A 57,671-nucleotide genomic window follows, 5' to 3' on the forward strand; every position below is an offset into this window, starting at 1 on the left:
GCCCGGTAGCTCGTCAGGCTCATAACCTGAAGGTCGCAGGTTCAAATCCTGCTCCCGCAACCAACAAATAACCCGGCCTCGCGCCGGGTTTTTTGTTGGTAACGGATACAGATTTTAAACTGACCAGGGGAACGCAAGGAGGGCTATGCCCGACGCACCGGCACAAAAACGCTCAAAGCAACCTACCGAAACAAACAAATAACCCCGGCAGAAAAACTGACCGGGGTTTTTTTGTTGCCTAACGCAACTCGACCGGCACCGTTCCAGGGACACCCGAACGGCAAAGCCCAAATGAAACGCTGGAAACAAACCTAATCCGCTCCAAAAATCCAAAAGCCCCGCCAACATTACTGGCAGGGGCTCCGGGTATCTCTGATCCAAAAACCAAACCTAAGCCGTCGAAAACAAAACACCGCCCAACGTCGACGCCACCTCCTCAATCATACCGTCCTCAACAATCAAAGGCGGGGAAAGCGCGATGATGTCCCCTGTAACGCGGATCAGCAAGCCTGATGAAAAGGCAAAGAAGCCTTCAGGTGTAATGGCGTGCCGCATCCAATTGAAAGAACGCGACACGCCTTTGAGTTACAGCATCCAGGTCGCGATGCCAGGGAAGAACAGCAAGATTGCGAGAACAAAGAGCTGCAGCACGATAAACGGAAGCAGAGCTCCGTAGATGTTGCCGAGCGTAATGTTCGGTGGTGCCACGCTTTTCAAGTAGAAGGCTGCCGGACCAAAGGGTGGCGTCAGGTAGGAGACCTGCATGTTGACGGCAAACAGGATCCCGAACCAGATCGGGTCATATCCAAGCTGAATGACGATCGGAACGAAGATGGGCAAGGTGAGAAGGGCGATCCCGATCCAGTCCAGGAACATGCCCAGCACTAACAGGATCAGCATCATGATCAGAATGACGGCCACGGGCGAGGCGTCGAGACCAAGCATGACCGCGGAGACGAAGCGGTTGCCCCCCATCAGGTTGTAGACACCGACAAGCACGGCTGCGGCGATCCCGATCCAGATGATCATGCCGCAGGTTTCCAGCGTGTGGACCAGACTGTCCTGAAGCATACGGGCGTTAAGTTCCCTGCGAAGCAGTGCAATGATGAGCACTGACGAAACCCCGAGTGCAGCTGCTTCGGTGATAGAGGCGATGCCTCCATATATGGAACCCAGAACCGCTACCACGATGAACACAGGGGCGATCAGGGACCGGATCGCACTTCCTATTGTTTCTTCGGCGCGTTCTTCCGCGGAAATTGGTGGCCCGAGGTCCGGGTTTCGGAAACAGCGTACTAGAACATAAGCGATATAGCAGCCGAGCAGCATCAGGGCAGGTGTGACTGCCGCAACGAAGAGGTCGGCAATGGAAACACTTGCCACCAGCCCATAAATGATCAGAACGATCGAGGGCGGCATCATGGTCCCAAGCGAACCACCTGCGCAAACGACGCCTATCGAAAGGTCACGGTCATATCCAAGCCGCAGCATCTGGGGCAATGCCAGAATTCCCAGTAGAACGATCTCACCACCGATGACGCCGGACATGGCGGCCATCAGGGTGGCGACGATCAGCGTTTGAACAGCGACACCACCTGGCAACCGTCCGGCAAGAACCCTCATTCCGTTGAAGAGGTCCTTTGCGATGCCTGATCTGTCGAGGAGAGCCGCCATCAGGATGAACATCGGAATGGCGACGAGGGAATATTCCGTAATGAAGCCGAAGATGCGAGCCGTAACCAGCGGCAGCGCATTTCCTCCGAACCAGCCGAACGTGAAAACCAGGGCTACGAGCCCCGTCACCCAGGCGAGAGGCTGACCTGTAAGCAGCAACACGAAGATGCTGCCAACGAGCAGAATTGTACCGTATTCAATACCCAGATCGTTGAGGCCCATGTCATCGGCCTCCGCGTTCACTGTAGGCAGCGTCATCGCCGCGGATCGCCTTGATCAGGTGCAACAGGGTCTGAACGAACATCAGGCAAACGCAGATCAGAATAATGATTTTCAGCAGTGCCGGTGTCGGTGGGTTCCACGCCGTACCCGTGCCCTCCAGATGGATATCGCCGTTGGGTCGGTGGGTAGCCTTCCAGGCCATTGTCGCGCCTGCGTATCCCAGTCCTGCAAAGAAGATCATCGCGATCAAAGAATTGACGATATCCAGCCATCGACGCACCCGGGGCGAAACCGAGTCATAAATCATGCGCACGCGAATATGCTTGTCGCGAGCGAGCGCTACGGGGCCGCCGATCAGGAAGATGGCTGCTATGAGGAAGGTCGTGCTCTCGTGAGCCCAATACGTCGGGCTATCAAAAACGTAGCGGGCGATAACCTCATATACGCTGATGGCAAACGCCAGAAAGATAGCCCAGGCAAAGAGCTTCGCGGACCCGGCAATGAACCGGTCAAGGCCGGTTCGCAGGTTCGCCTGGCCATTGTCCTCCAGGTCACTCACATCCGGATTGTCCGGCATGGATTCTTCTCCCGTCGCGCAGTTGGCAAGCTGTTGTGGAAATAGGGGATGGCCAATCAGTCTTGGCTGACGGCCACGCACCGGCATCTCGTTTCACCCGTTATGGACAGATAGAAACAAGGTCAGGCCGCACCCGGACCTTTCGGTCCGGGTGCGGCTGCGTCAACGGAACGTTGGTCAGATCAGAGCTGGTTCCGGCCCTTCAGATAAGCGACCACCGCATCGTAGTAGCGTTGGGTGAGGTCGTTCTTGCCGGCCCAGTTTTCCCATTCCTGCTGCGCGATCCTGCGGAACTTCGCTCGCTCGTCGCCGGACCAGTTGACAATTTCGATCTCCGGGTTTGCCTTGGCTTCCTCTACTGCGGCCGCATCGAGCTTGCGTACGGAATAAACGTGATCGAAAATGAACTGGTCAACGGAGGCGTTCAGGACGGCCTTCAGGTCGTCCGGAAGTTCATCCCAGATCGATTTGGTCATCGAAATGTCGATCAGCGGCAGGGAATGAAAGCCCGGATACAGCGGATAGTGGGCAACGTCGTTCATGCCCTGCGACTGGTTGGTTGCAAAAACCGTGTAATCGGCCGCCTGGACAACGCCCTTGTCGAGAGCCGTGAAGACCTCTGAACCGGGAAGTGCAACCGGAGAGGCACCTGCCTTGGAGAAGATCTCGTAGACCATGCCTTCCGGTGCGCGCATTTTAACGCCCTTCAGGTCTTCCACAGAGCGGATCGGAACACTGGAGACGAAAGCTTCCGGCTCAGTTGCTGCCGCTCCGATGAAATGGACGCCATAGGGCTCGACCAATTCGGCGTAAAGCTCGTGACCGCCACCGGATTGCATGAACCCGATCAATTCGAACGGATCGCTCCAGGCACCGACCAGGTTGCCCATCATCGCAAAGGCGGGATCCTTGCCGGCGAAATAGCTCGGATCGGTCAGATGCCCCTGAAGAATGCCGGAGCCAACGGCGTCAAGTGTATCGGTATGCGGGACAACGGCACCAATCGGCAAAATCTCGATCTCGATCCGCCCGCCGGACATTTTCTCGACGTTTTCAGCCCACTTCTGCTTGTTGATGAATCCGGGCTCACCGGCCGTTTCCGAGGTCTGGAAGGTCCAGTTGTAGTCGGCGGCAGTTGCGGCGGTCGGTGCTGTAAAGACCGACAGGGCAAACAAGCTTGTTAGAATTCCGGTCTTCAGTGACGATAGACGCGTAAAACGTCTCTCTACAGTCACAGTTTGTTTGATGCGTGCTGCAGGGTGCTGTAATTGCACACCGCTGCGCAGCGCTTTCGTGTCTTCGTGATAATTATTCGATTGCATGTTTTCCTCCCACATACATCGCCACAAGTTGGCTAGCCAACGCCAGGCACGTCACGTTACGCGGCCAGAAACCAAATATGACAGGTCAATTCACGCAATCCATTTGCGGGAACCCGCAATTTGGGTGTCGTTGCCGGCATTGCATCTCAGGGATGTGAGGGGTGTTCTGAGTGCGGCGATCTTGCGTGACGGGGGGTATCGGGGGAGGCGTTCAGATCTTACCTTGATTGCATGGAGCATGCGTGCGGCCGACTCCGACGCCAGCTGATTGCATTCCTCACGCCGGTGAAGGGCTGCCCAAGTACAAAACGCCCTGGAAACGAATGCTTCCAGGGCGTTTTTCTTGTCATTTGGTCCAGGTTCAAGCGGCCGTGTTCTGAGCTTGCGGCTGCTCTGCTGGTTCCTCGTGTTGTGTAAGCGGGCGATTGCCCGAGAGCTTGCGGACCAGCACGTAGAACACCGGCGTCATGAAGATCCCGAAGAAGGTCACGCCGATCATGCCGGAGAAAACCGCGATGCCCATCGCCGCTCGCATTTCCGCACCGGCGCCGGTGGAAAGCACCAGCGGAACCACACCCATGATGAAGGCCATCGAGGTCATCAGGATCGGGCGCAGACGTAACCGGCTGGCTTCGACTGCCGCTTCAACCGGTGTGCGGCCTTCAAACTCCAGTTCCCTTGCGAATTCCACGATCAGGATCGCGTTTTTCGCCGAAAGCCCGACCAGCACCACCAACCCGATCTGGGTGAAGATGTTGTTGTCGCCATGGGTCAGCCAGACGCCCGTCAGGGCGGCAAGGACACCCATCGGTACGATCATGACGATCGCCACCGGAAGCATCAGGCTTTCATACTGGGCGGCAAGCACCAGGTAGACCAGAAGCAGGGCCAGAGGGAAGACCAGGAACCCGGAGCTGCCGGCAAGGATCTGCTGGTAGGTCAGGTCCGTCCACTCAAAGGCGATGCCTTTGGGCAGGGTTTCTTCCGCAATCCGCTCGACCGCTGCCTGGGCCTGGCCGGAGGAAAACCCAGGAGCCGGGCCACCATTGATGTCAGCCGCAAGGAAACCGTTGTAGCGGGTTGCCCGTTCCGGCCCGGTGGTGGCCTCCACCTTCAACAGGGCGGAGAGCGGGATCATCTGGCCGGTGGCCGAGCGGACCTTCAACTTGCTGATATCGTCGGCATGCGCCCGGTACTGGGCGTCCGCCTGCACCCGGACACTGTAAGTGCGACCGAAGGCATTGAAGTCGTTGACATAAAGTGAACCCAGGTAGATCTGCAGCGTCTCGAATACGTCCGTTACCGATACGCCGAGCTGTTCCGCCTTGGTGCGATCAAGATCCGCATAAAGCTGGGGCACATTGATCTGGAAACTGGAGAACAATCCAGCCAGTTCCGGCGTCTGATAGGCTTTGGCCAGGAAGGCCTTGTTGGCCGCGTCGAGTGCCTGGTAGCCGAGACCTGCCCGGTCCTCGATCTGCAGTTTGAATCCGCCAGTGGTGCCAAGGCCCTGAACAGGCGGCGGCGAGAACATGGCAATAAACGCGTCCTGGATCGTGCCGAACTTCTGGTTCAGCTGCATCGCGATGGCATCGCCGGACAATTCCGGAGATTTGCGTTCCTCGAAATCCGTCAGGGTGGCAAAGACGATGCCCGCGTTGGAAGAGTTGGTGAAGCCGTTGATCGACAGGCCCGGGAAGGCGATGGCGTGTTCGACACCTTCCTGCTCCATGGCGATCTCGCTCATCCGGCGGATGACGTCTTCGGTCCGGTCCAGCGTGGCAGCGTCGGGGAGCTGGGCAAAGCCGATCAGATACTGTTTGTCCTGTGCCGGCACGAAGCCGCCGGGGACTGTTGTGAAGAGGCTATAGGTTGCCCCTGCAAGTGCCATGTAGACCACCATGACGATGGTCTTGCGGGACAACAGGCCGCCGACGCTCTTGCCATAGGCGTTGGAACCGGCGCCGAAGGCCCGGTTGAAGCCCTTGAAGAACCAGCCGAACAGGAAGTCCATCGAACGTGTCAGCCAGTCCTTGGGCGCATGGTGATCCTTCAGGAGAAGGGCGGCCAGGGCCGGGGACAGAGTGAGCGAGTTGATGGCCGAGATGACAGTCGAGATTGCGATCGTCAGTGCGAACTGGCGATAGAACTGACCCGAAAGGCCGGTGATGAAGGCCAGCGGGACAAACACCGCCACAAGCACCAGTGCAATGGCAATGATCGGTCCGGAGACTTCCTTCATGGCCTTGTAGGTTGCCTGGCGCGGGTTCAGTCCGTTTTCGATGTTTCGTTCGACGTTTTCAACGACCACGATCGCGTCATCGACCACAATGCCGATGGCGAGAACCAGCCCGAAGAGGCTGAGAGCGTTGATGGAAAAGCCGAAAACATACATGACGCCGAAGGTGCCGATGATCGACACGGGAACGGCGATCAGCGGAATGATCGATGCGCGCCATGTCTGCAGGAACAGGATCACGACGAGGACCACAAGCACAACGGCTTCCAGCAGCGTGTCGACAACCTTCTCGATGGAGGACCGAACAAACTTTGTGGTGTCGTAGACGATCTCGTATTTGACGCCGTCAGGCATGGCGACCTGAAGGTCGTTCATGGTCTCGACAACTGCATCGGAAATGGCAATTGCGTTGGAGCCGGGTGCCTGGAACACAGGAATGGCGACGGCCGGTTTGCCGTCGAGCAGGGAGCGCAGCGAATAATCGGCTGCACCGAGCTCGATCCGGGCAACGTCGCGCAACCGGGTGACCTCACCGTTTTCACCGGTACGGACAATGATGTTGCCGAACTCTTCCGGTGTCTGAAGACGACCTTGCGCATTGACGCTGAGCTGAACGTCGACACCCTTCAGGTTTGGCGAAGCGCCGATGATGCCAGCTGCGGCCTGCACGTTCTGTTGACGAATGGCGTTGGTGATGTCGCTGGCTGCCAGGTTATGGCCGGCCGCCTTTTGAGGGTCGACCCACACACGCATGGAGTAATCGCCGGAACCGAACACCTGCACCTGGCCGACACCCTGCAGGCGGGCCAGCCGGTCCTTGATGTTGAGGACGGCATAGTTGCGCAGGTAGGTGATGTCGTAGCGATTGTCCGGCGAGGTCAGGTTCACGACCATCATCAGATCGGGTGAACTTTTCACCGTGGTTATGCCAAGGCTTCGTACTTCCGCCGGAAGACGGGGTTCGGCTTGCGAAACGCGGTTCTGGACAAGCTGCTGGGCCTGATCGGGATCAGTGCCGAGCTCGAACGTGACCGTGAGGGTCATGACGCCGTCAGAGGTCGCCTGGCTGGACATGTAGAGCATGCCCTCGACACCGTTGATCTGTTCTTCCAGCGGCGTTGCCACCGTCTCGGCAATGACCTTCGGGTTCGCCCCCGGATAGGCGGCGCGCACGACGATCGATGGCGGCACCACCTCGGGGTATTCTGAGATCGGCAGCGCCCGCAGACCGATCAGGCCGGCGATGAGGATGAGGACAGACAGCACACCGGCAAAGACTGGGCGGTCGACGAAGAATCTCGAGATATTCATATCCAGGCCCTTTCCGGTCGGAAATCGGGACAACACGTCCCCGGCCGGTGGCGGCGCCACCGGCAATCATGACTTGAATTGTTGAAGAGGGGAGGTGGAGCGCCTTGCACTCCACCTGTTCACTCAGTTTGCAGCGGCAACGTCGTTTTCGAGCTGAGGATCGACAAGTGCACCAGAGCGGATCCGCTGCAGGCCGTTGACGACGATCCGTTCACCCGGTTCGAGGCCGCTGTCGACGATACGTGCACCTTCCGCGGTCCTGCCAAGGTCGATCGGCCTGTAGGCCACCTTGTTGTCGTCACCGACGACATAGACATATTTCTTGTCCTGGTCGGTGCCGATGGCGCGTTCGCTGATCAGGACCTTCTGTTCCGGCCTTGGCTCACCCATGCGGATACGCACGAACTGACCCGGGATCAGCCTGCCGCCCGGATTGTCGAAGACTGCCCTGACACCAATGGTGCCGCTGACGGCGTCAACCTGGTTATCGACCAGCTGCAGCTTGCCCTTCACCGGGTGTCCGGCGGTTGACGAGGTTTCGATTTCGACGGGGATCATGTCCAGTGGCGGCACCGCAGCATCTGTCTGCGGCAACTCGGCCAGAACCCGCGAGACCAGGTCTTCACTTGCGTTGAAGCTTGCATAGATCGGATCGACAGAGACAAGGGTTGTCAATGCCGGCGATGCGGAGCCCGCGGCAACGAGATTGCCGACGGTGATCTCGATCTTGCCGACACGACCCGACACGGGTGCCAGCACCTTGGTGTAGCCAAGTTCCAGCTTGGCCGACCTGAGAGCTGCCTTGACGGTTCTGAGGTTGGCCTGTGCTTCGGCGTAGGTGTTGCGGCGCTGGTCGAGGACGCTTTGGGAGATGGTCCGGTTTTCGATCAGCTTGTTGCCACGGTCCAGTTCCAGCTTGGCGAGGTTGAGCTGCGTTTGCGCAAGTTCAACCTGACCTTCCCTTTGAGCGACGGCAGCCTCGTAGGGAGCCGGGTCAATGGTGAAGAGCAGGTCACCTGCTTCCACCAATGCGCCTTCACGGAAATCGACGGATTGAATGGAGCCGGCCACACGGGAGCGGATCTGCACCCGGTCAACGGCTTCGAGCCTGCCGGAGAAATCTTCCCACACGGTTATTTCGCGGGATTTGACCTCGGCAACGGTCACCGGCACCGCCGGGATGGCGACTGTACCGCCCGCGGCCGTTGCAGGGCTGCTTGCCGGTAGGTTCATGATGAGGACAGCGGCTGAAACAGAGACAGCAACTGCCAGACTGGCGCCCGTCAGGGCCCAGCGCTTGCTTCTTGATGTCATTGGTCTCTCCTTGGAAACCCTGCTGAAAACACAACCTTCAGAAGGGTTTGGATATCAAATCAGTGGACGCTGACGGACTGCACGAAACCGGAAAATTGCGTGCTTACGGTTTCTTGCCAGGATGGGGTCTCGTCCGTCTTTCCGCCGTAGAGTGATGGCCAGCCTGTCCCGGCGGGGAGAACATGCTGGTGAACTTCAACGCCTGCATTTTTCAGGCAGGTCGCAAAGCCGAGTGTTTCGTCCTTGAGGGGGTCGTCCTGAGAAGACAGAACAAGCGCGGGGGCAACGCCGGTCAGGCGTGAGCACATGCATGGGGCCGCATAGGGGTGGCACATGCCGGTGCTGAGATAGTGGCTCCAGCCGTCGGCCCAGATGTCCTTCATGCCGAACTCGCCGGCCTTCTGAAACGATGCAGAGCCCATGAAAGGATCAAGCAGGGGTGACAGAAGGATCTGCCCGTCAAGTTCATCGGCGAAATGATCCCGCGCCTTCAGCGCGACCGCTGCGGCGATGTTGCCGCCAGCCTCGACGCCGCCGACAAGAAGCAGGGATTTCCGGTTCCCAAGGCCGGCGCGCTTTTTCGCCAGATAGGAGAAGATCGAAAAACCCGTTTCCAGCGGCTTCGGAAAAACGCTGCCAAGAGGTACATTGTAATCCGGCATCACGACAATAGCGCCGGTTTCGGCAATGAGATGCGCAAACTCGCTTTCCTGCGGGACGGTGCCTTGAAAAGCGCCGCCGTGAAAATAGATGAGGACTGGCGGCGACTTGCTGTATTCGGCACCCTGGTAGACACGTGCCGCCACGGGGCCGATGGCCACCTTGTCGAGTGTCATATCCTTGATCTGCACCGTCATTTTCAGTGCCGTTTCGTGTCTGTTGGTTGAGGGAGAACCGGGTACACCAGCTCTCTTGCATGTCCGATAGGTATTGTTGTTCCAACTCTGGAATAAGGGGTGTATTATTGGTTTCACTATTCGAATTTTCGAATAATAAGCCTATTTTTTGATCAGGACGCCCAGAAATGGATCAACTCTCCGCCATGCGCGCCTTTGTGAGGGTGGTTGAAACAGGAAATTTCACCCGAGCCTCCGATTCCCTTCAGATGCCGAAGGCGACGGTTACCAACCTGATCCAGAATCTCGAGAAACATCTGCAGACCAAATTGCTCAACCGGACAACGCGGCGCGTCATCGTAACGACGGACGGCGCGCTTTATTATGAGCGGGCCGTTCAGATCGTTTCGGAGGTCGACGAACTTGATGCCAGCCTGTCCCAGGCCCAGAGCAATCCGGGTGGGCGGCTGCGCGTGGAAATGTCAGGGGCCTTTGCTGACTGGTTCGTGATACCGGAGCTTGGCGGTTTTTACGAAAAATACCCGGATATCCGTATCGACCTCGGGATCGGCGACAGGACAGTCGACTACCTGGCAGAGAATGTTGATTGTGCCTTGCGCGGTGGTGCACCGGCTGATCAGTCGCTGATTGCACGGCGGGTGGCGGAGGTCGGTCTGACCACTTGCGCGGCAGCGTCCTACCTGGAACGGGCAGGTACACCGGAAACCCCGGCAGACGTGAAGGCGAACCACTATTGCGTCAACTATTTCGTTGCCGCCACCGGACGCACACACCCGTTCACCTTCCGCAAGGACGGTGAGGAAATTCTGGTCGACGGACGCTATCATTGCTCGGTCAACGATGCCCGCAGCTATGTGGCGGCGGCTGTTGCCGGTCACGGCATCGCGCAGCTGCCTGACTTCATGGTGCGAGAAGAGCTGAAGCGCGGGGACCTCGTGCCGCTGTTGACGGAATGGTCTGCCGACACCATTCCGCTTTATATCGTCTACCCACCCAACCGGCACCTTTCGAACAAGGTTCGCGTTTTTGTCGACTGGCTGGTGCGCCTGCTTGCCGATGTGCCGGCGCCCGCCCAGTCTTCGGTATGAAATGCTGGCAAGGGGTGCAGCGCAAGAAGGCTATCCTCCGAAGGGCTGACCCCAATCAGATGCCGAACCTGTCCCGCAGCCGGTAGACGAGCACCGATGGTGCCAGGAACCACGGATTGCCCTGGTACAGCGGCCGGGTCGGGAAGGGGATCTTCTCGAACGCGGAGAGTGATTTTTCTCGGCCGGCAGCTTTCTGGCCCATACGCATGCCGAGATAACTCGCCATACCCACCCCGGACCCGCAATAGCCGCCCGCGTGAAACAGTCCGTTGTCTTCGCCGGCATGGGCGAGTGTGTCGAAGGTGTAGCCGACAAACCCCATCCAGGCATGGCTGATCCGCACGGACCCAAGTTCCGGAAAGAGGGCTGTCATATCGCGGTGGAGCTTGAGCGCGCTGTTGCGCGGATCCGTTTCGCTCAAGGAGACCCGGCCGCCAAACAGCACGCGCTTCCGGTCAGGGGACAGCCGGTAGTAATAGACCAGTTTTCTGGTGTCGGAGAGGACCCGGTCCGTCGGAAACAGCCGGTCGATCGTTTCACTCGGGATTTCTTCCGTCGCGATCACGTAGGAGCCGATCGGGATCAGCCGTCGCTGAAGCCAGGGCGACAGGGGGCCGGAGTAACCATTGGTCGCCAGAATTACCTTGCCTGCCTTGAGGGAGCCGTCGCTTGTCAGCACCTTGAAGCCTGACGTCTCGCGTTCAAGCGACACCACCCGGCACTTGCCGCGCACCTTCGCCCCTTCCGCCAGCACCTTGTTCAAAAGTGAAGGATGGTACTTGCTGACATCGATGCTGCAATGATGCGGATTGACGATACCGCCATGATAGGCATCGGTCCCAAGCTCCCGTGCCATGTCGCTTTTCGGCACCATGAAGGCATCGGCCTTCCACACGGGGTGTCCGGCGGCACAGTCTCTGGCAAGGCTCTCGTAAAGATGGGGCTTGTGGGCGCCGTGGAAGCGGCCGGTTTCCCGTAAGCCCATCTCCAGTCCATCTTCCCTTGAAAGTGCGCGCATGTAGTCGAGGGACGCCTGGCCTTCCAGGCAAAGCTGGGTGGCGAGCTCCCCGCCATAGCGGCCTGCCAGGTTGGAAAAGGACGGCTTGAGGCTGGTCGAAAGCTGGCCGCCATTGCGCATGCTGCAGCCCCAACCCGGATCTTCCGCATCGAGAACCAGTGTGCCGAGGCCTTCACGGGCGGTCTGCAGTGCGGCGTTCAGGCCGGTGTACCCACCGCCAACCACCAGCACATCGACCTCTGCCGGCAAACCGGTATCCGGCAGTGCGAGTTTGGGGGCGATATCCTGCCAGTATGGTGTCGTCTTGTAGTTGTCCGCAAAAAGAGCCTGAGTCATTACGTGCCTTACGCCGCTCGTGTGTCTTCCAGGATAAGGTCCGCGCCTTTTTCGCCGACCATGATCGCAGGTGCGTTGGTATTGCCGGACGTGACCGTCGGGAAAATCGAGGCATCGACAACCCGAAGCCCTTCGACCCCGTAAACCCGTAGGCGCGTGTCGACGACGTTTTCGCTCGCGTCCGGTCCCATGCGACAGGTGCTGACAGGGTGGAAGACTGTGGAACAGCGGCTGCGGACATCCGCCAGCATGTCCTCGTCGGTCTGGACACCCGGGCCGGGTGTGATCTCCTCGTCGATAACCGATTGCATGGCAGGGCTTTCGGCGATCTTGCGCATCAGCTTGCTGCCTTCGATCATCTCCGTGAGATCGCGGTTGGTGCTGAGCGAGTTCGGGTGGATCTCCGGCATGTCGAACGGATCGGTGGAGCGCAGGCAGATATGGCCGCGGCTGGTTGGCCGTGTCGGCTGGAAGCCGAGGAGGAAGCCGGGGAAAGGGTCCGGGTTCATCAGCGGACGTTTGCCCTTCGGCGCCTTGGTGTAGCTGACGGGCGAGAAATAAAGCTGGATGTTCGGCCGTTCACAATCCGGATTGCTTCTGACGAAGCCACCAGCCTGATTGACACTGAGCGACAGCGGACCACTGCGGGTCAGGACATAGCGGATGCCCTGGGCGAGCTTGCCCCACCAGGGATAAAGCTGCTGGTTCAGCGTCGGCACTTTGGACCGGTAGAGATAGTCGAGACCGAGATGGTCCTGAAGGTTCTTGCCGACAGCAGGACTGTGCAAGGTGGAGGTGATGCCCTTGGCCTGCAGTTCCGCGCCATCACCAATGCCGGACAACATGAGGATTTGCGGCGAGTTGACGGCACCTGCACTGAGGATCACTTCCCGTCGGGCATTCACGGTCTGCTCGGTGCCGCCTCGGCTATAGACGACACCGGTCGCCCGTCCGTTTTCAAGGATCAGCCGGGTCGTGTGTGCGTTGGTCAGGATGGAGACATTCTGACGTTTTTTCGCGCGTGAAAGATAGGCACGGGCCGTCGACATGCGGAACCCGTTTTTCGCGGTTATCTGGTAGAGGCCGACACCTTCCTGGCTTCTGCCATTGAAATCCGGGTTACGGCTGAAGCCGGCTTCCTCGCTGGCTGCCAGGAAGTTTTGACACAGCGGGTGGACGTCCTTGTCCATGGAGGAGACATAAAGGGGGCCATCCCCGCCGCGATAGTCGTCGGCACCGTTGCAATTGGTTTCCGAGCGCTTGAAATAGGGCAGAACGTCCTGCCAGCCCCAGCCGGTGTTGCCGAGGGCTTTCCAGTCCTCGAAATCCGCATGCTGACCGCGGATATAGACCATGGCATTGATAGAACTGGACCCGCCCAGCACCTTGCCGCGCGGCCAGTAGCCGGAGCGGTCGTTGAGCCCCGGGTCCGCCTCGGTGTGGTACATCCAGTTGATGTTCCGGTTATAGAAAGCCTTGCCGTAGCCGATCGGCATCCAGATCCAGAAATTGAGATCCGAGCCGCCCGCCTCCAGAAGGCAGACGGTGTATTTGCCGTCTTCCGACAACCGGTCGGCAAGCACCGAGCCTGCCGAGCCCGCGCCGACGATGACAAAGTCGAACTCCGCCATGAATGCTCCTATTGAGAGGTCTTGTCGCGCTGGATGGCAATCGATAGCAGCGCAAGCAGTCCGGACCCGACCATGAGCACGAAGGAGACGGCATTGAGGACCGGCGTCGAGCCGACCTTTGCCATCCGATCATACATGGTGATCGTCAGTGGTGCTTCCGAGCCGACAAGAAATAGCGTGGTGTTGAAGTTCTCGAACGAGACCAGAAAGGCAACGATGCCGGCCGCGATCATCGCCGGTCGCAGGAAGGGCAGTGTGACGGTGCGCAACACGCGGATCCGGCTTGCCCCCAGGTTGAAGGCGGCTTCTTCCATCGTGGCGTCGAATTTCTTCAACCGGGCCGTGATCACCAGCGAGGTGATGGTGGTGATGAAGGAAAACTGCCCGAACACGACAAGCAGAAGACCTGGCCTCAGGAACTCAAGCTCCAGATCGAACCTGTTTTCCATGTAGTTCGCGGTGTCGCTGGCCAGGACCAGGATGGAGATGCCGAGGATGACACCCGGGATCACCAGCGGCACCACCATCAGAATGTAGAAGAAGTTCTTGCCTGGAAACTCGCCGCGCACGAACAGAAACGCATTGGTCGTGCCGACGAAGACGGAGAGTGCCGCCACGAAGATTGCGATGACGAAGGAATAATAAAGCCCCTGCAGCAAACGCCGGTCATGGAACATGCCGAGTTTTGGTTCGGTGTCGCTGAAGAACCAGTCCAGCGTGAAACCTTGCCAGGGCAGTGCCGGGAACAGGCTGTCGTTGAAGGCGAAGGCTCCGGCTGAAATCAGCGGCGCTGCCAGGAAGATGAAGAAGGCAACGACATAGAGCCGGTAGCCCACCAGGAACGGAGAGGAGTTCTTTTGCGCAAGCATCGTCTGTCCTCCTCAGCTCTTGGCCACGGTGTTGGCGAGGGTCTGACCGGAGAGTTTCAGGCCGAGCCAGATCACGACGGAGGTAAAAATCAGGAGCAGCATGCCGAAGGCCGCGCCTCCCTCCCAGTTGAAGCGGGTGATGAACTGATTGTAGATCTGTTCGGTAAACCAGCTCGAATTCTTGCCGCCGAGCAGGATCGGCGTCAGGTAGGAACCTGCCGTCAGCATGAAGGTGACGATACAGCCGGCCACGATGCCCGGCATCGCGTAGGGAATGATGATCCGGCGCAGCACGGTGAAGCCGCTGCCGCCCAGATTGTACCCGGCCTCGATCATTGAATTGTCCATGCCGTCCAGCGTCGAAACCAGTGGCACGATCATGAACAGGATCACGGTGTAGACGAGGCCGATGATGACCGCGATGTCGTTGTAGAGAAACTCGACAGGCTGGCCGACCAGTCCGGTCCAGAGCAGGAAATTCGAAATCACACCGGTTTCGCGCAACAGCAGGATCCAGCCGAAGGAACGGATCAGGTCGCTGACCCAGAGCGGGATCAGGCAGAGCAGGAACAGACCACCGCGCGCCCTGGGGCCGGCGATCTTGGCGATGTAGTAGGCAATGGGAAAGCCGATCAGCAGCGCCAGGGCAGTGACCAGCAGGGACATGGATCCGGTTCGAAGAAGCGTGTTCCAGTAGATCGGTTCGTTTATGAAATCCAGATAGTTGGCGAAGCTGTACTCATAGACGCGCGGTGCCACTTTCTCGCGGAAGGAGAGGAGCACCATGCCGATGTGCGGCAAAATGATCAGAAGCAGGATCCAGAGCGCGAAAGGCGAAAACAGCAGGATCAGCGACAGCCGTTTGATATCCTTGTTCTGCATCATGTGCTCTCCGCGCGGGCAAAACACATGGCCTGACGAGACGACCAGATCAGGCGCACGTCTTCTCCGGGTTTCAGGTCGTTGTTGCCGGTTACCGTCACATCGGACTCGATAAGCTCTCCACTGCCGGTTCGTACGAGAACACGGCTGTTGGCGCCGTTGAAGAGCAGGCTGTCGATGACACCGCTCATCTGGTTGTCGCCTTCTGTCACGGCCTGGTCCGCTTCGGATGCGCGCACCGTGCGGATGAATTCCGGCCGCACGAAAATCTCCACCTTGTCGCCATCACGAATGGTCTGATCCGCGCCGGCACTGAAACTCATCGAAAGGCCCTGGTCCGTTTCCACCTTGCCACCCGTACCATCTGCGGATTTCACCGTGCCGGACCAGCGGTTGCTGTCGCCGACAAAGCCGGCGACGAAGGCGGTCTTGGGATGATGATAGAGATCCTGCGGCGTGCCGATCTGTTCGAAAATGCCCTGGTTCATGATGGCGACGTTATCGGACATCACCAGTGCTTCCGACTGATCGTGGGTGATGTAGATAAAGGTCGTGTTGAACTGGTGCTGCAAAAGTTTCAACTCGATCTTCATCGCTTCGCGCAGCTTCAGATCGAGCGCGCCGAGCGGTTCATCGAGCAAGAGTACATCCGGATCGAGCACCATGCAGCGAGCAATGGCGATGCGCTGTTTCTGGCCGCCGGACAACTGGTGGATTTCCCGCTCGCCAACGTCGGGCAGGGCAATCCGCTCCAGCACGTCCCGAACCTTGCGTTTTATTTCCGCATTGCCCACGCCTGCGCACCTGAGGCCATAGGCAATGTTCTCGTAGACGTTCATCATCGGGAACAGCGCCAGATGCTGGAACACCATCTTGACGTTGCGCCGGTTGGGCGGCACGCCGAGTACCGACTTGCCCTTGATCTTGATGTCGCCGGAGGTCGGGTCCTCGAAACCCGCGATCATGCGCATCAGGGTTGTCTTGCCACAGCCCGACGGACCGAGAATGGAGAAGAACGAACCGCTCGGGATCTCGAAGGAGACGCCTTTGACGGCGCGAAATCCTCCAAAACTCTTGGCAAGGTCGAGGCATTCAAGATCGTAGGCGGGTGAGGTGTGTTTCATCAATGCGGGCCAACTGGAAGGGATCGGGGTTTGGAGCGCCGGGTGTTCCCGGTTGCTTCTCTCCGGTGTTTTGATTTTTTCAAAAAAGGAAAGGGCTGCCGGAATGGTTCCGGCAGCCCTGAACCTGATCAGCCGCCTGTGGCTGCCTTGATCTTCTCGAGGGTCTTGCCTTCCATGTCTTCCACGCCGGGAGGAATGTTGGCAAAGAACTTGAGATTGTCGATGTCGGCTGCGGTGAAGGCCGCATTGACGGCTGCCTTCTTGTCTTCCGGCAGCAGGTCGGTACCACCCTTGACCGCGGCAATCGCGCCGGTGCTGCCGGACATGATGGTCACGTTTTCCGGCCGCAGCACGAAGTTGATCCACTTGTAGGCGGCATCATCCGCCTTGCCCTTGCGCGGCAGGGCAAAGGTGTCGATCCAGGCTAGCGCGCCTTCCTTCGGCGGAACGAAGACGATGTTCTGGTTCTGGTCGTAGAGCTTGTAGGCGGTGGAATCCCAGGTTTCGGATGCCACGATTTCGCCTGACAGCATCATGGCGGACAGGTCGTCGCCGCCTTTCCAGTAGGCCTTGATGTTGTCCTTGCACTCGATCAGCTTGTCGGCGACCTTGTCCAGGATGCCCTGGTATTTCTCAAGGTCCGCGTAGGCCGCGAACGGGTCTTCGCCCATCGAGAAGGCCGTGCCGAGCAGGATCGTGCGCTTCAGGCGCATCGAGGTCTTGCCCTTGTAGGCCGGGTCGCACAGGTCGGCCCAGCTCGAAAGGTCCGGAGCCTTTGTCTTGTCGGCCATCAGGCCGGATGTGCCCCACTGGTGGGGAACCGCGTAGACTTCACCCTCGATCGTCGTGTTTGCCTTCACGCCGTCAAGCAGCTTGGCTTCCATCGCACCGGTGTCGATCTTTGAAAGATCCAGCGGCTTGTAGATGTCATATTCCAGCTGGGCCGCGTAGATGCGGTCGTGGCTTGGCTGGGCAAGGTCGAAGCCGGCACCACCGGTGGCGCGCAGCTTGGCAATCATTTCCTCGTTGTTGGAGAAGGTGACTTCAACATCAATGTCCGGATATTCTTCTTCAAATTTTTGGACCAGTTCGTCGGGAGCGTAAGACCCCCAGGTCAACAGGCGCAGGGTCTCTGCCTGGGCAGAGCCGGCACCGGCAAGCATGGTTGCGGCCAACAGGCCGGTTAGTGTTGTTTTCAAATGCATGACGTCCTCCTGAATGCACTCAGCGTACTAACCGGAAAAAAGCCTAGGTTGGAATTGGCCTGCCAAATATATCCATTGCAGATAATTTAGCAGTCCAATTGACCGAGGGTGCACCTTAGCTGGTGCAGCAAACAGGCAGGATTTTCTTGAGAACCTTCATGCCTTTGCGGATGTCATCCTGCGCAGAGCTGCCGAAGCCGAGGACAATGCCGCGCTGCGGTATCCGGCCAAGAGCGTAACGAGACAGGGGGGCGGTGGTGATGCCGTGTTTGGCCGCTTCAGCGACGATCCTGTCTTCGTCGTATCGGTTCGACAAAAGGCCGACAGCGTGAAAGCCGCTGCTGGTCGGCTGCAGGTCGATGTCTCCTGCAAGACTGGCGCTTTCTGCCATCAAGGTATCGTGACGGTGCTTGTAGAGTTGGCGCATGGTGCGGATGTGCGTTGCGAACATGCCTTCATCCATGAATTCGGCAACGATCGCCTGGGTGACGGTCGGAACACCGGCAAGCCAGGTCAGGCAGACCCGCTCGAAGCTTTCCACCAGGCCTTCCGGCACCAGAACGAAGCCGAGCCTGAGGGCTGGAAACAGGGACTTGGAGAAGGTGCCGACATAGATTACCCGGCCGTGGGTATCGATGCTCTTGAGTGTTGGTGGTGGCTGGTCGCCGAAATAGAATTCGCCGTCGTAGTCGTCCTCCACGATCATGGCGTCGGCTTCATTGGCGGCTTTCAGAAGCGCCAGACGGCGGGAAAGGCTCATGACGTGGCCAAGCGGCTGCTGGTGGGATGGCGTTACGAAGGCGAGCCGAAAGTAGGGCGCCTTGGCAAGGCCGTCCTCGATGCAAAGACCTTCCTCGTCAACGGCGACAGGAATTGGCCTTGCGCCAATGGCAACAAAAGCGTTGCGCGCACCAATTGCGCCAGGATTTTCAAACCAGATCGGCTCGCCTGGATTGACCAGCATGCCGCCAACCAGCGAAAACGCGCGCTGGGCACCGTTGGTGATGAATATCTGTTCGGGGTCGCACTTGATTCCGCGGGAGGCATTGAGCTGACGGGCAATCGCCCGGCGCAGCGGCATGTAGCCGAAGGGTTCGCCATAGCCGGCAATGTGGTCGCGGTCCTTGCGCCAGTGCCGTGCGGAGAGTTTTGCCCATTGCGCCATCGGAAAGGCGTCGAGCGCCGGCAGGGCTGTGACAAAGGCCTGCGATTTGTGCGGCAGGCGCGAGCGCAAGGTGAAGTCCGGGATGGCATGCCGGGTCGCGTGGGAAAGGCGCGGCACGACAGGGGTGATGTCGCTGGCCTCCTGTGACGGCTTCGGTGCAAGGCGGGCGTTCAGCGCTTCACTGACGAAAGTTCCGGCCCCTACCCTTGCCTCCAGAAGACCTTCGGAAATCAGGCGGTCGGTCGCATCGATTACCGTCGTGCGGGAGACGCCGATCTCCTGCGCCAGGGTACGTGTAGCCGGCATCCGGTCACCCGGGGTCAATGCCCCCGTCAGCAGCAGGTCGCGCAGGGCCATGTAGAGCTGGATCGAAATTTTCTTTTCGGCCGTCTTGTCGATCTTGATCGACGAGAGCACAGCGCCGGCATGCCGTTTCATCGCATTCTCCCAAATTGGTATGAGAGTTTGCGCAAAACGGACCTTCTATCAAGTCCAATTCTGGATAAGGGTCGGTTCACGAGCCAACCCCTATCCATCGGGACCGTCCGTCCGAGGACCGGATAAGACAATGAAAATACAATCAATAGAAACATTTACCAATGAGTTTGTCTGCTTCGTTCGTGCAACCGCCGAAAACGGTGCGACCGGATGGGGGCAGGTAGCGCCTTACTACGCGGATATCACCGCGGAGGTCGTCCACCGTCAGGTTGCACCTTATGCGCTGGGCGAAGACGCTTTCGACATTGAACACCTGATGGAGATCATCCCGGAACGGGAGCACAAGTTTCCCGGATCTTATCTGCGCCGGGCGATGGGGGGACTGGACACTGCCCTGTTCGACCTTCGCGGCAAGCTGGAAGGCAAGCCGGTGTGCGAACTGCTCGGCGGAACGCCGGGCAAGGTGCGGGCCTACGGGTCGTCGATGAAGCGTGACATCACGGCGAAAGACGAAGCGGATCGCCTCAAGAAGCAGCAGGACCTTTACGGCTTCGACGCCTTCAAGTTCCGGATCGGTGCCGAATGCGGCCGCGACCAGGACGAATGGCCGGGCAGGACGGAAGAAATCGTGCCGACCATGCGCAAGGCCTTTGGTGACGACACCGCACTGCTGGTCGATGCCAACTCCTGCTATTCGCCAGCCAAGGCTATCGAGATCGGCCGATTCCTGGAAGCCAACGGCATTTCCCATTACGAGGAGCCTTGCCCCTACTGGCACTATGACCAGACCAGGCAAGTGACAGATGCTCTCGACATCGATGTGACAGGGGGGGAGCAGGATTGCTCTCTGGTGGACTGGCAGCGGATGATCGATGAACGGGTTGTCGATATCATTCAGCCGGACGTCTGTTATCTCGGTGGTATGGTCCGCACCATGAAGGTGGCACAAATGGCGCATGAGGCAGGCATTCCCTGCACACCGCATGCGGCCAACCTGTCGCTGGTGACGCTGTTCACCATGCATCTGCTGCGGGCGATCCCGAATGCGGGCAAATATCTCGAATTCTCCATCGAGGAAGCCGACTATTATCCCTGGCAATACGGCCTCTTCACCGCGTCGCCATACGAGATTGTCGACGGGCATGCCACGGTGACCGATGCGCCGGGGTGGGGTGTCGAGATCAGTCCGGAGTGGCTGGCGAAATCCACATACAAGATCAGTTCCCTGGAAGGCTAACGATGTCCGGAGCAAGCGAACTCATCGCGGAATATCAGGCTACAGGCACGCTGAAGGCGTTGCCCCTCGGCCATTTCATCGACGGCAGCTTCACGCAGCCGTCCCATAACCGCACCATGGAAAGTTTCGATCCGGGCCGGGGGGAAGCCTTCGCCCGCTTCACGGCGGGCACCGCCGAGGATGTCGATCAGGCGGTAAAGTCGTCAAAGGTTGCTTTTGAGACGGTCTGGCGAGACATGGTGCCGGTGGAGCGGTCCCGGATCCTTCTGCAAGCGTCCCGGCTTATCCTGGAAAATATCGATCTTCTGGCCGTTGCCGAAACGCTGGACAGCGGCAAGGCACTGCAGGAAGCTCAAGGCGATGTGCGCGGTGCGGCTCGTACGTTCGAGTATTACGCGGGCGCTTGCGACAAGCTGCAGGGAGACAGCTTTCCCCTTGGGCCGAATTATGTCGGTTACGCCATTCACGAGCCGGTCGGGGTCACGGCCCACATCATTCCGTGGAACTTTCCGATCTCCACCGCTGCGCGCGGATTCGCGCCGGCGCTTGCAGCCGGCTGCACGGTTGTGGCCAAGCCTGCCGAACAGACGCCGTTCACAGCACTGCTGCTCGCGAAGATCCTGCATGATGCCGGATTGCCGGCAGGCGTGTGCAATGTCGTGACCGGAACCGGCGCCGAAACCGGGGCTCCACTGACATCCCATCCGGATGTCGACCACATCACGTTCACCGGTTCGGTCCAGACGGGCAAGGCGGTGATGAAGGCGGCAGCCGACGAGATCACCCGCGTGGTGCTGGAGCTTGGTGGCAAATCGCCCGTGGTGGTGCTTGGCGATTGTGACCGGGAACAGGCGCTATCCGGTGTTCTCGGTGCGATCTACGAGAATGCCGGCCAGATCTGTTCCGCCGGATCTCGTCTCGTGATCGAGAAGAACATTCACGCGGACTTCATTGCGGAACTGGTGAAACGCACAAAATCGCTGACACTCGGGCACGGTCTTGGCAACCCGGATGTCGGGCCGGTCAATTCTGCGGGACATCTTGCGAAGGTTGCTGGTTTTGTCGACCGCGCAAGGTCGCGGGGAGCTGATATCGTGACGGGTGGCGCCATAGCCGCTGACCCGAAAACCGGCAAGGGCTGGTTCTATGAGCCGACAATCGTCGACAGCGTTTCTGCGAGTGACGAGTTGGCGCAGGAGGAAATCTTCGGGCCGGTGCTGACGGTGCAGGTGGCTGATGATGCCGATCATGCCCTGGCACTTGCCAACGATTGCCAGTACGGCCTGGTCGCAGGCGTCTACACGTCGAATTTCGCAAAAGCCCATCAGCTCGCGCGCAAGATCGATGCCGGCCAGATCTACATCAACGAGTATTTCGCCGGCGGGATCGAGGTGCCGTTCGGTGGCAACAAGAAATCCGGTTTCGGCCGCGAAAAAGGTCTCGAAGGTCTCAAGAGCTACTGCAAGACCAAAAGCATTGCCGCCAGGATCGGCTAGAACTTGTCGCGTTATGTCGGAAACGCTTTTCACCGCCTGAAATCGAGGATTTCGGCGCAAAAAGCGATGCAAGATCTTTCCAGTTAGACGCGGCACGCTCCAGGGCAGAGTTCAGTCAGCCGGACCAGAGCGATCCGAACCTGCTCAAACATCCTGTTACCTCCCCTGAAAGGCCGGTTCGGTTTACCGATCCGGCCTCTTTTTTGTCGAGGCTGCGTGCAGCGCAGGAGGATCTCACACCGGAAACCTGCGCTGCTTGAAGAACTCCCAGAGCGACTTGTTCAGCGTCTGTGTCTTCTGGATCGTTTCCCTGACGAGCGTGATTTCCCGGGCATTGATCGGGCTGGACTTGCCGTATTCGATCTTGTGTTTCTGGTCGCTGATGCGCATCAGGATGGTTGAGGCATTGCGCCCTTCGTTGTCGAACGAATAGATGCAGTGATTATATTTGTTTTTCAATTTCAATGTCTTGTGCATGTCCCGAGTTAGGCTCAGCACCTCTTCCCTCAAGTCCGGTTTTTGCGCGTCGAGCTTGGCCAGCCGTTCGACCAGATCAATTCGGGCACGCGATGTGTTGAGGGTCAGGAAGATCACCGTCGCGACTTCCTTGGTGACGCCGGCGAGGCCCGCGATCATGTGGATCAGCAGGCTCTCCGTGTTGGTCCACGTATAATTCAGCCGGCCCATGAGGGCGAGAAACGTCTGGAATTCGTCCGCCATTGTGGGCGCATCTGCCGCGCTCATCTTCAGGCCTCTAGGTTGGGTGGTCGTTGTTCCGTCTGAATGTAGATCGCGGCTGCTTCCGTTCTGTTTGAAACGCCGAGCTTTGAAATGATGTGATGGATATGGAGCTTGATGGTGTGCTCCGACAGGGACAATTTTTCGGCGATGTTCTTGTTCTGATATCCCTCTGAGATGAGGCATAGAACTTCGGTTTCCCGTTTCGTCAGCTTGCCGAAGCGGTTCCTGGTACGGCTGCGGTGCCTGCGCTGATGCATGGCCGGGGCTGCGCCGTAAGGCCTTTCCATTCCCATGTACTTGATGGCATCAGCCGGCAGATAATGGCCGCCGTTGAGCATGAGACGGATAGCGCCTAGCCAGAGATCGATCCGAAGGTTCATCGGCAGCACGCTCTTGATCAGGCCTTCCTGGAAATAATCGCTGATGATCGAGGGGAACGACAGATCGTCATTGATCAGCATGCAGAGGTTTGCTTCGGGGAAGTTTTTCCGCAGGCAGGCAATAGCTTCCTTGCGCTCCGCGCTGAAGCCTTCGTCAATCAGGAAAAGGCGTTTTGAAAATTCCCCACGGCGCTCCGAGCGATAAAGATCGATTTTCTGAGTGATACGGATAAAACGTCCATCTTCTATTTCCCGGTCGATTACTCCTTCCAGTTCCTTCGGAAACTTTTCGGACGCTCCAATATAATAGATTGACCCTTTATTCTCATAATTTACGCTAGTCATTACTGTCACCCCTACAAACTAAGATAAAATTTAATTTGGACTCTCTTTCACTTGCAATTGCCAGAAACAGGGCCTGGGAGAAGCGTTTTTGTAAATATTCATCCGGCTTATTCTGCCGTCGGCATTAGCCATGCGGTTTTTAAAATAATAAAATTTCTTATCTTGTTTGTTCAGACCAAGGATAGGTGCGGGAAATGGGTGGCTGTCGGAAAATGAACATGCCGTCCAAATCGCAGTATTAACAGGGATTTGTGCAGTGACCCCCTAGTCTGAATTTCTCCTCACCCATAACTTGTATATAACAAACTTACCTTAGGTTATATTAATAATTCGATTTAGTCGCGGATCAGATTTTGCTTCAAGATATTGCAATTAAATACTTTTTTTGACCTCGCGTGATTTACCTATGTCGCTAGATATTCGCGAAACTTGAATGGTAAATGTTTAGTTAAGATTTCCAGCTTATTGAAATCTCCCTGTTCTGTCATTGTTTTCATCGGCTGGGAGATTCTCGTATTTGTGTAAATCCTCGGTTTGTGGATCCCAATCCTCAAATTTGACTTCCAGCCGAAGAGTAAATGGAGCAGCTAAATCTATTTTGATTAGCTGAGGTGGTTGTTTTTGCCATTTTCCATTTGATCTGGGGCGGTAACGCTCCTCTTAACCACGACAGCCCTATGCAAATCGATAGAAGACGATCTGCCGAGCTGTCCGATCTGAGGACAGAACCATGAGCGAATACGTTTGGCATAAAAACGAGCTGAACATCGATAAGTCGTTCAATCCGACTTATTCTAGCGAGTACAACACCAACTATAATCACGAAATAAACATCGACAATTCGAAGAGCTACGAGTGGGAATACTCGGACGACGACAACACCCAGGATGTGAACAACCAGGTGTTCAAGTATGTCGACAGTGATTTCGATCCTGTCATCAATGTGGATTTCGAGAACGGTCCTTCGGACGTCGACAACATTGACCTGGACATCGGCGACCATGCGAGTGTCGAGGACATTCTGATTGCGAAAGGCAATATCGACTTCGACCCGGGCGACGATATCAAGGTCGAAGACGTCCTCAATGATGCGCTGAACGGCCTTGGGAACGATACCGGCATTGCAATCAACAACAGCAACCAGCTGGAAGACAATGACTGGGCAAAAGACACCTTTGTCGCCAATGAAGGGTCCTTCACGCAGAAGCTGACTGCCAACGGCGGTTCGGCGGAAGCTGATGACGGTCTGGCTTTCGGTGGGTCGTCCATGACCGTGGATGCCCTTGATGATGCGACGGTGATTGGTGAAGTGATGGCTGCTGCCAATGCCGCCAACGCAACCGAAGCGTTCGTCAACGAGCTGGTGCAGGGTGCGAACATTCTCAACAACTCGGTCGACACGACGATTGTCGGCGGTGATCTCTACACCGACAGCGTTGGTGAGGACGAGCTCTAAGATGTTCGATCGGCGCCGCGGTTTTCTGTTTCGAACCTGTTTCCGAAACGCCAGCTGCGCCCGTTTCCAAGTCAGAATGCGGTGTGAACGCCGGTCTTGCGAGACCTGGCTCGCCGCGATGAACAAGGACTATTATCATGTCTGGTAAGCGTGGAACTCAATTCAATTACTCTGATTTCGATGCAGTCGATGACTCGAAGATCATCAACAAGGCCGAAGTCGTGATGAACTTCGAAGAAGGTTTTGTTTATGACGACGACGATGTCGTGGACATCGACCTGGAAGAATGCGCTGAAGTCGACGAGATGCTCGTGAGCGTCAACGGCGGCATCGACTACAGCCCGGGCGACGACATCACCGTTGAAGACATTTTGAACGAAGCCCTCAATGGTGGCGGCAATGATGCCGGTGTCGTGCTCAACAACAGCAACCAGCTGGAAGACAACGACTGGGCCAACGGTACGACGGCAACCAACAACGCCGGCTTCAACCAGACCCTGAGTGCCAAGGGTGGCGATGCCGAAACCGATGACGGTATTTCGGCAGGCGGCTCCAGCGGGTCGGCATATGTCGATGCTGACATGCAGGCATTCGGTGGCCATGTCGGCACCTGGTTCGGTCATGCCGGTTTCCATGGCATGTCGGTCGACCTGGAAGGCAATCTGGAAATCGATGACCTCGGTTCCGGCAGCGTCAGCGTCATCGCTGATGACGATGCGCTCGTCCAGGGCATGAATGCGGCTGAAGCATCCGCTTCCAACGATGCATCGGCATTCACCAACACGCTTGTGCAGGGCGAAAACATCCTGAACAACTCTGTCGACATGACCATTGTCGGCGGCAACATGGACAGCCTGATGACCGGTGAAGATCTCGGCTCCCTGAGCTGATCCGGTTTGTTCCTGAATTGATTTTCAATTCCGGAAAACAGCAGCAGGCGCGGAGCTCACTCGCTCCGCGCCTGCTGAACGCGGCCTCTCGTTATTAGATTCGCGCGAGCTTGACCGCGAAAACGACCCTTCATTCAGATTAGGGGGCTGACATGTTTTTTTATGATGACCTTACGCGTGAAGCGATTTCGCATTTTGTAGGAAGCTTTTCCATGTCACTCGAGGAGGCCCGCGCCCGCCTTGAGTATCTTGAATTCCGCGCGGCACAGCTTGCTGCCGAACAGGCGGAGCAAGGTGAGACGATGGAGGCGCTGCCGACAGTCTGGCCGGACTATGAGCTGCTCGACCTCAATCCGAATATCCATTACGAATTCGATGGTTACAGCTACTACGACGACGTTCCCGCCGCCCTGAACTTTTATGAGTGGGATGGCATTGGCATGCGGGCACATCTGATGCCGCCGCCGGTTGAGGGGACTTTCAATCCCTACACCATCGCGCTGACAGGCGGTGTCCGCTTCATAACGTTCCAGCACGAAGTGCTGCCCAACAGCTTCGCCGTTGTGTCCCGGTCCGAAAACGTGCTGGAGGACAACGACTATCTGTCCAACACGGGTCTCCACTATCATTTCGATTACGAAGCACCATCACTCATCTCCTTCCTCGATGCGCTGGAGGCTGCCGGGATCACCGGCAGGTTCAGCTTTACGGAAGCAGACAATCCGGCTGGCAATCTGAGCGCGACCGTCGCAGCCTGGACGGAAACAGCCCAAACCATGCAAACCGGCGCTCCCGGTGTCGGGCAACAGGTTCTGGCAACCGGAGATGACACCGGGCAGCTTTATCAGAACGGTATCGTTGTCGAGGAAGCCGCCCGTCTTGATGAAGTCATCAAGCATTTGAGGGGCCGTGCTCCGGACGATGACGCCGACGCGAACCCCGATGACATGGTGCTCGAGGGACCGCAAAGCGCCTCAGGCGAGTTGGCTTCGCTGGTGGACACCGCTGGAGCCTCCGCTTCGCTGCAAATCAGTGCCGGCAACAACACACTGATCAATCAGGCCATTCTGGTGGACGTCTGGGGCAAGGCTGCGACCATAGCTGTGGCCGGCGATTATTACGATCTCGACATTATCAGCCAGACAAATGTTCTGGCAGCGCCGCATCTGGCGGGTCTTGGCGAGTGGGCGACGGATCCGAGTACCGGCAGCTACAACATCGCATCGATCATGAACACCGGTTCGGATCTGCCCATGGATGTTGCTCCGGTCGGCAATCATTCACTCTGGGATATCACTTTCCACGAAGGTGACATGACCTTCGTGAATTGGCTGACCCAGAAAAACTACCTGGTCGACAACGACACCATCGTCTACCAGGAAGACGGCTCGGGCACGACGATCATGTCCGGTGGCAATATTCTGACAAATGCTCTCAACCTTACGGAACTGAGCACCTTTTTCGATCTGATCCTGATCGGAGGCGACTATTACTCGGCCAATGTGATCAGCCAGACCAACGTCATGGTCAATTTCGATCAGGTCATTGCCGAAGGTACGCAAGACGCTTCCATGCCGACGCCTGACGGGCAGATCGACAATCTGCTCTGGAACGAGGCCTATATCGTTTCCAACTACAACAGTTCCGTCGTCGACCTGGATCCGGCAAGCGCGAACCGGCTCGCAACGGCAGGTGAAGAGGATCTCGGCGATGACTTCCTGTCCGGGCTCTTCAGCGGGGAAACCTCGCCTTTCAACCAGCTGAACGTTCTTTATATCTCCGGTGATGTCTACGACATCAATTACCTCGAACAGGTCAATATCCTGGGCGACAGCGACAGCATCGCCACGCTTGGAGTCGATGTCTCAAGCGAAGACACCAGCATCAACGGCGATTCTAACCTTCTCTACAATGCCGCGGTGATCCAGGAAGCCAGCGTGGACAACGTTGTTCGCGTCGGTGGCGATACTTATTCGGAAGCTTTGCTTTACCAGGCGGAGATCCTGACCGCAGATGTCGAGCAACCTGATCACGGCGGGGCGGGTCTTGCGTCGGAGGCCGTTGTCTTCCTGGCCGACGGCATGCTGACCAATGGTGACAACGAACTTGAAACCGTCAACCTGAACCAGGTGCCGGACGAGATCTGTGTCGATCCGATGGCGACAATGGTCGCTTAGGGGAGGCAGGTCATGACCATTTCATACGATGTTGCCGATGGGCAGCGGACGAACCGGGCGGGTGAGCCGCAGGTGCTGGGCCCCGATGCGAAAAAGGGTGATGCACGGCTTGTCGGCGCAAAGACAGCCGCTGCAGGCGGACCAGCTCTGAACGCGGGAGACGCAAGGGCGAAACCGGCGGACGGCGGCAAGTCCGCCCGGACAGGTGCTGGCACAGGCACTGGCACTGGCACAGGCAAAGCCAAGGCTGAAAAGCCCGAGTTCCACCAACGGACGACACCGCCCGATCTTTCCAAGGCACTCGAAAACGGCGTCGCCGCCGTTCGGCGCAATCTACTCATCGTGCTGATGTTTTCCTGCGTCATCAATGTGCTTGTGCTGTCAATTCCGGTCTATCTGTTCCAGATCTCGGACCGGGTCCTGACCAGCCGCTCGCTGGACACGCTGGTCATGCTGACAGGCGTGATCGTCGGGGCGGTCCTGCTGCAGGCAGCCTTCGATGCCATCCGCCGCTTCATCCTCATGCGCACGGCGGTGGAACTCGCATCGCAACTGGGTTCACCCATCCTCGCAGCCGCCGCACGAGCTTCGCTCAACAGCAATGGCAAGGAGTACCAGATCCTGAACGACCTGCAGCAATTGCGGGGTTTTCTGGTGTCCGGCACCATGATGGCATTTCTGGACGGTCCCTTCGCGCCGCTTTTCCTGGTCGCGATCTACCTCATCCATCCGCACCTCGGGATGATCGTCGGCGGCACCTGTGTGATCCTGCTCGTGATTGCGGTGATCAACCAGAAGATCACGTCCCGGCATTTCAGCGATGCCAACCAGAACCAGAGCAAGGCGAACCTGCATCTGGATGCCATGTCCAGGAATTCGCAGATCATCAACGCCCTGGCCATGATTCCGGAAGCGGTTCACCTGTGGGGGCGCGATACGGCTGCTTCGCTGCGCGCGCAGGTCAGTGCGCAGGACAGAAACATTGTTTCGGCCTCCATCACCAAGGCGGTCCGGCTTCTGACGCAGGTAGCGATGCTCGGGTGGGGGTCATTCCTTGCCATCCAGGGTGAACTGACCGGGGGCATGGTGATTGCCGCCTCCATTATCGGCGGCCGGGCGCTGTCGCCCATCGAGGGGGCGATCGAAGGCTGGAACCAGTATCTGCTGTCGCGCAATTCCTATGGCCGGATCTCGACACTGCTGAAATCCTCGCCGCTCAATTCCGAACGTCTCGTTCTGCCCAAGCCGCAAGGCCGGCTTGATGTCGAACGCCTGCTCTACGTGCCCCAGGGGACCAAGCGGGTCGTGCTCAACAGCATCACCTTCTCGCTGAAAGCCGGGGACTCTCTTGCGATCATCGGTAACTCGGGAGCCGGAAAAACCACACTCGGCAAGATGCTGGTGGGATCCATCCTGCCGACATCGGGCGCGGTGCGTCTGGACCTGATGGACCTGCGCAACTGGAACCAGCGGCAGCTGGGTGAGAACATCGGTTATCTGCCACAGGACGTTCAGCTCTTCCCGGGCACGATCAAGCAGAACATCGGCCGTATGCGCGAAGATGCTTCGGACGAACAGATCTACGAAGCCGCCTGTCTGGCCGACGTGCACGCCATGATTTCCGAATTGGCCCACGGCTATGAAACGGTCGTTGCGGCCGACGGTGCACCGCTGTCAGGCGGTCAGAAGCAGCGTATCGCGCTTGCCAGGGCATTCTTCGGTAATCCACGTTTCGTCGTTCTGGACGAACCCAACTCAAATCTGGACACCAATGGCGACGAAGCACTTGCACGGGCAATGGCACATGCCAAGGCCGAAGGCATCACCGTCGTCGCGATCACGCAAAAGCCGTCCCTGCTGAAATGTGTCGACCGGATCCTCGTTCTGGCCGACGGCTCCATCAGCATGTTCGGTTTCCGCAACGAGGTGCTGGAACTCCTTGCCGACCGGAAGAAACAAAGAGCGGTTCAGCAACAAGGATAAGCGTTGGCAGCCGCCAGGGACGGCTCAAGCCAGGGGGAAAAGATGAGCAACGCTCTGACACATCACGAACCGATGGACTGGTATTCGGCAGTGCCGAGATCGATTTTCTGGCACACGCTGATCGGCGTTTTCATGCTGGTCTTCTTCATAGGAGGCTTTGCCGCCTGGTCCTTTACCGCGCCGTTGGCAGCCGCCGTGATTTCAAGCGGAACCTTTGTCGCAACCGGACAGAACAAGCAGATTCAGCACTACGAAGGCGGGATCGTGAAGGAGATCCTGGTGCAGGAAGGCGAGCGTGTTCAAAAAGGCGATCCGATTGTTCGTCTCGACGAAACCGTTGCATCCGCAAACGAGCGACAACTGGGACTCAAGCTGGCGCGGCTGGAAGCGATCAACGCCCGTCTGCGCGCCGAATATCTCTGGCTGAAGGAGGTGGAATTCCCGCAAACATTGCTGGACCTGAAGGACGATGAGGAAATTGCCACCATAATCGCCGGCCAGAAGCTGAGTTTCATTGGATCCCAGGCCAAGCTGACGAGCGATATCAGAATTCTGGAGAGCACGATCGAATCCCTTCAGCACCGCCGCGACGGCTACCGTGAACAGCATGATGCCATGATCAGGCAGCTTGCGATCCTGCAGGAAGAACACACGGGCAAAAAACTTCTCTTCGAAAAAGGCCTTCTGCTGAAGCCGACCCTGAATGCACTGGAAAGAGCGATCGCAGAAGCGGAAGGGCAGATCGGGAGGCTGGCATCGTCCATGCAGGAGGCCAATGCCCAGGTGCTGCAGCACCAGGAACAGGTCAAGCAGACACGGGCTGCCTATAACGAGAAGGTGCTTGATGACCTGCAATCGATCGAGGCCGAGCTGGATGCGGCAAGAGAGCAGTCCCGCAAGGCGCGCAACGTTCTTGAACGTGCCGTCATTCAGGCACCGGTTTCGGGCACCATCGTACGCATGCACTACCACACAGCCGGTGGGGTTATCGAAAGCGGCAAGACGATTGTCGAGATTCTGCCGTCCGACGCACCGCTGATCATCGAGGCACTGATTTCGCGAACCGATATCGACAGCGTCCATATCGGCCAGCAGGCCACTGTTCGCCTGTCCGCCCTCAATCAACGCACCACTCCGGTGCTGGAAGGCGAAGTGCAATATGTGTCCGCAGATGCAATCACCGACAACAGTACGGGCATCATGCGTGAGGTTTACGTCACTCGCATCGATATCTCGCCGGGCGAACTGACAAGGGTGCTGAACTTCGTTCCGACCCCGGGCATGCCCGCGGAAATCATGATCCAGACGGCCGAGCGAACCTTCATGCAGTATCTGACCAAGCCGATCGTCGACAGCATGTCACGTGCCTTCCGGGAGGAGTAGGCAACTGGACGCATTTTTCGGTCGACGGCCGCTTTTCAGCGCAAGATTGCGCGGGATTGCATGCGGTGGCTGATCAACCCGGATTGTCTGATGTGGTCTTCAGGCAATGTCCGCCTTGGCCGGTTCGTTAGTCGCGGACCGGCCGCTTTTTTGGGATTGTACCGGTTGAAATGGGACAGCTGCAGTCCGGTGACGTGACGAAAAGAGGGCTTGTTTTCGCAAGGTAATCCGCCAATTATGAAAGCGGTGTTTCCAGGACTTGTACCAAGCCGGAAACAGGGTTTTCATGTGATTGCGCCAATGCGAAACCGGGTCGAACTGCTGTTGAAGACTTTTAAAATCAACGGATTGGCTGTCTGGTCTGTTGTGGTGTTTCTGGTGCTGACGGGCCTGTCAGCTCACGCAGCGACGGACCCGTTCGCGGAACGGCGCATGGCGCTTGTGGTCGGCATTGCGGGCTATGAGAACGCTCCCGATCTGAGCAACACCACCAATGACGGCAAGCTGATTTCGGATACCTTGAACGAGCTGAATTTCGAAGTGTCCGAGCATTTCAACATCGGGCTTGCGGAGTTCCGGGAACTGCTGGACCGTTTCGCCTTCGAGGCGGAAACCGCCGATGTGGCTCTCGTCTATTTTGCCGGACACGGGATTGAAGTCGGCGGGCGCAATTTCCTGGTTCCCTCCGACGCCAAGGCCGGCAGCCGGCAGCAGGTTGCCGATACGTCGATTTCTCTCGATGACATTCTGGAAGCGGTCGACAAGGCCCGGCAGCTCAGGATCGTGATCCTGGATTCCTGCCGGAACGACCCGTTTGCCGATGTTGGCGGGCAGGAAACGCTCACCGTAAATCAGGGGGCTTACGGACGCGGGCTGGCAGCACCTTCTCCCGAACGCGGCACGCTGGTGGCCTACGCCGCCGAAGCAGGAGCCGTTGCACTGGATGGGGCAGGTGAAAACAGTCCGTTTGCATCGGCGCTGGCCCAGACCTTGAAGATCAGGGATCTGGAAATAGGCCTTGCCTTCCGGCAGGTGCGCGATTCCGTGCTGAAAGCCACCGCCAACGCGCAGGAGCCGCACACCTACGGCTCGCTGTCCGGCAAACCCTACTTCCTTGCGGGTGGCAGCCAGGAGGTCAACGTGCTTGCGGCGGCAGACCGTCTTAACGCCTGGGGGCGCCTTGAAGTCAGCCAGGAAGAGCAGTTGCAGGTGGCGGCAAGGGAGGGCGACAGCAGGGCGCTGAAAGGCCTTGCCTACATGCGCCTCAACCCGAGCGAGGACCGCTACGATCCCTCCCGTGCGGCAGCATTTCTGGAAACTGCATCGGAAGCGGGTGATCCTGAAGCCATGTTCGAGCTTGCCCGCATGTATGAGCGCGGCATTGGCGTCGAACAGGATGTCGAAAAGGCATTGGAACTGTTTCGCAAGTCCGCAGACGAGGGCTTTGCGGATGCCATCAACGATCTCGGGTTCCTTTATTATCAGGGTGGCCTGGGGATCGCGCGTGATCCGAAAAAGGCAATCGAGCTGTTCGGAAAGGCTGCCGATCAGCGGCACCCGGAAGCAATGTTCAATTACGCAGCCCTGATCGATGACGGCGTGGTCGATGGCAAGGAACCGGACGATGCGGCCGAATATCTTTATCGCGCCTTGAGATCCGGCAACGAAGAAGTTTTGAGCCAGCTCTCGGAAAACCCGAAGATGTTCAAGGCCACGACACGGCGCTCCCTTCAACGGAAACTTTCAGAACGCTCTTTCTATACCGGGACCATCGACGGCCAGTTCGGCCCGCAGACCCAGAGAGGTCTGCGCAAAGCTTACGGGCTTTCCGAATAGGGGCCAAAGCGGTTTCCGGCTGAGATCGATTTCCACATTCCAAAGCCTTGGTTGCGCGTTGCGTGACGCAAGGTAATTTTTGACTTGTTCTTTTATTCCAAGGGGTTAAAATTGAAAAAGAACAATCAAAAGAAACATTTCGGGAAATATCAATCCCTGATTTCAAAGTAGACAGTGCAGACGTTTTTCTAAGTCATATTGCAGATTTTTGCTGCTTTTCCGATAGCAGGTGTCGCGCCAATCGTGATTGCTGCCCGGTTCGATCAGTTGTCTCTGGTGATTTGTTCGATGTGTTTGAATAGTTGATTGGAGGAAGTCATGTTTGGAAACAGGTTTTGCGCAGGTGTGGCAGTTGCCGTGCTCGCCGGACAAGTTGTGACGGCTGCCAGTGTGCCTGCTTATGCGGTCGCCGTGCCGGGTGCCCAGTCGCTTGCGCCGGCAGATCCATTGGGTTCGGTTCTGGAGGAGCTTCTGCTTGCCCAGTACAGCTCTTCCATGAGCAGCGAGCCGTCTGGCCCTTCCTATGATGTCGATCGGCAGGAACGCGACCCGAAGCTGAGCGCATCCTATGATCTCGACGAAAGGGTCACCCGCGGTGTCATCTGGATAATCCAGAACGGCAGCAACGAGTGCCGCAATTCCATCCGGCCCGAATACCGCTTCGACTGTTTGAGGAATGTTCTGGGACGCGCCGCCTCGACAATTGAAAACCGGCCAAACTATCGCGACGCGGCGCGGGAGTTGCGGAGCCTTTCCCGAAAGCTTGATGGCATTGTCTCAAAATACCAGGACCGGAGCGCTCCGCGCGCCGCAGTGGGGCAGCGTACCTACCGGGCCGTTTCCACGGCCAATCTCGAGCAGGCTCGCCGTGAAGCATCGGAAGCCATCGACGAGAGCGTCACCAAGCTGCTGCGTTCGGCCGGAAACTCGGAAAAGCGCAAGACGCATTATTCCCAGATCGCAACCGCTGTCGGGTCCACCAAGCGTTTGCTGCGGTCTTAAGTATCATCGATCTGGCTGGCGGTCGCCTCAGTCCGCCGGCTGCTGATCCGGGATCTCCTCCGGTGCGATGACCGGCGTTTCACCGACATCGGGGGCAGGTTCGACAAGCTCGCGGTCTCCGATCGGGGCTGGCGTCAAAACACCGTCGCAGTCAGAGAGGCTGGCAGTTTCTTCAGTATCGGTGGGAACCCTGTCTTGCGACTTTGCGCCGGGTTCAACCTTGCAGTCGCCGCTCTTGTCGTCTGCAAGAGCGGTGCCGCACACAAGGGTCAGTGCGGTGGCTAGGGCTGCTATCGTCCGGACATTTTCGTGCGGGCGCATACTATCCTCCAATGGATGTCTCTCCATTGGAAACGCCCGAACCGTCATCGGGTTCAATTCGAGTGGATTTACCGGCTCCGCCCATGGGTGGAACCGGCAAGTTGCTTGTACGTACTCTTCAGTCGATCAGGCGATGGTCTGGCCGGTCTTTGCCCAATCCGCAAGGAACTGCTCCAGTCCCTTGTCGGTCAACGGGTGCTTGACCAGCGCCTTGATCGTTGCCGGCGGCACGGTTGCCACATCGGCGCCGATCAACGCGGCTTCCTTGACGTGATTGACCGTTCGGATCGAGGCGGCAAGAATTTCGGTCTCAAAGCCGTAATTGTCGTAGATCTGCCGGATCTCGCGGATCAGCTCCATTCCGTCCATGGCCATATCGTCCAGTCGGCCAATGAACGGGGAAATGAAGGTTGCTCCGGCCTTGGCCGCCAGCAACGCCTGATTGGCGGAAAAGCACAAGGTGACGTTGGTCTTGAACCCTTCGGCAGTCAGTGCACGGCAGGCTCTGAGACCATCCAGCGTCAGCGGCAGCTTGATGCAGATGTTGGGGGCGATCCTTGCAAGGGTCTTGCCTTCCCGCACCATTGCCTCGAACTCGGTCGCCGTGACTTCGGCCGAAACCGGACCTTCGACAATGGAGCAGATCTCGCGGGTCACTTCTGTGATGTCCCGGCCGGACTTGAGGATCAGGGACGGGTTGGTGGTAACACCATCGATAAGGCCGAGTTCTGTGAGGTCGCGGATGTCGCTGACATCCGCCGTGTCGACAAAAAACTTCATGTCTCTCTTTCCGTTTGGAATGGCGGGCAGCGTTATCCGCGGATCTTGCGGGCGGCCTGCTGCAGCAGCTCGAAAGCCTCGTACCGCTTGTTGTGGTAGGATGTGGCCTCGGCGCCGCCGGGTGCATAGGTTTCGCCGGCTGCCGACATGGCGGCCATGGCGGCCGGAATGTCCTTTTGCAGGCCACCAGCGACAGCGCCGAGCATGGCCGAGCCGAGAAGGACCGGTTCCGCGGTTTTGGGAGCGGCGATCACGAGGCCCGTGGCATCGGCCAGAAGCTGACGCACCAAAGGGCTCTGGCCTGCACCGCCACTGACGACGATGGTGTCCGTCCGGATGCCCTTTGCGGTCTGCGCCTCGACAATCTGTCTGAGGCCGTATCCGAGACCGCAGATGCCCGCGACATAGAGCCTGACGAGAGCGGCGACGGATGTGTCCATATCGAGGCCCGCAATGACGGCCTTGGCTTCCGGATCGGCAAACGGCGCACGGTTGCCGAGAAATTCAGGGACCACATGCAGACCGTCTGCCAGCCTTGATATGTCTGTCCCCTCCGGTGCAAGCCGCTCGGCTTCAGCAGCAAGCCACTGGTTGAGGCCGAGACCTGCTTCCCTTGCCTGCTTGAGGGCCTCAGTGGAGGCCGGGTGGAAACGGACCAGATGGTCGATGGCGGCACCTGCGGCCGACTGGCCCGCCTCGTTCAGCCAGAGGCCTGGAACCATCGCGGAGAAATAAGGTCCCCAGACGCCTGGCACGAAGGCCGGTTCTGTTGTCGAGGTCATGGTGCAGGCGGAGGTGCCGAAGACGTAGGCCATCCGGCTTGTCGCCGATCCCGCCTCTGTCTGGTCCTGCCACCCGACCGTGCCGACACCGCCCGCATGAGCATCGATCAGCCCGGCAGCAACGGGTGTCCCTTCACGCAGACCCAGGTCTGCCGCCGCTTCTGCCGTCAGTCCGTTGCCCAGAGCCGTTCCCGCATCGACAATGGTGGTGCCGATGCGGTCAAAATCATTCGCGCAGAGTTCGGCAAGACCGATGGACTGGAAATAATCGGCGTCCCAGCGGCGTTCATGACCAAGGTAGGTCCATTTGCAGGTAACCGTGCAGATGGACCGGGCAAGGCTGCCGGTCGCCCGCCATGTCAGGAAATCGGTCAGGTCGAAAAAATGCTCGGCTTTGCCGAAGATCTCTGGCCGGTTCTCTTTCAGCCAGAGCAGCTTCGGAGTTTCCATTTCCGGTGAAATCTGGCTGCCGACATAGCGCAGCACGTCGTGGCCACCGGCGTTGATGCGTTCGGCCTGGTCAAGAGCGCGGTGATCCATCCAGACGATTATGTTGCGCTCCGGGTGGTCCGTATCACCCACCGGCAGCGGGCTGCCTTGCGGGCCGATGACCACCAGCGAACAGGTGGCGTCCATGCCGATCCCGGCCACATCGCCCGGATCGATCCCGGCCGTGCCGACCGCTTCGCGTACGGTGGCGGCCACGGCTTGCCAGATGTCGTTGGAAGATTGTTCGTAAAGGTTTGGCCCCCGGTTGAAGAGGGCGATGTCACGTTTTGCCGATGCAACCAGATTGCCGGACTGGTCGAATAGACCAGCCCTGGCACTGCCTGTGCCGACATCAATACCAATCAGAAATTTGCTCATGCCTCAAAGGTCCACACTTTGCGGCAGAATGACAAGGTCCCTGATGGTGACGCCGCGCGGGCGGCTGAGCATGAACAGCACGGCATCAGCGACTTCCCGGGGCTGCATCAGGCTGCCGTTGGCAAGGGCTTCGTCCATCTTTGCCTTGGGCCAGTCATCGAGAAGGGCTGTAACCACAGGTCCCGGCGCGACCGCTCCAACGCGCACCCCGTGTTCGGCGACCTGGCGCCGTACCGTGTGCACGAAGGCCTGCACGGCAAATTTCGAGGCGGTATAGATCGGCTCCCAGACGACCGGTACAAGGCCGGCGATGGAACTGGTGACGATGATGTCGCCGGTCTTGCGTTCCACCATATGCGGCAACACGGCGCGAATGGAGCGGAACGCGGCATTGATGTTGAGATTGAGCACCTTGTCCCACTGGTCCGGGTCGCCGTCGATGACGCTGCCGCCGACGTAGGCTCCTGCATTGGCGTGGAAGATGTCGAGGTGTCCGGTCTTTTCCACGATCCGGTCCAGCATGCCATCGACAGCGGGCCCGTCCATGAGGTCGACCACCAGTGGAATGGCGTCCGGCCCGAGCTCCTGGCAGATCGCGTTCAGTCTGTCTTCGGCTCGGTCGATCAGGACCACCCGGCAGCCGGCTGCAAGCAGGCTCCTGGCGCATTCCAGGCCGATCCCGGACGCGGCACCGGTAATGGCCGCGACCTTGCCTTTGAGTTCATCGGTCATGTTCGAAATCCTTGAATTGAAATCCGGTCAGGCGCGGCCGTGAGAGACGCGGCTCTGGCGGGCGAGACTGTCGACGATGACGGCGATGGCGAGCACGCAGCCGGTGATCATGTAGCGGAGCGAGGACGACATGTTCAAAAGCGTCAGCCCGTTGGAGATTGACTGGATGACGATGATGCCGAGCAGCGCCGACCATGCCGACCCGCGTCCGCCGAACAGGCTGGTTCCACCGATAACGGCGGCTGCGATAGCGTTGAGGTTGACGTCACCGGTGCCCGCCTGCTGACTGGCGGAGGCAAGCCGTGCGGAAGACAGGACACCGCCGAGGGCCGCCAGCAGCGAGCATAGCGCAAAGGACGTGAGGTAGGTGAAGGTGACATTGATGCCGGCTCTGCGCGCAGCCTCCGCGTTGCCGCCGACGGCCTTCACGGACCGCCCCCACTGGGTGCGTGTGAAGACATAGTTCATGACAACGACGAGCAGGGCGAAGAGGCCGAACATCCAGGGCACGCCGCGACCGAGGTTCAGATAGAAGACAGCGGCTTCGAAGGCGATGGTGGTGAACAGCGCCTTGAACACAAGCCCGCCAACAGAGCCAACGGAGAGATTGGCTGCCTGGCGCTGGCGCCGGTTGCGAATTCCCATCACGAGAATGGCGACGCCAGGCAACAGTGCGACTGCGTGAGAGGCCCAGGCCGGCATCATCAGAAGCTGGCCGAAGTTCACCATCCAGGAGCCGTAGGGCAGGTTGATGGAGCCGGTGGAGCCGAGCATGTAGAGCTGCAGGCCGAGAAGCGCCAGCAGACCGGCGAGGGTCGAGACGAAGCTGGGCATGCCAAGCTGAGTGCGCAGCAGCGCATAGACCGAGCCGATGACCGCGCCGGTGCTGAGCGCCGCCAGGATCGCCAGTGGCAGGGGAACGCCCTGGTTGACCCAGAGCACGCCGATCAGGGCCGAGCCCACACCGCTCATGGAGCCGACCGAAAGGTCGATCTCGCCGAGCATCAGCACGCAGACGATGCCGAGCGCGATGACGCCGACTGTCGAGCAGTCGAACAAGAGGTTCACAAGGTTGTTCGGCGTAACGAACAGCGGATTGAGAATGGTGAAGACCGTCCAGATGACGATGAGGCCGACGATGACGGGCAGGGAGCCGAGATCGCCTGCCTTCACACGATCGATGAAGGCGCTGATGACGTCGGTCAGGCTGCTGGCATGCTTGACGCGCGTGTCGCTGCGGTCGAGCAGCCGGGGTTGGGGAGCGGAGCCGTTCATGGTGGTTTCCTTGTTTATGCCGTGGCGCCTGCGGCCGCCCGTTTGCTGGCGCGGCGGGTGACGGCATTGTCGGTTGCGCCGGTAATGGCTCCGACCAGTTCCTCGTTGGACGATTGCGGCGAGAACACACCGTTGTTGCGGCCAAGCCGCAGCACCACGATGCGGTCTGCGACCGCGCGCACGTCTTCCATGTTGTGGGAAATCATGATGACGCCGAGGCCCTTGTCGCGGACCCGCTCCACCAGGTTGAGCACTTCCGCCGTCTGGGCAACGCCAAGGGCGGCGGTGGGTTCGTCCAGCATGATGATCTTCGGGTTGAGCAGCAGGGACCGGGCAATGGCGACGGTCTGGCGCTGGCCGCCGGACAGCGAGGCGATCGGTTCGCGCACGCTTGGAATTCGGGCCGCCAGCTCGTTGAGCAGCTCCCAGGAGCGGACTTCCATGGCCACTTCATCCAGATGCCAGGGACTGCGTTCCTGGCCCAGGAAGATGTTGGCAACGACGTCGAGGTTCTCGCACAGGGCGAGGTCCTGGAACACGGTTGCGATGCCAAGGTGCAGGGCGTCACTCGGCCCGTGCATCGTCACCGGCTTGCCTTCGAAGTGAATGGTGCCGGAAGTCGGCGCGTGAACGCCGGAGAGCACCTTGATGAGGGTCGATTTTCCGGCGCCGTTGTCACCGACAAGGGCAACGACTTCACCTGGATGGACGTCCAACTCGATATCGGTCAATGCCGACACCGCGCCGAAGTTCTTCGAAATGCCCTTGAGGCTCAGGATCGGCTGCCGATCCGTGGCGGATTGGGGAGAAGTGGCGGTCATCTTGTCCGGCTCATGGTTTTCTGGGTCCTCTGGATGGCCGCCCGGCCTTCCGGGTGTCGACCCTTGGGGTCGGGCGGCCTGCTTGGGAGGAGGAGTTATTGGATGCCGAGTTCCTTGCAGCCTTCGGCATAGCGGCCCGTGCACAGTTCCTCAGCCGTCTGGATGCCCATATCGATGATCTCTTCCTTCAGGTTCTCGCGCGTGACCACGGCCGGAACGAACAGCTCGGAAGGTGTTTCGTAGAGCGTTGTCTTGGCTTCTGGCGTTTCCCCGTTCAGGAACTGCACGGCAACCTTGGCAGCCGCCGCGGCAACGATTTCAGAAGGCTTGGAGATCGTGTTGTACTGGTCGCCGGCGATGATCAGCTGCAGGGCCGCGATGGTGGCATCGTTGCCGGTTACAGGCGGAAGCGGGTCGACGCCGGCAGCCTTCAGGGCGGCAATGGCGCCGCCGCCGGTGCCGTCATTGGCCGCTACGATGCCGACGATCTGATCGCCGAAGCGGGTGATCTGGCCGCTGGCCCATTCCTGGGCTTTGGGCGGTGCCCAGTCCGGCGTGTCGAATTCGGCCAGGGTCTTGTACTTGCCGGTGGCGATACCTGCATGAATACCGTCCTTGATCAGGCCGGCAGCGGCATCGGTGGGCGAGCCGTTGATCTGCAGCAGGCCGCCTGCCTCTGGCGAGATGCCCTGTTCTTCCAGATGGCGCACCAGGGACTCGGCGATTGCTTTGCCGATGCCTTCATTGTCGAAGGAGACATAGTAGTCGGCGGTCTTGTCCGGGATCGGGCGATCGTAGGCGATCACTTTCACGCCCTGGCTCTGGGCAAGGGCGACGAGCGAGGCGGCCGCGCTGGAATCCACCGGATCAAGCACAATCACCTTGGCGCCCTGTGTCAGAACGGAGTTGAACTGCTGCTGCTGGCGCGCCACGTCTGCATCCGCGTTCTGGTAGATGACGGTGCAATCCGGGCAAAGCTTCTCCATTTCCGCCTTGAAGCCCGGGAAATCATGTTCCTCGTAGCGGGTTGATGCCTGGTCTGGCATCAGGAATGCGACGGTGCCGGATGCAGCCTGGACAGCGGTTCCCTGCAGCAGGGCGGCGGCAACGATGGCCGCGCCGGCAAGTTTCTTGTTCATCGGGTTCATTTCAGTTTCCTCCATCAATAAAACGGTCCGTCGGCCCCGTCCTCGGGTGCGCTCAAGACCGGTTGGTTTCCTGAAAGACCACTGCTAATCTTGGCCGAGCATGATCGAGTCCGCGCAGAAACCCTGACGCCTTAGCCGGTGCAACGGCACGGGGCGTCTTTACGGGTTCCGGCGGATGAGAGGATCTACCTGCCGCTTCGGTTAGTGGGTATTTCAGGACGATCTTGCCGACGCGCGGGGTTGCTCACCGCACTCCGCGCGTTTCTCGTCCGGATCAACGGGACTGATAGTGTTTGAGTGTCCGTTGATCCTGAAGTCCGATTTTCCTCCTCTTCCTCCCATGTGTCCGTGCGGTCTTTGCCGCCTGTCTGCCATCGTGCCCTGTTGTGGCGGATGGCATCAGTGGATCTTCTTTTCCTGCCCTTCCGCCGAGGCGCTGTCCCTCGGTGCCGGGGTGTGTGTTTGCGAATGCATGTCTTCGCCTGCTTCGAGATCGCGCACCGAGGCACGGACGATCAAGCTCGCGTTCAGCACTGTCGGTGTAACGAGTGCCTTGCTGTCACCCTCGATTCGCTGCAGCAGCCGGCGCCAGGCGGTTTCCGCGATTTTGTCGACCGGCTGTCGGATGGCCGTCAGTCCGGTGTTGCGGGCGGACATCCAGGCATAGTCGTCAAACGCGACGACAGACGCGCGGCTCGGGATGTCGATCCGGTGTTCGGCGAGGGCCGACAACACGCTGAGTGTCGTGACGTTGGTAAGCGCGATGATTGCTTCCGGCAGGGGATTGCGTTCCATCCAGTCCAGGAGCGTCCTGGTGCCTGCGGTGATATCGGAACCCAGATTGAGAATGGTCGGCCGTTTGCTGGTTTGCGCCTCGATGATGGCGGCAGCCCCTTCCGTTCTTTCCAGAATCGGAGGGTGATCCAGGTCGGAAACGCCGATTGCAATGTTCTGGTGGCCACGCTCCAGCAGATGCCTTGCGGCAATCTCGCCCGCCTCTCGGTTGTCGATGGTCACCGTATCGGCAATTGCCCCTTCTGCAGCAACACGGTCGACCAGAACCATCGGCAAGCTGGATCTTGCTTCCTTCAGTTCCGGCGGCATGGTGCTTGAGCAGGGCACGGCAATCAGCCCTTCCGGCCGCCATGCAAGCAACGCCTTCAGACGTGAGGATTCAACCGCGCGGTCGTTATGGGAGCTGGCGACGATCACGTCGTAACCTTCCGCTGATGCGGCGGTTTCCAGTCTGGAGACGATGGTGGCAAAAAAGGTGTCGGTGAGGTCGGGGACAATTACCGCGATGATACGGGTTCGGCCCGAGCGCAGCTGGGAAGCGGCCCGGTCGAGCTGGTAACCGAGTTCGCGCGCAGCCTTGTGCACGCTCTCCTTCAGCTCGTCGTTGACCGGTTTGCGCCCGGAAAAGACGTTCGATACCGTCGCGATCGACACGCCCGCAAGAGCGGCGACTTCCTTGATGGACGGTTTTTTCCGGGACATCTGCCAGCGCCTCCCAACGCTGTTAAACGTTTTACAGTTAAACGTTTAACAGTGCGGTTTGAGGTTGGCAAGCGGAAAAATGGGAAAGGTAGGCTCAGCGGGTTTCGGAAAGGCGTTGCATCCCCCTCTGCGCGCCCTGGGAGGCATGGGCGCGGAGGGGGCTTGGCAAAAGGCGAAAGCGCGGTGTTAGCGCTTCCAACCCTCGGTTTTCATCAGGACCGCGGCTTCCGGGGTCTGGAGGAAGTCCAGAAAAGCCTTGGCTTGCGGGTTGGCGTCGGGGGAGAGCACGACGTTGACATCGCGCCAGATACGGCGGTTTTCGTCCAGTTCGACAAGGCTCAGAACGTCCGGGTTGTTGATAGGCCAGTTCGGCCAGGTGATCCAGGCATCGGCCTCAAGGTCCTTGAAGGCCCGGAAACTGGCACCGGAGCCTTTTTCAAACGCGACGATGTTCGATCTGAACGCCGACACGTCACCGAGATTTCCGGTCCTTCCGGCGATGTCTTCCCAGACACCTGTGCCGGATGTGTTGGCGACACCGGCACCCTCGGTCACGACGATCTTGATCCCGTCCTTGAGCAGGTCTTCAAAGCCCTCGATCTTTTTCGGATTGTCTGCGCGCACGGCGATGATGGCGGGCCGGATGTAGATCGGCTGAACCTGCGAAGAGGCAAAATTGCCATAGGTTTCCAGAAACGCCGTCATCGATTGTTCGGATGTGCCCCAGAGGATATCGGCATCCGCCTGGGCTTTTGCGGACCAGGTGGTTTCCGGGCCGGCCGTGATTTCGACCTTGTTGCCGGTTTTTTCTTCAAAGGCCTTTGCAACTTTCTGGAACGCCGTGTGTGGGCCGCCCGCACCATAAAGCCTGACAACTCCGTCGGCGGGGCGGTGTTTGATGGATGGATCGGCGAGTGTGCTTTCCTGGGCGAGTGCAGGGCCGGCGCAAACCAGGAGCGCGAGAGCACAAAGGGAGGTTTTCATATCGGAATTCCTGAATTCTGTTGGCTTGTGACGCATGCGCGCCGAAGGCGGCCTTGCGCCGCCCCCGCACCTGACTACGCTGGCCGGCTGCCTGGTCTTCCCAAGAGCGGGGTCACGAAAGCGCGAGGTCTCTTTCAGAATGATCTGGCGACTTTCAGTTCGATTGTTGCGCCGGGTCGAGCTGGGTCTGGATCAGGTGAGCAAGGTTCAAAAGCTGTGAGCGCGGCATGTCGCCTGTCACCGCGTAGGTGAACCCGGTGTCGCTCCAGAAAAACGCCTGTTCAGTGCCGGATTCCGCGAACTGGAATTTCGGTTCACCGTCGACCCCACGGCGCAGATAGACGGTCACCCGGTTGCCGTCCGCATCGTCATACATGAGCTGTGCTGCCGGATCCGCCCCGCTGGGCAGCAGGCGACCGCCCATCAGCGTCAGTCCGGCAACCCGCAGATCGGGAATGCGGAACGGATGGTTCAGCCGATTGCCGAGCCAGGTTGCCAGATGCCTCTGGTCGCTGGCTGCCACCTCGACCGGATGAGCAACCTCAACGGTGAATGTTCGGTGAGCCGTCAGGGCATCGGTCAGGAAGGGCTGATGCGCTGGCAGGCTTACATCCGGTTTCAGGGACCAGCCGGCAAAGACGCCAACCAGCAGCGCCGCAGCGATGGAGGCGGCCATGCCGGCGCGCGGCAGCCATCTGTCCCCTGGAGATGCGGTCAGGCCGGGAGGTTCTGCAGTGACGCGGGAATAGGCTGTCTTCAGGTTTGCCGAGATCCGGCGGTCAGCCTCAACCCGGGCGGCAGCTTCCGGATTGTCCCGAAGATAGGTTTCGACCTCGCGTCGGCGGTCCGCAGGCAGCTCGTCGTCGACGTATCGAACGAGGTCTTCCTCCCGGATGGGAGGCACCGTCTGGGAATTCATGTCACGCTCCTTAGATGGGGACGCTCGGAGGCGCGGGGGTCTTCTCTCAGTCTGGCACGGGCGCGGCTGATGCGCGACATGATGGTTCCTTCGGCAACGTTCAGGATTGCGGCGGCTTCTGCATAGGTAAAGCCTTCCACGCCGACCAGGAACAGTGCTTCGCGCTGGTCTTCGGGCAAGGCCAGCATGCGGTTCAACAGATGCTTGAGCTCGGCGCTGTCCTGCTGCGAGGCGGGCGCCTGAAGCTGGTTTTCCAGATCGTCCAGGTCGATATGGTTCGAATGGCGCCTCAAGCGCCGCCAGCGGCTGACGTGAAGATTGCGCATCATACGGAAGAGCCACGGCCGCAGTGGTACAGACGACCGGCGAAGGCTCCATTTGCGCAAGGCCCGTTCCAGGCAGTCCTGCACAAGGTCTTCCGCTTCCGCCTGGTCGCAGGTCAGCGTTACCGCGTATCGATGCAGCGCCGGCGTCTCCCTGAGCAGGTTTTGGGTATTGTCGGGCAAGAGCTCTTCCTCGTGGACACTACTGACACCAACGCCTGTGCTGCGCGAATTATTCCGTCGCCGGCAAAAAAGAAATTTCGGCTCCTTCGGGAAGGAAAACACCACCACCTGCGTGGACAGCACCGGATGCGGCCGATCGCATCTGGAACAGTGAACGAATGGAGATCTGAAATGAAGCCGATCAGTCAAATTGCCGCTACTGCCTTTGCAGGTACGGTTCTGTTTGCATCCGCAGCCCTGGCAGGGCCGGGTGAAGACCTGGCACGTACCCATTTCAACAACATCGCAACCGGCAAGGTCGATGCCCTCAAGGCGTCCTATTCCGACAAGGCCGTGCTGGAATGGGTCGGTGGCCCGCTGGATGGTGTCTATACTGGTGCTGCAGACATAGGCACGGTCTGGACCAAGTTCACAGGCGCGCAGGGCAAGCTGAAGGTCGATGTCTCGAATGTTCAGGAAAACGCAAATCCAGCTGGCGTGACGGTGACTGCCAATGTGCGCTTTTCCGGCAAGAACACGATCCCGGTCCGCTACGTCCTGACCTATCGGAGCGGCAAACTGGCAAGCGAAGTCTGGCAGATCGACCCCAAGCTCGCGAAGTAAGCCGGCATTTCCCTGCCTGCTGTTCCCGCCTGCATGGCAGGGGAAACCGGCGCTCAAGCATCCTGCGTTTGCAAGAACGCAGGATGTCTTTTTGCGCAGGGCACGGCCTAGGTTCTCGAAAAATTCGGCCCAGGTACAAACTCTCCTCTCACCACGGTGACAGGAGGCCTGTGGTTGATAGGCGTTCTCTTGTTTTGGAAGATCGAAAGGACGCCCCATGAACAGAACTCCCGTCAATCCCTGGCCCTGGTCGCTCAGGCTTGGCTACAATCAGGCCGAAATTGTTGAAGGCATGGGCAGGCAGCTGATCTGCGCCGGACAGACCGCTGTCGACGGGGAAGGAAATCCTCAGCATGCCGCGGATATGCGCGGTCAGATCGAGCTTTCGCTGAACAACCTGGAAGCCGTACTGGCCGAAGCGCGGATGACCCTGGCCAATGTCATTCAGGTCAAGGTCTACACAACGGATGTAGACGAGGCCCTGAAGAATTTCGACGTCCTGGGAGCGCGGTTCGGCCGTCTTGACGCTGCGCCGCCAATGACACTACTTGGCGTGAGCCGGCTTGCGCTTCCTCCTCTCATGTTCGAGATCGAAGCGATCGCTGCCGACTGAGGCCCGACACCTGAAAGCAGTCTCGAAGCGGCTGCATCCGGATTTCTGGAGCGTGAGGAAACGGAATGCGACGCGCGGAAAGACTGTTTCGGATCATCAACGAGATGCGGACCCGCGACGTTATCCGGGGCGCAGAACTTGCCGAACGGTTCGAAGTCAGCCTCAGCACGATTTATCGGGACATCGCCCACCTTCAGGCGTCCGGCCTTCCCATCGAAGGGGAGGCCGGCATCGGCTATCTGCTGCGTCCGGGCTTCGATCTGCCCAACATGACGTTTACCCATGATCAGGTCGATGCGCTGGCGATCGGCCTTTCCTTTGTGGAGCGCACGGGCGACCCGGCGCTGGCATCGGCGGCACATGAAGTGCGTGCCATGATCCAGGCCGGCATGCCGGATCCCGATAAACGCAAGCTGGCCGACGCACCGTATTTCAGCCTGCAGATCAAGAACAGCGCCCCACCGACCGTCAGTCTGATCCGCGAGGCCATCCGGATGCAGCTCGTTGTCGATATTTGTTACGAGGATGCCGATGGAAAACCCACGGAGCGCAGCGTCCGCCCGCTTGTCATCTGGAACATGACAGACGGGTGGATGTTCAGTGCGTGGTGCGAAATGCGGCAGGCCTTCCGCACCTTCCGTTTCGACCGTGTCGTAAAACTGAGTGTCACAAGCACGGTTTTCGAGGACGACGAAACAAGAGGACTGCGTGCTTTCCTGGCAACCGAGCCTTGCGAGGAAGAGGGATAGCCGGAGCCTCCTACAGGTCCAGCGACCACCGGTCACCGGACCTGCCCTTTCAGGTTCAGGCAGCCTGGCGGTTCATCTCTTCCTCTGCCCAGGAACCGTCCGGCTGGTAGCGCGCGGCCATACGTCCGTTCCGAAGCGTGAACAGATGCAGCCAGCCATTTTCGAAAAGGTTCCGAACATCCGGGTGAGCATCCAGAATGGCAGATATTGCCTCTTCGGGGGCTTCGATCAGAACCGATAACCGGAGAGGGGTATGCATCCCTTTCTCGCCATCATGCAGTGCCTGTGCAGGTAGGCCGGGCCGCAGGCGCCCGCCGTTCCCTTCCACAACGCCTATGCCGCCAACCACATTGTGGATGAGTTTGTTGCCGCCACCGAAGACATCCGGCGCGACTGAAGAGCCATAGTATTGAAGGCTGATCCAGCTCGCCACGACCACCGGGGCGGTGAGGATGAGTTCAAGCGTCTTGAAGTCCTCGTCCGTTTGCCAGTCGTAGCTGTGAAGGAAGGCCCGGCCTTCCAGATTGGCCTTCGATGTCAGATGCCTGGGGGCTGCGATGAACGCGGCGCAGTCTGCAAGTCCCCACTCCGGCCTGATTTCGGCCCAGTTGAATGCTCTGGCCGCAATGGAGGCAGCATTCGTGCCCGGCAAGCGCAAGGCGCGCTCGGCCCGTGCCTCGGCTCCCGCCCGTTTCAACCATTTTTGCAGAAGGTCGAATTCATCCACCGGGCCGGATTGGTCCTTGTCGAACAGGGTGATCTCGTCCGTTGTCGTGTCGTGGAGCGCCGCGACAAACCGGGTGTCGTCAGGAAGGTCGATACCGTGAGCAGCAAGGCCGGAGCGGGTTTCGGCATCGTTCAGCAAGCTTGCAAGCAACCGCGCTGAAACCTCACCTGAATGACCACCGCATGCGCCGCAATGATAAGCGCTTTCATGCGGATTGTTTTTCACATTGGCTCCGTGGCCAACAAGCAGAACCACCTGCGCATGATTGTTCGTGAGGCTCATGGCCTTGAGGACTGCAGCAGCGGTCGCTGATTTCGTCTCGGCATCAAGCGCCGGGTCGAGCCTGGGGGCGGCACTCGTCGAGACCTTTCTTGTGGGGCGGCCGAGGGAATCCTTCACCAGCTTGGTTACATACAGAGGGCCGGCAGCTTCCACATAGGCGAAGGACGAGACAGCGGCCTGGCGGAACCTGTCCAGTGCCCGTATGGCCCGCGCACCGATGCGTGCCGTCTTTTCCTCATTGGAAGAACCGTGGCAAGTTGAGGTCATGGACGGTTTCAGCAAGACCGGCAGGTGATTTTCTTCAACATCGGAGCCGTGGTCTCTGTGAGCAGCGGGAAGACCGAAGAAACCCGCAAACCCGAGTGTTTCGATCGATGGGCTCTGGTTTTCCAGCGCCCGCCGGAAGACTTCCGAGCGCACGTCGATGCAGAACGCCGCCTGAAGGGCTGGGCGCTCGCCGGTGTATTTTGTCGGCGCCTTCAACTGTTGGTCGAGCGACCGCTGGTATGCCCGCTCTGCCGCGTCCTGCAAAATGGCATCGATAACCTGGTCCCGATCCGGAACAAGAGGTGCGGCATGAAGTTGAAGCGTGGCCTGCCACTGCTCGGCGACAGCCGGGAAGCGGTTGAAAAGCGCCTCTTCCCAGATCAACCGGACGGCCAGCAGGTCGCCGAGCGTGCCGTCCGTCGTGCCGTCCTGTTCTGCACGCCACAGCAGCCAGCGTGCATGTTGCGCCCAGCCTCCCAGGTCCATCAGCAGCCGGTGAAACAGGGTTTCGGCAGCCGGAACGCTGATGCCCAGCCGGTCAGTTACCCGCAGGATTGCCTGTTCGGAAGTGTCCGGAGACGTGGTTACATGGGAGCAGAAGCCCGTCAGTCCGGCAATTTCGGGTGTCAGGTCACGGCTCGCCCAGGACCGCCAGGCAGCATAAGCGCCCTCACCCGGGGCTGGAGACCAAAGCGCCTGGCCGCGGTCGAAGTAACCGGCGGCCCACAGCCCAACGGTTTTTTCGATAACCGACGGCCAGTCGATGCCGGATGCAGAAGCCGCGAGTTCGGCAATGGTTGGTATGGCTGCCGGTGCCGGTCCATCCATTTGGGCGAATGCCTTGAGCTGCGCGACATCCGCCGGCTTGTTGCCGGCGTTGCTTGCCTCAAGGGCGGCCGTCAGGTCTTCATCCAAGATGCGGCCACAGGCGATCTCGGCGCCGTAGCTGCTTCTGGGCCGGGTCAGGCTGATGCCGCTCGTTCTGGCAAGGCGCGCAGATGCTTCCGCGAGGCCTTCTCCAACCTGGCCGAGGAACGGATTGACGGCAACGGTTGCATCCAGCGGAAAGGCGGGCGGGATGGCCCGTATGGCTGACGTGCCTGCCTCGAGGATGCCCGAAACCCGTAGTGAGCTGAATTGGGTGTGCTTGATAAACATCTGAAGTGCCTCGTCTTACTTGGAGTTCGCAACCCGGTATCCGCCGATGAAGCGGTCGAGGAGGGCGTTGAGGTAAAGGCCGTTGGCGATGTGAACGCGCAAGCCGGCGGTCGACGGGTGGTGTGACCAGAGCGGGAAAAGCGTCTGCGCAACGGCGACGATGCCGAAGGAAAGCACCGCCAGGACGATCAGCGCCCATTCGAGGGGGCCGGCGACAGGTGCCTGCGGTAGAGCTGCACCCCACAGAAGGTTGGCAACCTGCTGGAAGCCGAAATAGGCAAAGGCAACGATGACTGCGGCCAGCGAGGTGCGATACGTCAGTTCAGCGGGGGCCGCATCTGCAAGACCTTGCGCCACCAGATAGGCCACACCGAAGATGAGCATTGCTCCGATGGCAAGCGCCTGAGGGGTTTTCGGGCCTGCGATCATCGAGAAGGCGAAGGAGACTATCGCGTAGAGAAACAAGGCGATCGCGAAGGACCGGAGCACGTTGGCAACGCTGGGGATTGCGATCGGGCCGGGGCGCCGCAGCTTGGCCACGGCCAGAACCGCTCCACCCGAGGACAGGAAGGCATGGGCCTTGTAGAGGGAGTGTGCGACCACATGGAGCAGCGCGAGTGGCCAAAGACCGAGACCACACTGCAACAGCATGAAACCCATCTGGGAAATCGTTGACCAGGCAAGGGCTGTCTTCACCGCGCTTTGGGTCAGCATGACCACTGCCCCGAAGAGAGCGGTCAGGCCACCAAGAGCCACGAGCGTGCCCATGGCGCCAGGACTGGCCTGAACCAGATCTGCCGTCCTGATCAGAAGAAACCCGCCGGCGTTGATGATGCCTGCATGAAGCAGGGCGGAAACCGGGGTCGGCGCCTCCATGACTTCCGTCAGCCAGCCGTGCAGGGGGAAGGCGGCCGTTTTCAGCACGGCTGCCAGCACTAGGAACACCACAGCCAGATGTTCGGCGAAGGAGAGATCAGGCCCGACAGTTTCAGAAAGCTGTCCAAGCTGTGCGGTGCCGGTGCTTGCCATGAACAGCCCCGCGGCCAGCAGCAGCGAGATGTCACCTGCATGCCAGACAAGCGCGAATTTGGTGGCGGCTCGTTGGGCGGCGGCGCGCTGCGGGTAAAACAGCAGAAGCCTGCGCAGGCAGAGGCCGATCCCGGCAAAGCCGAGGACAAGCAGGAACAGGCTGCCCGACTGGACGACCACCAGTACGGCCGCAAGTGCCGTGAGCATCAAGCCGTGGAAGGCCCCTTCTCGCGCTTCACCGTCGAGGTAGGTCCGGGAGTAACGCATCACCACCCAGCCGATGAAGGCGACCAAAAGGGTCATCGTCACGCTGATGGGGTCGAGCCGCACAACAAGCGTAAATGGACCTTCGAACAAGGTTGCTTCCGTTGCTCCCAAGACCAGAAGCTGCACCAGACCGGCAAGGGCAAGCACAAGGGCGATAAACGCACTTGCTTCCGAAGCCTTGGGATAGAGCCCTGGGCGGCGGCTCGGACACATTGTTGAAACGGCCGCTGAAGCCAGCAACAGCAACGGCGCAAGAAGGGGCAGGGGAAACAGGTACGGCATGGGAACCTCACGGACGCTGAAAGACGCCGTGGATATACCGCCTCGTTTTCTTGCAAAAAATTACATATTATAATCGAAATCGTTCTATAATTTGGAAGTATTCTCGTGCTGAACCTTCATCATCTGCGGCTTTTCCGGGCAGTTGCGCGGGATGGAACACTGACGGGAGCTGCCAGGGTGCTGAACCTGTCGCAGTCGGCACTTTCCTCGCAGATCAAGACGCTGGAAGCCTCCCTAGGACACGATCTGTTTGAGCGACGCGGACGTGGGCTAGTGCTGACGGAGGCCGGACGGATCGCCCTTGATCACGCGGAAGCGATCTTTCGGACCGCGGAGGACCTGACGGCGACTCTGCGCAACGCGGGCACCGAGCGCAAGGCTTTGCGGGTGGGAGCGCTCGCAACGCTTTCGCGAAATTTCCAGATAGGCTTTCTGGAACCCCTGATCGGACGATCGGACGTCGAAGTGGTTCTGCGCTCCGGGGCGCAGGCAGACCTTCTGAGGGCCCTGGAAGCACTGGCGATCGACGTGGTCCTGACAAACCTTGTGCCAGCCCGCGATGCCTCCAGTCCCTATCTCGTACATGGACTTTCCGAACAGCCGGTCAGCCTGATCGGACCCGCAACCGCAGCCGATCTGGCGGGGCTGCCCTTGCCGGAGCTTCTGTCTTCGCAGCCGCTGATCCTGCCGACGCCGGAATCGGCCTTGAGGGCATCTTTCGACGCGATGGTCGAGCAACTGGGTGTCGTCACCAAAGTTGCCGCGGAAGCCGACGACATGGCGATGATCCGCCTGCTTGCGCGTGCGCACGCAGGGCTTGCCGTCATCCCGCCGATCGTCGTGAGAGACGAGCTTGCTTCGGGACGCCTTATCGAGCTGGGCAGGCTGGAGGGGCTCAAGGAGGAGTTCTTCGCCGTCACGCTGCACCGGCGCTTCCCGAACCCGCTGGTCGCCGACTTGCTTCAGGCTTTCAAAAACAAGACGGACTGAGCAAGGGTTTCAAGCCTTTGCCCAGTCCGAAACGTGGTGCCGAGGTCGCGTCAGTACGCAACCGACAAATGCGGGCCGGTGTTCTTGTCGACCACTTCCGGCTTGTCGGTTTCCACCTTGCCGGTCCAGCCGCCGCCAAGCGCCTTTTGCAGGGCGATGTAATAGGTGGTCAGGCGGACACGGCTCTGGATGAGCGTGTCTTCGGCGGAGTAGGTCGAGCGTTCAGCATCGAGGGCATCGAGGAAGCTGGCGGCGCCGGTCTGGTAGAGCGATCTGGAAAGCTCGGCGGCCGACTTGTAGCTTTCCGCCGAACGCCGCTGACTGGCGACACGCTTGCGTTCCTGGGTGAAGCCGACAAGAGCGTTCTCGACATCTTCCAGTGCCGTCAGCACCGATGCCTGGTAGGCGAGGAAATACTGGTCGCGCTGGGCTTCGGCAATCTCGACGCCTGCCGCCAGCTTGCCTGCATTGAAGATCGGCACGGACAGCGACGGGCCGAAGGCCCAGCTGATCGAGGAATTCTTGCCGAGATCGCCAATGTCGGCTGCGGCGGTGCCGATGGAACCTGTCAGGCTGACGGAGGGATAACGCGCTGCCGTTGCCTGACCGATTTTCGCGGTTGCCTCGGCAAGCTGGCGTTCAGCCAGGCGAACGTCCGGACGGGTCAGCAGGATGCTTGCCGGAATCCCGACAGGGATCGGGAGTTTCGGTGTCGGAATACGGCTGCTTGCCAGCAACCGGTCGGTAAGGGCGGTCGGCTGTTGACCGGTCAAAACGCTCAGCCGGTGCATGGAGGCGGCAAGAGCTGTCTTCAGGGCCGGAATATTGGCCTCTGTCGATGCCGCCTGACCTTCCGCGTTGGCAACGTCGAGACCGGAGGAAGAACCGGCCTGGAACCGCTTGCGAATGAGATCGGCCGAGGACTGCTGCGATTTCGCGGTGTCCTGCGCCAGTTTCAGCCGCTGCTGAAAGCCGCGCGCTTCGACATAGTTGGTGGCAAGGTCACCAATCAGGGTCAGCAAGCTTGCCCGCAGCTCTTCCTCGGCAGCATCAAGACCGTATTTGGCTGCTTCCTTTGCTCGGCGGTTGGCACCGAAGATGTCGATCTCCCAGGCGGCATCGAAACCACCGTTCCAGAGCGTGCCGACGCTGTCGGACCCGCTCGATTTGGAGCGGGTCACGCCGGCCGCACCGTCAAGGCTCGGAAAGAGCGACGAGGAGGCCTGTTTGTAACTGGCCCGGGCTTCACGCACCTTGGCCTTGGCGGTGCGGACATCCAGGTTGTTCTGAACCGCGAGCGAGATCAGGCTGTTGAGCTGGGCATCGCCCAGCTGCGTCCACCAGTTGGCAAGTTGCGGCACGGAGGCAGGCGTTTCGCCTGTCGTGTTGCGCCACTTGCCGGGCACGGAGACATCCGGGCGCTGGTAGTCGGGGCCGACGGAACAGGCACCCAGCAGGGTTGCCGCCATCAGGCCCGCACCCAGCCGCAACCAGGTCTTGCGGCGTTGAGAGGGGACGGCGCAGGCAGAGCCGGTCTCAGGTTTGAAAAGGGTCATCGAAACTCTCTCAATGGGCTTTGCTGCCTGAAGTGTCGGGGGCTGCTTCGTTGGTCTGCTTGCGACTGAAGATGCGCCGCACGGTGACGAACAGAAGCGGCACGAAGAAGATGCCGAGCACGGTGGAGGCGATCATGCCGCCCATGACGCCGATGCCGATGGAGTTCTGCGCACCCGAACCTGCCCCGGTGGCAATCGCCAGTGGCGTCACACCCAGGATGAAGGCGAAGGACGTCATCAGGATCGGCCGAAGCCGCTGGCGAGCGGCGTCCAGTGTCGCCTGCAGCAGGTCCTTGCCCTGGCGTTGTTGTTCGATGGCGAACTCCACGATCAGGATGGCATTTTTCGCCGCCAGGCCGATGGTCGTCAGCAGGCCGACCTTGAAGTAGACGTCGTTGGTTTGCCCGAAAATCAGGGCCGCCGCCAGGGCGCCGAAGACGCCGATCGGGACCGACAGCATCACCGCAAAGGGGATCGACCAGCTTTCATAAAGGGCGGCAAGGCACAGGAACACGATCAGGATCGATATCGCATAAAGCGATGCGGCCTGATCGCCCGAAAGCCGTTCCTGATAGGAAAGGCCAGTCCATTCATGAACGAAGCCTGCCGGAAGCTGGGCCACGAGCGCATCGATTTCCGCCATCGCGTCACCCGAGCTGATGCCGGGAGCCGCCTGGCCCTGCAGTTCCACAGCCGACGCGCCGTTGAAGCGCTCTAGCCGCGGGGAACCATAGGTCCAGCGCGATGAGGCGAAAGCGCTGAAGGGCACCATGTCGCCATTGGAATTGCGCACGTGCCACAGATCCAGATCGGATGGCTGCATGCGGAACGGGGCATCGGCCTGCACATAGACCGGCTTGATGCGGCCACGGTCCATGAAGTCGTTGACGTAGTCGGACCCCCAGGCAATCGACAGGGTGTCGTTGATGTCCGGGATGCCGAGGTCGAGCAGGCGCGCTTTCTGCGTGTCGATGTCGACCTTGAACTGCGGCTGGTCTTCCTGGCCGTTGGGCCGTGTCGCCGCCAGTTTGCCGGATTGTGCCGCCATGCCCAGCAACTGGTTGCGGACTTCCATCAGCCGGTCATGACCGGCGCCATTGATGTCCTGCAGATAGAACGAAAAGCCGTTGGTATTGCCCATGCCCTGAATGGCAGGCGGGGCAAGGGCGAACACACGGGCGTCCTTGAACTGCGAGAAGGCTCCCATGGCACGGCCTGCAACTGCCTGGGCGGCAAGCCGCGGGTCTTCGCGCTCGGTGAAGTCCTTCATGCGAATGAAGGCGAGGCCGACATTCTGTCCCTGGCCGCCGAAACCGAAGCCGGCGACGGTGAAGACGCTGTCGACCGCATCCGGCTCGTTCTCCATGAAGTGGGTGCGTACCTTGTCGAGCACGGTCAGTGTCCGGCCCTGGGTCGCGCCAACGGGCAGGTTGACCATGGCAATCAGAATGCCCTGGTCTTCCTGCGGCAGGAAGGAGCTTGGCAGGCGATTGAACATCCAGCCCATGGCAACGCCGATTGCGATGAACAGCACAAGGAAGCGCTTGCCGCGCTTCAGGATGCCGCCATTTGCCGCCCTGTAGCCGTTTGCGCTTGCGTCGAAACCCCTGTTGAACCAGGCGAAGGGACCACGCTTGTGGCCGTGGTCACCCTGCTTCAGCATGGTGGCGCACAGCGCTGGCGTCAGGATGAGCGCAACGAATACCGACAGCACCATGGCCGAAACGATGGTGATCGAGAACTGGCGGTAAATGATCCCGACGGAGCCGCCGAAAAACGCCATCGGCACGAAGACGGCGGACAGCACCACCGCAATGCCGATCAGGGCGCCGGTGATCTCGTTCATGGATTTGCGGGTCGCCTCGCGTGGCGGCAAACCTTCCTCCGCCATCACGCGTTCGACGTTTTCCACCACGACGATGGCGTCATCCACCAATAGCCCGATGGCGAGCACCATGGCGAACATCGTTAGCGTGTTGATCGAATAGCCGAACAACGCAAGCACCCCAAAGGTGCCGAGCAGAACCACGGGCACGGCAAGTGTCGGAATGATGGTTGCGCGCAGGTTCTGCAGGAAGAGATACATCACCAGGAACACCAGCACGACTGCTTCCAGCAGTGTGTGGACCACCTTCTCGATGGAGAGCTTCACGAAGGGGGTGGTGTCATAGGGATAGACCACATCGACCCTGGCAGGCAGCGTGGAGGAGAGCCGGTCGATGGTGTCGCGTACCCGCTGGGCGGTGTCGATGGCGTTTGCACCGGTCGCAAGCGAGACCGCAAGGCCGGACGCCGGCATGCCGTTGTAGAAGGCAGAGGTGCTGTAGCTTTCGTTGGCAACTTCCACCCGGGCGACATCGTTGAGGCGAACGACAGAGCCGTCTTCGGAGCTCTTCAGAATGATGTCGCGGAACTGCTGTGCAGTCTGCAGGCGGCTGGAGGCGGTGATGGTCGCGTTGAGCTGCTGACCCTCGGCCTGCGGCAGACCGCCAAGCTGGCCGGCGGAAACCTGGGTGTTCTGGGCCTGGATTGCGGAACTGACATCGCTCGGCATCAGGTTGTATTTCAGCAGTTTCGTCGGGTCGAGCCAGATGCGCATGGCATAGCCGGAGCCGAACAGCCGGGTTTCACCGACGCCCTCGACGCGTTTCAGCGTGTCGTTGAGCGTGTTGTCGACATAGTCGGCGATGTCGGTGGAAGTCAGGCGTCCGTCCGTCGAAACGAAGCCGAGCACCATCAGGAAGCCGGAAGTCGACTTGGTGACGGTGATGCCCGTGTTCTGGACGATCTGCGGCAGCTGGCTGGAGACGAGTTGCAGCTTGTTCTGCACCTGCATCTGGGCAACGTCCGGATCCGCCTTGGAGGAGAACGTCAGTGAAATCTGGGCTGAACCGGAGTTCGAAGACGTCGCGGTCATGTAGTCCAGGTAATCGATCCCGGACATGCCCTGTTCGATCACCTTGGTAATCGAGTTTTCGACCGTCGCCGCATCGGCGCCCGGATAATTGGCGCTGATGTTGACGGTGGTCGGTGCAATTTGCGGATATTGCGAAACGGAAAGCGTCGTGATGGCCAGTGCGCCTGCCAGCATCGTGACAATGGCAATGACCCAGGCAAAGATCGGCCTGTCGATGAAGAAAGCTGACATCAGTCGGAAGTCTCACTTGTGTTCGACACCGCCTCACCGCGGCTTTCCACCTCCCCCGTTGCTTCGTCAATGGTCACCAGAGTGCCTGTTGCCTCCTGGCCGGCCCGCACGAACAGCGAGCCTTCAACGATGACCCGGTCTCCCTCCGAGATGCCTTCGTTGACCAGCCAGTTGTTGCCGATGTCGCCTTCGACCCTCAGGACGCGCTCTTCCACCTTGCCGTCCTGGTCGAGGAACAATGCCGTCGGTTCGCCCCTGGCGTTGCGAGATACGGCGCGCTGCGGCACGAGGAACGAGTTCTGTGCAATGCCCTCCTCGACGATCGCCTGGACGTACATGCCCGGCAGGAGCAAACGATCGGGGTTCGGGAATTCGGCGCGCAGCGTGTAGGTGCCGGTTGTCGGGTCAACGTGGGCTTCCGAAAATTCCAGCTTGCCGGTTTCGGAGTATTCCTCTCCGGTTTCCAGCAGCAGGCGCACCTGCACGTTGTCACCGGACAACTTGATCCGGCCTTCCCGCACGGCCTTTCGCAGCTTCAGCAGGTTGGTGCTCGACTGGGTGACGTCGACATTGATCGGGTCAAGCTGACGGATGATGGTCAGCGGGGCCGACTGGCTGGCGGTCACCAATGCGCCGACGTTCAGCGTCGAGGCTTCGATGCGGCCCGAAATCGGTGCCTTGATGACGGTGTTGTCGAGATTGATCCTCGCAGTCTGCACGCTGGCCTTTGCGGAGGCGATGTCCGCCTTTGCCTGGGCGAGCGCCGCCTTGGCGTCGTCCAGCTCCTGCTTGGCGACGGCGTTCTGCGTAATCAGTTCCTCGTAGCGCTCAACCTTGGTCTGGGCGCTTGGCAGGGCAGCTTCCGCTTTCTGGAGAGCAGCCTGGGCACTGTCGTGTGCTGCCTTGTAGAGATCGTCCTCGATCCGGTAGAGCACGTCACCGGCGGTGACCTCCGTGCCTTCCTTGAACAGGCGTTCCTTGATGATGCCGCCGACCTCGGGCCGGACTTCCGCATCGAGGGACGCTGCGATCCTGCCCGAAAGCTTGGCCGTGATCGCGACCGACTCGGGCTCAAGTTCGACAACGCCGACTTCCGGTTTGGGTGCGGCCCCTCGCATCTGCTGGGCCTGAGCAATGCCGGACCCCAGGCTGGTGGAAATCAGGAAAGCG

At 59.4% G+C, this 57,671-nt stretch carries 45 protein-coding genes; 14 read left to right on the forward strand and 31 right to left on the reverse strand.

Translation table 11 applies throughout. From position 1 onward, the window contains the following. Positions 1-585: 585 nt before the first annotated feature. The 6 genes from HEP89_RS10845 to HEP89_RS10870 form a co-directional block, all read right to left on the reverse strand. The gene (locus HEP89_RS10845) at positions 586-1,932 is read right to left on the reverse strand and encodes a TRAP transporter large permease subunit (protein ID WP_197923200.1); all 1,347 of its coding nucleotides are present in this window, start codon (positions 1,930-1,932) and stop codon (positions 586-588) included. After that, the gene (locus HEP89_RS10850; RefSeq protein WP_168692026.1) at positions 1,898-2,473 is read right to left on the reverse strand and encodes a TRAP transporter small permease; all 576 of its coding nucleotides are present in this window, start codon (positions 2,471-2,473) and stop codon (positions 1,898-1,900) included. The genes HEP89_RS10845 and HEP89_RS10850 overlap by 35 nt, the downstream gene beginning before the upstream one ends. A 182-nt stretch (positions 2,474-2,655) precedes the next feature. Further along, positions 2,656-3,648, reverse strand: coding sequence for a TRAP transporter substrate-binding protein (locus tag HEP89_RS10855; RefSeq protein WP_209014610.1), 993 nt, complete (start codon positions 3,646-3,648; stop codon positions 2,656-2,658). A gap of 508 nt (positions 3,649-4,156) precedes the next feature. Next, the gene (locus HEP89_RS10860) at positions 4,157-7,345 is read right to left on the reverse strand and encodes a multidrug efflux RND transporter permease subunit (RefSeq protein ID WP_168692028.1); all 3,189 of its coding nucleotides are present in this window, start codon (positions 7,343-7,345) and stop codon (positions 4,157-4,159) included. A gap of 123 nt (positions 7,346-7,468) precedes the next feature. Continuing rightward, on the reverse strand, positions 7,469-8,659 hold the full coding sequence (locus HEP89_RS10865; protein ID WP_023000087.1) for an efflux RND transporter periplasmic adaptor subunit: 1,191 nt from the start codon (positions 8,657-8,659) through the stop codon (positions 7,469-7,471). Positions 8,660-8,718: 59 nt separating this feature from the next. Then, the gene (locus tag HEP89_RS10870) at positions 8,719-9,516 is read right to left on the reverse strand and encodes an alpha/beta hydrolase (protein ID WP_023000088.1); all 798 of its coding nucleotides are present in this window, start codon (positions 9,514-9,516) and stop codon (positions 8,719-8,721) included. Positions 9,517-9,683: 167 nt separating this feature from the next. Here HEP89_RS10870 and HEP89_RS10875 point away from each other — a divergent pair, with 167 nt between their 5' ends. Beyond that, on the forward strand, positions 9,684-10,604 hold the full coding sequence (locus tag HEP89_RS10875) for a LysR family transcriptional regulator (RefSeq protein WP_023000089.1): 921 nt from the start codon (positions 9,684-9,686) through the stop codon (positions 10,602-10,604). A gap of 55 nt (positions 10,605-10,659) precedes the next feature. On the opposite strand, the gene HEP89_RS10880 is transcribed toward HEP89_RS10875, so the two are convergent. The 7 genes from HEP89_RS10880 to HEP89_RS10910 form a co-directional block, all read right to left on the reverse strand. Then, positions 10,660-11,958, reverse strand: coding sequence for an FAD-binding oxidoreductase (locus HEP89_RS10880; protein WP_168692029.1), 1,299 nt, complete (start codon positions 11,956-11,958; stop codon positions 10,660-10,662). An 8-nt stretch (positions 11,959-11,966) separates the two neighbouring features. After that, on the reverse strand, positions 11,967-13,589 hold the full coding sequence (locus HEP89_RS10885) for a choline dehydrogenase (RefSeq protein ID WP_168692030.1): 1,623 nt from the start codon (positions 13,587-13,589) through the stop codon (positions 11,967-11,969). Between the two features lie 8 nt (positions 13,590-13,597). Continuing rightward, positions 13,598-14,458: an ABC transporter permease gene (locus tag HEP89_RS10890; RefSeq protein ID WP_168692031.1), complete on the reverse strand. Its 861-nt coding sequence runs from the start codon at positions 14,456-14,458 to the stop codon at positions 13,598-13,600. A 12-nt stretch (positions 14,459-14,470) separates the two neighbouring features. Continuing rightward, a complete protein-coding gene (locus HEP89_RS10895) occupies positions 14,471-15,343 on the reverse strand; it encodes an ABC transporter permease (RefSeq protein WP_023000093.1) in 873 nt (290 codons plus the stop codon). Further along, positions 15,340-16,464 (reverse strand): ABC transporter ATP-binding protein, encoded by a 1,125-nt coding sequence (locus HEP89_RS10900; RefSeq protein ID WP_168692032.1) that lies wholly within the window; start codon positions 16,462-16,464, stop codon positions 15,340-15,342. The genes HEP89_RS10895 and HEP89_RS10900 overlap by 4 nt, the downstream gene beginning before the upstream one ends. Before the next feature lie 128 nt (positions 16,465-16,592). Then, a complete protein-coding gene (locus tag HEP89_RS10905) occupies positions 16,593-17,669 on the reverse strand; it encodes an extracellular solute-binding protein (RefSeq protein ID WP_023000096.1) in 1,077 nt (358 codons plus the stop codon). A gap of 115 nt (positions 17,670-17,784) precedes the next feature. Beyond that, positions 17,785-19,272, reverse strand: coding sequence for a PLP-dependent aminotransferase family protein (locus HEP89_RS10910; RefSeq protein ID WP_077291651.1), 1,488 nt, complete (start codon positions 19,270-19,272; stop codon positions 17,785-17,787). A gap of 130 nt (positions 19,273-19,402) precedes the next feature. Between HEP89_RS10910 and HEP89_RS10915 the strand changes: the two genes are divergently transcribed. After that, a complete protein-coding gene (locus HEP89_RS10915; protein ID WP_152505418.1) occupies positions 19,403-20,509 on the forward strand; it encodes a mandelate racemase/muconate lactonizing enzyme family protein in 1,107 nt (368 codons plus the stop codon). 2 nt (positions 20,510-20,511) lie between these two features. Next, the gene (locus HEP89_RS10920) at positions 20,512-22,005 is read left to right on the forward strand and encodes an aldehyde dehydrogenase family protein (protein WP_168692033.1); all 1,494 of its coding nucleotides are present in this window, start codon (positions 20,512-20,514) and stop codon (positions 22,003-22,005) included. A gap of 234 nt (positions 22,006-22,239) precedes the next feature. On the opposite strand, the gene HEP89_RS10925 is transcribed toward HEP89_RS10920, so the two are convergent. Both HEP89_RS10925 and HEP89_RS29730 read right to left on the reverse strand, forming a co-directional pair. After that, positions 22,240-22,749: a hypothetical protein gene (locus HEP89_RS10925; RefSeq protein WP_286189704.1), complete on the reverse strand. Its 510-nt coding sequence runs from the start codon at positions 22,747-22,749 to the stop codon at positions 22,240-22,242. A 2-nt stretch (positions 22,750-22,751) separates the two neighbouring features. Then, complete coding sequence (locus HEP89_RS29730; protein ID WP_023000101.1) at positions 22,752-23,471, reverse strand: response regulator transcription factor; 720 nt, start codon at positions 23,469-23,471, stop codon at positions 22,752-22,754. A 730-nt stretch (positions 23,472-24,201) separates the two neighbouring features. On the opposite strand from HEP89_RS29730, the gene HEP89_RS10935 reads away from it, so the two are divergent. The 7 genes from HEP89_RS10935 to HEP89_RS10965 all read left to right on the forward strand — a co-directional run bounded on the left by HEP89_RS10935 (position 24,202) and on the right by HEP89_RS10965 (position 34,198). Continuing rightward, positions 24,202-24,927, forward strand: a complete 726-nt coding sequence (locus HEP89_RS10935; protein ID WP_023000102.1) for a hypothetical protein — start codon at positions 24,202-24,204, stop codon at positions 24,925-24,927. A 137-nt stretch (positions 24,928-25,064) separates the two neighbouring features. After that, positions 25,065-25,817, forward strand: coding sequence for a hypothetical protein (locus tag HEP89_RS10940; RefSeq protein WP_023000103.1), 753 nt, complete (start codon positions 25,065-25,067; stop codon positions 25,815-25,817). 212 nt (positions 25,818-26,029) lie between these two features. After that, positions 26,030-27,994, forward strand: a complete 1,965-nt coding sequence (locus tag HEP89_RS10945) for a hypothetical protein (RefSeq protein WP_168692034.1) — start codon at positions 26,030-26,032, stop codon at positions 27,992-27,994. A gap of 12 nt (positions 27,995-28,006) precedes the next feature. Further along, complete coding sequence (locus HEP89_RS10950) at positions 28,007-29,977, forward strand: type I secretion system permease/ATPase (protein ID WP_055661532.1); 1,971 nt, start codon at positions 28,007-28,009, stop codon at positions 29,975-29,977. A gap of 42 nt (positions 29,978-30,019) precedes the next feature. Beyond that, entirely contained in the window at positions 30,020-31,360 is a 1,341-nt protein-coding gene (locus tag HEP89_RS10955; RefSeq protein ID WP_031269001.1) for an HlyD family type I secretion periplasmic adaptor subunit, read from the forward strand. 324 nt (positions 31,361-31,684) lie between these two features. After that, positions 31,685-33,196 (forward strand): caspase family protein, encoded by a 1,512-nt coding sequence (locus HEP89_RS10960; protein ID WP_208993872.1) that lies wholly within the window; start codon positions 31,685-31,687, stop codon positions 33,194-33,196. A gap of 318 nt (positions 33,197-33,514) precedes the next feature. After that, positions 33,515-34,198: a hypothetical protein gene (locus tag HEP89_RS10965; protein ID WP_055661534.1), complete on the forward strand. Its 684-nt coding sequence runs from the start codon at positions 33,515-33,517 to the stop codon at positions 34,196-34,198. Positions 34,199-34,225: 27 nt separating this feature from the next. On the opposite strand, the gene HEP89_RS10970 is transcribed toward HEP89_RS10965, so the two are convergent. The 11 genes from HEP89_RS10970 to HEP89_RS11020 form a co-directional block, all read right to left on the reverse strand. Next, positions 34,226-34,519 (reverse strand): hypothetical protein, encoded by a 294-nt coding sequence (locus HEP89_RS10970; protein WP_168692035.1) that lies wholly within the window; start codon positions 34,517-34,519, stop codon positions 34,226-34,228. Positions 34,520-34,645: 126 nt separating this feature from the next. Continuing rightward, entirely contained in the window at positions 34,646-35,299 is a 654-nt protein-coding gene (gene fsa, locus HEP89_RS10975; protein WP_168692036.1) for a fructose-6-phosphate aldolase, read from the reverse strand. Between the two features lie 32 nt (positions 35,300-35,331). Next, on the reverse strand, positions 35,332-36,948 hold the full coding sequence (locus HEP89_RS10980) for an FGGY-family carbohydrate kinase (protein ID WP_168692037.1): 1,617 nt from the start codon (positions 36,946-36,948) through the stop codon (positions 35,332-35,334). 3 nt (positions 36,949-36,951) lie between these two features. Continuing rightward, positions 36,952-37,680: an SDR family oxidoreductase gene (locus tag HEP89_RS10985; RefSeq protein WP_168692038.1), complete on the reverse strand. Its 729-nt coding sequence runs from the start codon at positions 37,678-37,680 to the stop codon at positions 36,952-36,954. A gap of 27 nt (positions 37,681-37,707) precedes the next feature. Then, entirely contained in the window at positions 37,708-38,955 is a 1,248-nt protein-coding gene (locus tag HEP89_RS10990; protein WP_168692039.1) for a sugar ABC transporter permease, read from the reverse strand. A 14-nt stretch (positions 38,956-38,969) separates the two neighbouring features. Continuing rightward, positions 38,970-39,776: an ATP-binding cassette domain-containing protein gene (locus HEP89_RS10995; RefSeq protein ID WP_055661540.1), complete on the reverse strand. Its 807-nt coding sequence runs from the start codon at positions 39,774-39,776 to the stop codon at positions 38,970-38,972. 95 nt (positions 39,777-39,871) lie between these two features. Next, the gene (locus HEP89_RS11000; RefSeq protein WP_062491318.1) at positions 39,872-40,924 is read right to left on the reverse strand and encodes a sugar ABC transporter substrate-binding protein; all 1,053 of its coding nucleotides are present in this window, start codon (positions 40,922-40,924) and stop codon (positions 39,872-39,874) included. A 399-nt stretch (positions 40,925-41,323) separates the two neighbouring features. Continuing rightward, complete coding sequence (locus HEP89_RS11005) at positions 41,324-42,421, reverse strand: LacI family DNA-binding transcriptional regulator (RefSeq protein ID WP_168692040.1); 1,098 nt, start codon at positions 42,419-42,421, stop codon at positions 41,324-41,326. Positions 42,422-42,607: 186 nt separating this feature from the next. Beyond that, on the reverse strand, positions 42,608-43,405 hold the full coding sequence (locus HEP89_RS11010; RefSeq protein ID WP_168692041.1) for an extracellular solute-binding protein: 798 nt from the start codon (positions 43,403-43,405) through the stop codon (positions 42,608-42,610). A gap of 154 nt (positions 43,406-43,559) precedes the next feature. Next, positions 43,560-44,324 carry an anti-sigma factor gene (locus HEP89_RS11015; RefSeq protein ID WP_077291661.1) on the reverse strand — a complete coding sequence of 255 codons (765 nt, stop codon included), beginning with the start codon at positions 44,322-44,324 and terminating at the stop codon, positions 43,560-43,562. Beyond that, a complete protein-coding gene (locus HEP89_RS11020; RefSeq protein ID WP_197923201.1) occupies positions 44,321-44,830 on the reverse strand; it encodes a sigma-70 family RNA polymerase sigma factor in 510 nt (169 codons plus the stop codon). Before HEP89_RS11020 ends, HEP89_RS11015 begins: the two co-directional genes overlap by 4 nt. 171 nt (positions 44,831-45,001) lie before the next feature. On the opposite strand from HEP89_RS11020, the gene HEP89_RS11025 reads away from it, so the two are divergent. From HEP89_RS11025 to HEP89_RS11035, 3 genes are all read left to right on the forward strand, one after another. Beyond that, positions 45,002-45,433, forward strand: coding sequence for a nuclear transport factor 2 family protein (locus HEP89_RS11025; RefSeq protein ID WP_077291662.1), 432 nt, complete (start codon positions 45,002-45,004; stop codon positions 45,431-45,433). 217 nt (positions 45,434-45,650) lie between these two features. Continuing rightward, entirely contained in the window at positions 45,651-46,046 is a 396-nt protein-coding gene (locus HEP89_RS11030) for a RidA family protein (protein WP_077291663.1), read from the forward strand. A 65-nt stretch (positions 46,047-46,111) separates the two neighbouring features. After that, entirely contained in the window at positions 46,112-46,795 is a 684-nt protein-coding gene (locus HEP89_RS11035) for a YafY family protein (RefSeq protein ID WP_055661546.1), read from the forward strand. A 55-nt stretch (positions 46,796-46,850) separates the two neighbouring features. On the opposite strand, the gene HEP89_RS11040 is transcribed toward HEP89_RS11035, so the two are convergent. Next, positions 46,851-49,229, reverse strand: a complete 2,379-nt coding sequence (locus tag HEP89_RS11040; protein WP_168692043.1) for a DUF2309 domain-containing protein — start codon at positions 49,227-49,229, stop codon at positions 46,851-46,853. Positions 49,230-49,244: 15 nt separating this feature from the next. Beyond that, positions 49,245-50,807 carry a proton-conducting transporter membrane subunit gene (locus tag HEP89_RS11045; RefSeq protein WP_168692044.1) on the reverse strand — a complete coding sequence of 521 codons (1,563 nt, stop codon included), beginning with the start codon at positions 50,805-50,807 and terminating at the stop codon, positions 49,245-49,247. Positions 50,808-50,906: 99 nt separating this feature from the next. Between HEP89_RS11045 and HEP89_RS11050 the strand changes: the two genes are divergently transcribed. Continuing rightward, the gene (locus HEP89_RS11050) at positions 50,907-51,797 is read left to right on the forward strand and encodes a LysR family transcriptional regulator (protein ID WP_139314218.1); all 891 of its coding nucleotides are present in this window, start codon (positions 50,907-50,909) and stop codon (positions 51,795-51,797) included. A gap of 50 nt (positions 51,798-51,847) precedes the next feature. On the opposite strand, the gene HEP89_RS11055 is transcribed toward HEP89_RS11050, so the two are convergent. Genes HEP89_RS11055 through HEP89_RS11065 form a run of 3 tightly spaced genes read right to left on the reverse strand, consistent with a single transcriptional unit; the run spans position 51,848 to position 57,619 of the window. Then, positions 51,848-53,353, reverse strand: a complete 1,506-nt coding sequence (locus HEP89_RS11055) for an efflux transporter outer membrane subunit (protein ID WP_062486847.1) — start codon at positions 53,351-53,353, stop codon at positions 51,848-51,850. Between the two features lie 10 nt (positions 53,354-53,363). Next, positions 53,364-56,501, reverse strand: coding sequence for an efflux RND transporter permease subunit (locus HEP89_RS11060; RefSeq protein ID WP_168692045.1), 3,138 nt, complete (start codon positions 56,499-56,501; stop codon positions 53,364-53,366). Then, complete coding sequence (locus tag HEP89_RS11065; protein ID WP_205838739.1) at positions 56,501-57,619, reverse strand: efflux RND transporter periplasmic adaptor subunit; 1,119 nt, start codon at positions 57,617-57,619, stop codon at positions 56,501-56,503. Before HEP89_RS11065 ends, HEP89_RS11060 begins: the two co-directional genes overlap by 1 nt. Between the last annotated feature and the right edge of the window lie 52 nt (positions 57,620-57,671).

This window comes from Labrenzia sp. 5N, assembly GCF_012395805.1.
Taxonomy (GTDB): domain Bacteria; phylum Pseudomonadota; class Alphaproteobacteria; order Rhizobiales; family Stappiaceae; genus Roseibium; species Roseibium algicola.

Coding starts and splice junctions, on each gene's coding strand:
- HEP89_RS11035 (WP_055661546.1), top strand. CDS start 46,112: ATGCGACGCGCGGAAAGACTGTTTCGGATCATCAACGAGATGCGGACC.
- HEP89_RS10910 (WP_077291651.1), bottom strand. CDS start 19,272: ATGAAACGGCATGCCGGCGCTGTGCTCTCGTCGATCAAGATCGACAAG.
- HEP89_RS11015 (WP_077291661.1), bottom strand. CDS start 44,324: ATGAATTCCCAGACGGTGCCTCCCATCCGGGAGGAAGACCTCGTTCGA.
- HEP89_RS10880 (WP_168692029.1), bottom strand. CDS start 11,958: ATGACTCAGGCTCTTTTTGCGGACAACTACAAGACGACACCATACTGG.
- HEP89_RS10950 (WP_055661532.1), top strand. CDS start 28,007: ATGACCATTTCATACGATGTTGCCGATGGGCAGCGGACGAACCGGGCG.
- HEP89_RS10845 (WP_197923200.1), bottom strand. CDS start 1,932: ATGACGCTGCCTACAGTGAACGCGGAGGCCGATGACATGGGCCTCAAC.
- HEP89_RS11060 (WP_168692045.1), bottom strand. CDS start 56,501: ATGTCAGCTTTCTTCATCGACAGGCCGATCTTTGCCTGGGTCATTGCC.
- HEP89_RS11065 (WP_205838739.1), bottom strand. CDS start 57,619: ATGCGAGGGGCCGCACCCAAACCGGAAGTCGGCGTTGTCGAACTTGAG.
- HEP89_RS10995 (WP_055661540.1), bottom strand. CDS start 39,776: ATGACCGCCACTTCTCCCCAATCCGCCACGGATCGGCAGCCGATCCTG.
- fsa (WP_168692036.1), bottom strand. CDS start 35,299: ATGAAGTTTTTTGTCGACACGGCGGATGTCAGCGACATCCGCGACCTC.
- HEP89_RS10850 (WP_168692026.1), bottom strand. CDS start 2,473: ATGCCGGACAATCCGGATGTGAGTGACCTGGAGGACAATGGCCAGGCG.
- HEP89_RS11005 (WP_168692040.1), bottom strand. CDS start 42,421: ATGTCCCGGAAAAAACCGTCCATCAAGGAAGTCGCCGCTCTTGCGGGC.
- HEP89_RS10890 (WP_168692031.1), bottom strand. CDS start 14,458: ATGCTTGCGCAAAAGAACTCCTCTCCGTTCCTGGTGGGCTACCGGCTC.
- HEP89_RS10990 (WP_168692039.1), bottom strand. CDS start 38,955: ATGAACGGCTCCGCTCCCCAACCCCGGCTGCTCGACCGCAGCGACACG.
- HEP89_RS11010 (WP_168692041.1), bottom strand. CDS start 43,405: ATGAAAACCTCCCTTTGTGCTCTCGCGCTCCTGGTTTGCGCCGGCCCT.
- HEP89_RS10870 (WP_023000088.1), bottom strand. CDS start 9,516: ATGACGGTGCAGATCAAGGATATGACACTCGACAAGGTGGCCATCGGC.
- HEP89_RS10895 (WP_023000093.1), bottom strand. CDS start 15,343: ATGATGCAGAACAAGGATATCAAACGGCTGTCGCTGATCCTGCTGTTT.
- HEP89_RS10985 (WP_168692038.1), bottom strand. CDS start 37,680: ATGACCGATGAACTCAAAGGCAAGGTCGCGGCCATTACCGGTGCCGCG.
- HEP89_RS10900 (WP_168692032.1), bottom strand. CDS start 16,464: ATGAAACACACCTCACCCGCCTACGATCTTGAATGCCTCGACCTTGCC.
- HEP89_RS11030 (WP_077291663.1), top strand. CDS start 45,651: ATGAACAGAACTCCCGTCAATCCCTGGCCCTGGTCGCTCAGGCTTGGC.
- HEP89_RS10945 (WP_168692034.1), top strand. CDS start 26,030: ATGTCACTCGAGGAGGCCCGCGCCCGCCTTGAGTATCTTGAATTCCGC.
- HEP89_RS10980 (WP_168692037.1), bottom strand. CDS start 36,948: ATGAGCAAATTTCTGATTGGTATTGATGTCGGCACAGGCAGTGCCAGG.
- HEP89_RS10970 (WP_168692035.1), bottom strand. CDS start 34,519: ATGCGCCCGCACGAAAATGTCCGGACGATAGCAGCCCTAGCCACCGCA.
- HEP89_RS10935 (WP_023000102.1), top strand. CDS start 24,202: ATGAGCGAATACGTTTGGCATAAAAACGAGCTGAACATCGATAAGTCG.
- HEP89_RS10860 (WP_168692028.1), bottom strand. CDS start 7,345: ATGAATATCTCGAGATTCTTCGTCGACCGCCCAGTCTTTGCCGGTGTG.
- HEP89_RS10965 (WP_055661534.1), top strand. CDS start 33,515: ATGTTTGGAAACAGGTTTTGCGCAGGTGTGGCAGTTGCCGTGCTCGCC.
- HEP89_RS11000 (WP_062491318.1), bottom strand. CDS start 40,924: ATGAACCCGATGAACAAGAAACTTGCCGGCGCGGCCATCGTTGCCGCC.
- HEP89_RS10955 (WP_031269001.1), top strand. CDS start 30,020: ATGAGCAACGCTCTGACACATCACGAACCGATGGACTGGTATTCGGCA.
- HEP89_RS11045 (WP_168692044.1), bottom strand. CDS start 50,807: ATGCCGTACCTGTTTCCCCTGCCCCTTCTTGCGCCGTTGCTGTTGCTG.
- HEP89_RS11025 (WP_077291662.1), top strand. CDS start 45,002: ATGAAGCCGATCAGTCAAATTGCCGCTACTGCCTTTGCAGGTACGGTT.
- HEP89_RS10865 (WP_023000087.1), bottom strand. CDS start 8,659: ATGACATCAAGAAGCAAGCGCTGGGCCCTGACGGGCGCCAGTCTGGCA.
- HEP89_RS10915 (WP_152505418.1), top strand. CDS start 19,403: ATGAAAATACAATCAATAGAAACATTTACCAATGAGTTTGTCTGCTTC.
- HEP89_RS10885 (WP_168692030.1), bottom strand. CDS start 13,589: ATGGCGGAGTTCGACTTTGTCATCGTCGGCGCGGGCTCGGCAGGCTCG.
- HEP89_RS10905 (WP_023000096.1), bottom strand. CDS start 17,669: ATGCATTTGAAAACAACACTAACCGGCCTGTTGGCCGCAACCATGCTT.
- HEP89_RS11040 (WP_168692043.1), bottom strand. CDS start 49,229: ATGTTTATCAAGCACACCCAATTCAGCTCACTACGGGTTTCGGGCATC.
- HEP89_RS11055 (WP_062486847.1), bottom strand. CDS start 53,353: ATGACCCTTTTCAAACCTGAGACCGGCTCTGCCTGCGCCGTCCCCTCT.
- HEP89_RS10925 (WP_286189704.1), bottom strand. CDS start 22,749: ATGAGCGCGGCAGATGCGCCCACAATGGCGGACGAATTCCAGACGTTT.
- HEP89_RS29730 (WP_023000101.1), bottom strand. CDS start 23,471: ATGACTAGCGTAAATTATGAGAATAAAGGGTCAATCTATTATATTGGA.
- HEP89_RS10920 (WP_168692033.1), top strand. CDS start 20,512: ATGTCCGGAGCAAGCGAACTCATCGCGGAATATCAGGCTACAGGCACG.
- HEP89_RS10940 (WP_023000103.1), top strand. CDS start 25,065: ATGTCTGGTAAGCGTGGAACTCAATTCAATTACTCTGATTTCGATGCA.
- HEP89_RS10875 (WP_023000089.1), top strand. CDS start 9,684: ATGGATCAACTCTCCGCCATGCGCGCCTTTGTGAGGGTGGTTGAAACA.